Source organism: Mesorhizobium sp. M1006 (assembly GCF_040318825.1).
GTDB lineage: Bacteria > Pseudomonadota > Alphaproteobacteria > Rhizobiales > Rhizobiaceae > Mesorhizobium.
Window position 1 is genome coordinate 1 of the sequence record NZ_JAMYMZ010000032.1, and the last position, 56,983, is coordinate 56,983.

General features: G+C 60.0%; 51 protein-coding genes and 7 pseudogenes (1 of these 58 cut by a window edge). 25 read left to right on the top strand and 33 right to left on the bottom strand.

Annotated elements, in window-relative coordinates; genetic code table 11:
* Both NKH60_RS24405 and NKH60_RS35185 read left to right on the top strand, forming a co-directional pair.
* Positions 1-150, top strand: a pseudogene (locus tag NKH60_RS24405) (IS256 family transposase); the annotation flags it as partial.
* Positions 151-767: 617 nt separating this feature from the next.
* The gene (locus NKH60_RS35185; RefSeq protein WP_502907769.1) at positions 768-956 is read left to right on the top strand and encodes a hypothetical protein; all 189 of its coding nucleotides are present in this window, start codon (positions 768-770) and stop codon (positions 954-956) included.
* A 110-nt stretch (positions 957-1,066) separates the two neighbouring features.
* Here the strand turns inward: NKH60_RS35185 and NKH60_RS24415 are convergent, their stop codons facing one another.
* Complete coding sequence (locus NKH60_RS24415) at positions 1,067-1,294, bottom strand: hypothetical protein (protein WP_352873600.1); 228 nt, start codon at positions 1,292-1,294, stop codon at positions 1,067-1,069.
* 554 nt (positions 1,295-1,848) lie between these two features.
* Between NKH60_RS24415 and NKH60_RS24420 the strand changes: the two are divergent.
* Positions 1,849-2,960: pseudogene (locus tag NKH60_RS24420) on the top strand (tyrosine-type recombinase/integrase).
* Here NKH60_RS24420 and NKH60_RS24425 read toward each other — a convergent pair.
* Positions 2,938-3,573: pseudogene (locus NKH60_RS24425) on the bottom strand (nucleotidyl transferase AbiEii/AbiGii toxin family protein); the annotation flags it as partial. The pseudogenes NKH60_RS24420 and NKH60_RS24425 sit on opposite strands and share 23 nt — an antisense overlap.
* Before the next feature lie 1,058 nt (positions 3,574-4,631).
* On the opposite strand from NKH60_RS24425, the gene repA reads away from it, so the two are divergent.
* The 5 genes from repA (at position 4,632) to NKH60_RS24450 (ending at position 9,754) form a co-directional block, all read left to right on the top strand.
* Positions 4,632-5,846 (top strand): plasmid partitioning protein RepA, encoded by a 1,215-nt coding sequence (gene repA / locus NKH60_RS24430; RefSeq protein WP_352873602.1) that lies wholly within the window; start codon positions 4,632-4,634, stop codon positions 5,844-5,846.
* A gap of 17 nt (positions 5,847-5,863) precedes the next feature.
* Positions 5,864-6,943 carry a plasmid partitioning protein RepB gene (repB, locus tag NKH60_RS24435; RefSeq protein ID WP_352873604.1) on the top strand — a complete coding sequence of 360 codons (1,080 nt, stop codon included), beginning with the start codon at positions 5,864-5,866 and terminating at the stop codon, positions 6,941-6,943.
* Between the two features lie 157 nt (positions 6,944-7,100).
* Positions 7,101-8,306: a plasmid replication protein RepC gene (gene repC, locus NKH60_RS24440; protein ID WP_352873606.1), complete on the top strand. Its 1,206-nt coding sequence runs from the start codon at positions 7,101-7,103 to the stop codon at positions 8,304-8,306.
* Positions 8,307-8,849: 543 nt separating this feature from the next.
* Complete coding sequence (locus tag NKH60_RS24445; RefSeq protein ID WP_352873652.1) at positions 8,850-9,239, top strand: antitoxin Xre/MbcA/ParS toxin-binding domain-containing protein; 390 nt, start codon at positions 8,850-8,852, stop codon at positions 9,237-9,239.
* Positions 9,236-9,754: an RES family NAD+ phosphorylase gene (locus NKH60_RS24450; protein WP_352873608.1), complete on the top strand. Its 519-nt coding sequence runs from the start codon at positions 9,236-9,238 to the stop codon at positions 9,752-9,754. Before NKH60_RS24445 ends, NKH60_RS24450 begins: the two co-directional genes overlap by 4 nt.
* A gap of 65 nt (positions 9,755-9,819) precedes the next feature.
* Here the strand turns inward: NKH60_RS24450 and NKH60_RS24455 are convergent, their stop codons facing one another.
* From NKH60_RS24455 to NKH60_RS24470, 4 genes are all read right to left on the bottom strand, one after another.
* On the bottom strand, positions 9,820-10,239 hold the full coding sequence (locus NKH60_RS24455; RefSeq protein ID WP_352873610.1) for a hypothetical protein: 420 nt from the start codon (positions 10,237-10,239) through the stop codon (positions 9,820-9,822).
* Between the two features lie 366 nt (positions 10,240-10,605).
* The gene (locus NKH60_RS24460) at positions 10,606-11,775 is read right to left on the bottom strand and encodes a site-specific integrase (protein WP_352873612.1); all 1,170 of its coding nucleotides are present in this window, start codon (positions 11,773-11,775) and stop codon (positions 10,606-10,608) included.
* Positions 11,776-11,783: 8 nt separating this feature from the next.
* The gene (locus NKH60_RS24465; protein WP_352873614.1) at positions 11,784-12,881 is read right to left on the bottom strand and encodes a hypothetical protein; all 1,098 of its coding nucleotides are present in this window, start codon (positions 12,879-12,881) and stop codon (positions 11,784-11,786) included.
* A 383-nt stretch (positions 12,882-13,264) separates the two neighbouring features.
* On the bottom strand, positions 13,265-14,476 hold the full coding sequence (locus NKH60_RS24470) for a site-specific integrase (RefSeq protein ID WP_352820621.1): 1,212 nt from the start codon (positions 14,474-14,476) through the stop codon (positions 13,265-13,267).
* 167 nt (positions 14,477-14,643) lie between these two features.
* Here NKH60_RS24470 and NKH60_RS24475 point away from each other — a divergent pair, with 167 nt between their 5' ends.
* Together NKH60_RS24475 and scpB are read left to right on the top strand one after the other, a co-directional pair.
* Complete coding sequence (locus NKH60_RS24475; protein ID WP_352785644.1) at positions 14,644-15,636, top strand: DUF1403 family protein; 993 nt, start codon at positions 14,644-14,646, stop codon at positions 15,634-15,636.
* 5 nt (positions 15,637-15,641) lie between these two features.
* Positions 15,642-16,346, top strand: a complete 705-nt coding sequence (gene scpB, locus NKH60_RS24480; RefSeq protein WP_352816350.1) for an SMC-Scp complex subunit ScpB — start codon at positions 15,642-15,644, stop codon at positions 16,344-16,346.
* Positions 16,347-16,373: 27 nt separating this feature from the next.
* On the opposite strand, the gene NKH60_RS24485 is transcribed toward scpB, so the two are convergent.
* From NKH60_RS24485 to NKH60_RS24495, 3 genes and pseudogenes are all read right to left on the bottom strand, one after another.
* Entirely contained in the window at positions 16,374-17,390 is a 1,017-nt protein-coding gene (locus NKH60_RS24485) for a TniQ family protein (protein ID WP_352873617.1), read from the bottom strand.
* A gap of 11 nt (positions 17,391-17,401) precedes the next feature.
* Positions 17,402-18,280: a TniB family NTP-binding protein gene (locus NKH60_RS24490; RefSeq protein WP_352706537.1), complete on the bottom strand. Its 879-nt coding sequence runs from the start codon at positions 18,278-18,280 to the stop codon at positions 17,402-17,404.
* A gap of 1 nt (position 18,281) precedes the next feature.
* Positions 18,282-19,922, bottom strand: a pseudogene (locus NKH60_RS24495) (TnsB C-terminal domain-containing protein).
* Positions 19,923-20,043: 121 nt separating this feature from the next.
* Between NKH60_RS24495 and NKH60_RS24500 the strand changes: the two are divergent.
* The 7 genes and pseudogenes from NKH60_RS24500 to NKH60_RS24530 all read left to right on the top strand — a co-directional run.
* A pseudogene (locus NKH60_RS24500) lies at positions 20,044-21,105 on the top strand (RHE_PE00001 family protein); the annotation flags it as partial.
* Positions 21,106-21,543: 438 nt separating this feature from the next.
* A complete protein-coding gene (locus tag NKH60_RS24505; RefSeq protein ID WP_352873619.1) occupies positions 21,544-22,233 on the top strand; it encodes a hypothetical protein in 690 nt (229 codons plus the stop codon).
* 83 nt (positions 22,234-22,316) lie between these two features.
* Positions 22,317-23,120 carry a hypothetical protein gene (locus tag NKH60_RS24510; protein ID WP_352873621.1) on the top strand — a complete coding sequence of 268 codons (804 nt, stop codon included), beginning with the start codon at positions 22,317-22,319 and terminating at the stop codon, positions 23,118-23,120.
* Positions 23,121-23,220: 100 nt separating this feature from the next.
* Complete coding sequence (locus tag NKH60_RS24515; protein ID WP_352873623.1) at positions 23,221-23,835, top strand: DUF433 domain-containing protein; 615 nt, start codon at positions 23,221-23,223, stop codon at positions 23,833-23,835.
* Positions 23,832-24,263, top strand: coding sequence for a type II toxin-antitoxin system VapC family toxin (locus NKH60_RS24520; RefSeq protein WP_352785628.1), 432 nt, complete (start codon positions 23,832-23,834; stop codon positions 24,261-24,263). The genes NKH60_RS24515 and NKH60_RS24520 overlap by 4 nt, the downstream gene beginning before the upstream one ends.
* 384 nt (positions 24,264-24,647) lie before the next feature.
* Positions 24,648-25,700 (top strand): hypothetical protein, encoded by a 1,053-nt coding sequence (locus tag NKH60_RS24525; RefSeq protein ID WP_352785625.1) that lies wholly within the window; start codon positions 24,648-24,650, stop codon positions 25,698-25,700.
* Between the two features lie 71 nt (positions 25,701-25,771).
* On the top strand, positions 25,772-26,005 hold the full coding sequence (locus tag NKH60_RS24530; protein ID WP_352785623.1) for a BrnA antitoxin family protein: 234 nt from the start codon (positions 25,772-25,774) through the stop codon (positions 26,003-26,005).
* A 396-nt stretch (positions 26,006-26,401) separates the two neighbouring features.
* Here the strand turns inward: NKH60_RS24530 and NKH60_RS24540 are convergent.
* The 12 genes and pseudogenes from NKH60_RS24540 to NKH60_RS24590 all read right to left on the bottom strand — a co-directional run.
* Positions 26,402-26,732, bottom strand: a pseudogene (locus NKH60_RS24540) (UvrD-helicase domain-containing protein); the annotation flags it as partial.
* A 55-nt stretch (positions 26,733-26,787) separates the two neighbouring features.
* On the bottom strand, positions 26,788-28,566 hold the full coding sequence (locus tag NKH60_RS24545) for an SIR2 family protein (RefSeq protein WP_352784319.1): 1,779 nt from the start codon (positions 28,564-28,566) through the stop codon (positions 26,788-26,790).
* A 101-nt stretch (positions 28,567-28,667) separates the two neighbouring features.
* Positions 28,668-31,103, bottom strand: a complete 2,436-nt coding sequence (locus NKH60_RS24550) for an AAA family ATPase (RefSeq protein ID WP_352873626.1) — start codon at positions 31,101-31,103, stop codon at positions 28,668-28,670.
* Positions 31,100-31,726: a hypothetical protein gene (locus tag NKH60_RS24555; protein WP_352784323.1), complete on the bottom strand. Its 627-nt coding sequence runs from the start codon at positions 31,724-31,726 to the stop codon at positions 31,100-31,102. Before NKH60_RS24555 ends, NKH60_RS24550 begins: the two co-directional genes overlap by 4 nt.
* The gene (locus NKH60_RS24560) at positions 31,723-32,487 is read right to left on the bottom strand and encodes a hypothetical protein (protein ID WP_352873657.1); all 765 of its coding nucleotides are present in this window, start codon (positions 32,485-32,487) and stop codon (positions 31,723-31,725) included. Before NKH60_RS24560 ends, NKH60_RS24555 begins: the two co-directional genes overlap by 4 nt.
* On the bottom strand, positions 32,408-33,475 hold the full coding sequence (locus NKH60_RS24565; RefSeq protein ID WP_352873655.1) for an SIR2 family protein: 1,068 nt from the start codon (positions 33,473-33,475) through the stop codon (positions 32,408-32,410). Before NKH60_RS24565 ends, NKH60_RS24560 begins: the two co-directional genes overlap by 80 nt.
* A 171-nt stretch (positions 33,476-33,646) precedes the next feature.
* Entirely contained in the window at positions 33,647-33,931 is a 285-nt protein-coding gene (locus tag NKH60_RS35190; RefSeq protein ID WP_502899831.1) for a PGN_0703 family putative restriction endonuclease, read from the bottom strand.
* Between the two features lie 158 nt (positions 33,932-34,089).
* The gene (locus NKH60_RS24570) at positions 34,090-34,524 is read right to left on the bottom strand and encodes a hypothetical protein (protein WP_352873628.1); all 435 of its coding nucleotides are present in this window, start codon (positions 34,522-34,524) and stop codon (positions 34,090-34,092) included.
* Positions 34,525-34,538: 14 nt separating this feature from the next.
* Positions 34,539-35,129, bottom strand: a complete 591-nt coding sequence (locus NKH60_RS24575; RefSeq protein WP_352784325.1) for a hypothetical protein — start codon at positions 35,127-35,129, stop codon at positions 34,539-34,541.
* 47 nt (positions 35,130-35,176) lie between these two features.
* Positions 35,177-35,926, bottom strand: coding sequence for a PD-(D/E)XK nuclease family protein (locus NKH60_RS24580; protein ID WP_352873631.1), 750 nt, complete (start codon positions 35,924-35,926; stop codon positions 35,177-35,179).
* 285 nt (positions 35,927-36,211) lie between these two features.
* Positions 36,212-36,457, bottom strand: coding sequence for a DUF6074 family protein (locus NKH60_RS24585; RefSeq protein ID WP_352784331.1), 246 nt, complete (start codon positions 36,455-36,457; stop codon positions 36,212-36,214).
* 157 nt (positions 36,458-36,614) lie between these two features.
* A complete protein-coding gene (locus NKH60_RS24590) occupies positions 36,615-39,020 on the bottom strand; it encodes a UvrD-helicase domain-containing protein (RefSeq protein WP_352873633.1) in 2,406 nt (801 codons plus the stop codon).
* Between the two features lie 42 nt (positions 39,021-39,062).
* Between NKH60_RS24590 and NKH60_RS24595 the strand changes: the two genes are divergently transcribed.
* The 4 genes from NKH60_RS24595 to NKH60_RS24610 all read left to right on the top strand — a co-directional run bounded on the left by NKH60_RS24595 (position 39,063) and on the right by NKH60_RS24610 (position 41,069).
* Positions 39,063-39,194, top strand: a complete 132-nt coding sequence (locus NKH60_RS24595; RefSeq protein ID WP_352873635.1) for a hypothetical protein — start codon at positions 39,063-39,065, stop codon at positions 39,192-39,194.
* Positions 39,195-39,484: 290 nt separating this feature from the next.
* Positions 39,485-40,150 (top strand): hypothetical protein, encoded by a 666-nt coding sequence (locus NKH60_RS24600; protein ID WP_352784336.1) that lies wholly within the window; start codon positions 39,485-39,487, stop codon positions 40,148-40,150.
* A gap of 194 nt (positions 40,151-40,344) precedes the next feature.
* Positions 40,345-40,662 (top strand): hypothetical protein, encoded by a 318-nt coding sequence (locus NKH60_RS24605; protein WP_352873637.1) that lies wholly within the window; start codon positions 40,345-40,347, stop codon positions 40,660-40,662.
* A complete protein-coding gene (locus tag NKH60_RS24610) occupies positions 40,611-41,069 on the top strand; it encodes a hypothetical protein (RefSeq protein ID WP_352784341.1) in 459 nt (152 codons plus the stop codon). Before NKH60_RS24605 ends, NKH60_RS24610 begins: the two co-directional genes overlap by 52 nt.
* 14 nt (positions 41,070-41,083) lie before the next feature.
* Here the strand turns inward: NKH60_RS24610 and NKH60_RS24615 are convergent, their stop codons facing one another.
* The 7 genes from NKH60_RS24615 to NKH60_RS24645 all read right to left on the bottom strand — a co-directional run bounded on the left by NKH60_RS24615 (position 41,084) and on the right by NKH60_RS24645 (position 48,099).
* Positions 41,084-41,536 (bottom strand): hypothetical protein, encoded by a 453-nt coding sequence (locus NKH60_RS24615; RefSeq protein ID WP_352784344.1) that lies wholly within the window; start codon positions 41,534-41,536, stop codon positions 41,084-41,086.
* Positions 41,537-41,580: 44 nt separating this feature from the next.
* Positions 41,581-42,483 carry a hypothetical protein gene (locus NKH60_RS24620; RefSeq protein ID WP_352784346.1) on the bottom strand — a complete coding sequence of 301 codons (903 nt, stop codon included), beginning with the start codon at positions 42,481-42,483 and terminating at the stop codon, positions 41,581-41,583.
* Between the two features lie 141 nt (positions 42,484-42,624).
* Positions 42,625-42,984: a hypothetical protein gene (locus NKH60_RS24625; RefSeq protein ID WP_352873640.1), complete on the bottom strand. Its 360-nt coding sequence runs from the start codon at positions 42,982-42,984 to the stop codon at positions 42,625-42,627.
* A 41-nt stretch (positions 42,985-43,025) separates the two neighbouring features.
* Positions 43,026-43,943, bottom strand: coding sequence for an endonuclease/exonuclease/phosphatase family protein (locus tag NKH60_RS24630; RefSeq protein ID WP_352873642.1), 918 nt, complete (start codon positions 43,941-43,943; stop codon positions 43,026-43,028).
* A 100-nt stretch (positions 43,944-44,043) separates the two neighbouring features.
* On the bottom strand, positions 44,044-45,309 hold the full coding sequence (locus NKH60_RS24635; protein WP_352873644.1) for an MBL fold metallo-hydrolase: 1,266 nt from the start codon (positions 45,307-45,309) through the stop codon (positions 44,044-44,046).
* Positions 45,310-45,368: 59 nt separating this feature from the next.
* Positions 45,369-47,201: a gluzincin family metallopeptidase gene (locus NKH60_RS24640; RefSeq protein ID WP_352873646.1), complete on the bottom strand. Its 1,833-nt coding sequence runs from the start codon at positions 47,199-47,201 to the stop codon at positions 45,369-45,371.
* 55 nt (positions 47,202-47,256) lie between these two features.
* The gene (locus NKH60_RS24645) at positions 47,257-48,099 is read right to left on the bottom strand and encodes a S1/P1 nuclease (RefSeq protein ID WP_352873648.1); all 843 of its coding nucleotides are present in this window, start codon (positions 48,097-48,099) and stop codon (positions 47,257-47,259) included.
* A gap of 241 nt (positions 48,100-48,340) precedes the next feature.
* On the opposite strand from NKH60_RS24645, the gene NKH60_RS24650 reads away from it, so the two are divergent.
* Complete coding sequence (locus NKH60_RS24650) at positions 48,341-49,399, top strand: hypothetical protein (protein WP_352451806.1); 1,059 nt, start codon at positions 48,341-48,343, stop codon at positions 49,397-49,399.
* 944 nt (positions 49,400-50,343) lie between these two features.
* On the top strand, positions 50,344-50,808 hold the full coding sequence (locus NKH60_RS24655; RefSeq protein ID WP_352784359.1) for a hypothetical protein: 465 nt from the start codon (positions 50,344-50,346) through the stop codon (positions 50,806-50,808).
* 469 nt (positions 50,809-51,277) lie between these two features.
* Here the strand turns inward: NKH60_RS24655 and NKH60_RS24660 are convergent, their stop codons facing one another.
* On the bottom strand, positions 51,278-51,571 hold the full coding sequence (locus NKH60_RS24660; protein ID WP_352784362.1) for a hypothetical protein: 294 nt from the start codon (positions 51,569-51,571) through the stop codon (positions 51,278-51,280).
* A 343-nt stretch (positions 51,572-51,914) separates the two neighbouring features.
* On the opposite strand from NKH60_RS24660, the gene NKH60_RS24665 reads away from it, so the two are divergent.
* Positions 51,915-52,118, top strand: coding sequence for a hypothetical protein (locus tag NKH60_RS24665; RefSeq protein ID WP_352784365.1), 204 nt, complete (start codon positions 51,915-51,917; stop codon positions 52,116-52,118).
* A gap of 119 nt (positions 52,119-52,237) precedes the next feature.
* On the opposite strand, the gene NKH60_RS24670 is transcribed toward NKH60_RS24665, so the two are convergent.
* The 3 genes and pseudogenes from NKH60_RS24670 to NKH60_RS24680 all read right to left on the bottom strand — a co-directional run bounded on the left by NKH60_RS24670 (position 52,238) and on the right by NKH60_RS24680 (position 56,111).
* The gene (locus tag NKH60_RS24670; protein ID WP_352784368.1) at positions 52,238-53,653 is read right to left on the bottom strand and encodes a hypothetical protein; all 1,416 of its coding nucleotides are present in this window, start codon (positions 53,651-53,653) and stop codon (positions 52,238-52,240) included.
* Between the two features lie 1,226 nt (positions 53,654-54,879).
* Positions 54,880-55,200, bottom strand: a complete 321-nt coding sequence (locus NKH60_RS24675) for a hypothetical protein (RefSeq protein WP_352784380.1) — start codon at positions 55,198-55,200, stop codon at positions 54,880-54,882.
* A gap of 182 nt (positions 55,201-55,382) precedes the next feature.
* Positions 55,383-56,111: pseudogene (locus NKH60_RS24680) on the bottom strand (IS6 family transposase).
* A gap of 268 nt (positions 56,112-56,379) precedes the next feature.
* Between NKH60_RS24680 and NKH60_RS24685 the strand changes: the two are divergent.
* Positions 56,380-56,757, top strand: coding sequence for a flagellar export protein FliJ (locus NKH60_RS24685; protein ID WP_352451800.1), 378 nt, complete (start codon positions 56,380-56,382; stop codon positions 56,755-56,757).
* A gap of 200 nt (positions 56,758-56,957) precedes the next feature.
* Here the strand turns inward: NKH60_RS24685 and NKH60_RS24690 are convergent, their stop codons facing one another.
* Positions 56,958-56,983: the final stretch of a potassium transporter Kup gene (locus NKH60_RS24690; protein WP_352784371.1), read on the bottom strand. 1,894 nt of this gene lie beyond the right edge of the window; only the last 26 of its 1,920 coding nucleotides appear in the window; its start codon lies off the right edge, out of view; it ends in the stop codon at positions 56,958-56,960.

Genomic DNA, 56,983 nt, shown 5'->3' on the forward strand with positions numbered 1-56,983 from the left:
CCTGGAGTTCGTGTCGTGGAAGGACCGCAAGCCCGTCGTGCCGGCGCTGCGTGCGATCTACCGGGCCAAGGACGCCGAAGCCGGCCTGTGCCGTTCTTCGCATTCCCCGAGAGGGTGCGCCGCATCATCTCCACGACGGATGACATCGACAAGCCTGATTTCGACTTTTTCGATTCCTGTTGCATTTCTTTGTTCGGCTCAAGCCTGTTTCTTCGTCCCGGCCCACAGGATTTCCCACGCGAGCGTGTCGAGACGCAGTCAAGGCTGGCCGATGCGATGACGCCACGGCCGGCTGCGAGGTTTCCAGGCCACGCCTTGACGGCGTCGAGCACGGCGCCATTCTGGAGTGGACCGAGGGCGTCGGTCGTGCCGCCAGATTTCCTTGTGCTATATTTGTCCGGCACGGACGACCACGTGGCAAAGAGTGGTGCGAGAGGATGAGAGTGCCGCCACGCAGCCGTTATAGTCGTTCCTCGTTTGTGGCGTCCGTGCGCCGCTTCGGCCCTCGTGACCGCCAATGCCGAACCATTAGCTCGTAGGCACGTTCGGCATTCTCGGCCGCGGCTTTCTCGCTGTTTCGCAACTCCTTCACGTTGTAGGCGTAACCGCGACACCGCGCTCGCCCGGCGCGCCGGCCTTGAGAGCGAGCTGCCTCTGCTTTGCCGCTGGAACGGCTTCGCCGATCGGTGTACCGCCTGGTGCGGGAAGGCCTCGCGAAGCCGGAACTTGTCCAGCGCGCGCCGCGACGACAGCTGGAGGATCGATTGATGACACTCGTCGCCGGCATTGCCATTGCCGATCCGGACCTCAGTCTGCGGGCGATCGCGACACAGCTTGAAGCGACGCGCGAGTGGACGCCGCGCGGCGGCTGGCAATGGGCGGCCTCGTCGGTCAAGCGTCTGCTCGATCGCGCCGGGCGTCTCGGTGTGACGGTGCACGAACCTGCTGACGGCTGAAACGGGCATTCGCCGCCGTTCTCCCGCCCTCCCCTTTCGTCCTGGTGTAGGGCATTGTAGGGCCGACCGCGCGCTGCGGATCGCGGCCGGCCACCGGTCAATCAGCGCCATCATTTTTTTTCGGCCGAACTCATCGGAGGCGTCCAAGATGCGGACGACCGCTCACGGCTGGTCTTCATCCGCTTCGCCATTTCACTCTTGCTGATGCCTTGTTCGGCCATGGCCTGTTCGATTTGCCAGGCCGGCACACGCTTCATCGCATGAGCGGTGGCTTCGCGGTGAAAGCCTTCCTCCTGCAAAAACGCGTCGAAGGACGAGCCCATATGCTTGCTGGTCATTGTTCGATCTCCTCTTGCCGTTTACCGGCGATGTCGGGGTCCGGTGTCGGCGTCTTCTTGGTCTTCTTCACAAAGGCATAAAGCAGAATCATCCGGCCATGCGCAAAAGATTACGCGGCCGACCCGGCCATGTGCGAGGTTGCTGCGCACTTTCCGCAACCCGCCGCCGAGTGATCGGCATACTGCATCCCGACGGGGCTACCGAACTCGACTGTGGCGATGTCGAAGCCAACCGTCTTTCGATCCGCTTCGGACAGCGACTTCAGCCAGTATCTGACGGGCTCAGCGCCATTTGCCGTGCGGTAAAAGACCGCCGGCATCCGCTTCAATCCATCAGTCATTCTGTACCATGAGCGATGCGCTGTCTCGCATAAGGTACATTCTTGTCAATGGCAGCCGACTGGAGCCGCCGACCCCCAAGGCGGGCTCGTCAGCCTTGCACTCGATTTCGTCCGCCAAATCAGGATACATTCGCTTGAGAAAGAGTCCGAACGAATCAGGATGGGTGGATCGTGAGAACAGGTAACCGCGCGCAGTCCGCCGATTTCAATTGAATGACGGCGCAAGTCCCCGACCAATCCCCCGAAACCGATGTTTCCGGCACGGACGACCTGCCGGATATCATCGACGTGGTGAGGGAAATGGGCCGCCCGGCGCCCCCTGCCCCGCCCCCCGCTCGCCGGCGCATCTCGAATCTCTGGTCAAAACAGCCAAGGATTACGCCAAGAACGCCAGCTCCGAAAACACGCGCGACGCCTACGCCAAGGATTGGCGCCATTTCTCCGCCTGATGCCGGCGCAACGGTTTTGAACCCCTGCCTCCGGCGGTGCAAACAATCGGGCTTTACATCAGCGCCTGCGCCGCTGGCGATGCCAAGCGCGGCATCCCTCCCCTCTCGGTCGCGACGATCGAGCGGCGGCTTTCCGGCCTCGCCTGGAATTTTACCCAGCGCCGCGTGCCAATGGATCGCTCCGATCGGCATATTTCCACCGTGCTCGCCGGCATTCGCAGAAAACACGCCATGCCGCCGCGGCAGAAAGAGGCCGTGCTCGGTGACGACATCAAGGCGATGATCGCCACGCTCGGCCATGATCTGCGCGGGCTGCGCGACCGCGCCATCCTGCTGCTCGGCTTCGCCGGCGGCCTGCGCCGCTCAGAAATCGTTGGGCTCGACGTCGTCCGCGACGACAACGGCGACGGTGCCGGCTGGATCGAGATTTTTGCCGACAAGGGCGTGCTGGTGACGCTGCGAGGAAAAACCGGCTGGCGCGAGGTCGAAGTCGGCCGTGGCTCCAGCGATTTGTCTTGCCCCGTCGTTGCGCTGGAGACCTGGATCAGGCTGGGCCGCATCGGGAGAGGCCCGCTTTTCCGGCGCATCTTCAAGGACAACAAGACCGTCGACGTCGAGCGACTGTCCGACAAGCACGTCGCCCGTCTGGTCAAGCAGACGGCGCTCGCCGCCGGCGTTCGCGCCGATCTGCCGGAGGGGGAACGCGCGCTGCTGTTTTCAGGGCACTCCCTGCGCGCCGGCCTTGCCTCGTCGGCCGACATTGAGGAGCGATAGGTACAAAAACAGCTCGGCCATGCCTCGGCCGAGATGACGCGCAAATATCAGCGCCGGCGAGATCGGTTCCGGACCAACCTCACCAAGGCTTCCGGGCTTTGAAGAGCCCTGCCCTTCCCCGGTCGATCCCTAGGGTGAGGCGGTCAGGTTCTTTGAGGTGATGACAACACCTCGTCGAGCACAGCGATCGCTGCGACCAGAGTGTCGGCCGCCGACGCTTCGTAGCAGGCATGATCATCAGTTGCGCAATGGCGCGGCCGACGAATTCCGGGTTGAGCTTTTCCATCCGCTCTCTGGTGCGAGCGACGTGTTCGGGGAGCGTGCGCAGCGCGTTGACGACCTCGCCCAATTGAGACCGGGCAGCAGCAGCGATGTCGAAAATGTCACGCGGCTTGGCTTCCGATCCCCGGTAATAGACCTTCTTGGCGATAATTTCCGGAATGGTTTCAAGACGCACCGTCCTGCCTTCCACCACACAGGTTTCGAACGGCGTCGTCGTTAGCGCTCCGGCAACGATGAAGTCGATTTCGCCAATGCCTTCGAAGGCGAATTTCTGAAACCGAAGCCCATCACCCTGATAATCCGATGGCACCAGATCAAAACGCAGGCGGCTTTTGGACGGGTCGATGAAGCCGAGCAGTTGAGGGTCCTCGAGGAAAATATCGATGTCATGGCTTTCACGATGACCGATCTGGATCATCATAGCCGTGCCGCCGCCAAATGACCATTCGAAGTCTTAGCCGCCGGCATTCTCTCGAAGCTGGTCAATCAGATCGACGGCGATGCGAAAAAGCCGCCGCCATTCGGAAGGGCGCCGGCTATCCTGTTCGGCCATTAGGCAGCGAGCGGATAGCTCTCGCCGGACCAGGCGGAGAACGCAGCGGCGAAAGCTTTCAGGTCGGGGACCTGGATATGATGCACCAGAGCGAACTCGACCTGCAACGCGGGGGGACTTCACCGAGAAAGGCGCTGAAATGGCCGGGGTGCTGTTTGGCCAAATCGAGATCTGCAAGGCAATGCGCCAGCGTCGCGTCGCCCAGCTGCACGCTGTAGGGCCCGTTCACAGTCGTCAAGACGGATGCCAAATGCTTGCTCATGATGGCCGTAAGGTAGTCTTTTCGGGCCGATGACACAAGTTGCCACCTCTTTCGCCGTTGGAAATTGCGCGACGTCATCAAAGGATCGGTTATCCTGATCCTCTGTGTTTGATCTCCGCCCTCAAGAGCGCATTCTCAGGCCCTCTAATACAGGCAAAATCGCGGCAAATCGGCTACGCGCGGTTCTGTCACATTGGGCGCCGTCCTGCCTTACCGAGGCTCCTGCGCAATCTCGACGCCAGCGACGCCGGAGATGGTGCGCCTCGATCATTTGGCGTGCTCAGGCAACCACCTGATCGAGACGATCGAGGACTTCACAGCCAAGAATTCCCAGTTCCGACCACTTCGGGATCCGATCGACACCACGGCAGCGCGGGCATGTTCTTGCTGCTGACCATCGGTGCTGTGGCGTAGTTTAAGCGCGCGCTGATTCCTAACGCATCAAGGCCGTAGTCGTCGTGAAACGCCTCCCCCATGGGCACGTTCCTGGACACCCCGGTGCGTTCCTGGGAATAGACGGCGCAGCTGCCAATGAGTTTACGGCCGTAAACGACGGCGCAGAGCAATGCGTTAAGCTTTCGTTAACTTTAAAATCCTTGCAAGATCCGCAGAATCGGGCCTAAGTGCGATAAATGGGCTAATGCGGATAAATATTCGCACTTACAGGTTTCAGCTTATGAATATCGCATTCGACGCCAATGAGCCTCTTTTGGATTTTGATCAGCTGATCCTGAAGCAGGGCGCGGCGCTTTCCAGCCGCCTTGAAAAGCATCGTCTCGACAACTTTCCTCCAGACGCGGTGAAAACGCTTCGGCAGTTCCAGTTGTCCGAAGTCGCCTCCTACCTCGGAATCAGCGCTGGCTATCTCAAAAACCTATCATTGAACGGCAAAGGGCCACAGCCGACTGTAACACCAACCGGGCGCCGCTCCTATACGGCCGAGCAGATGCTCGAAATGCGTCATTACCTCGACCAGAAAGGGCGGTCGGATTCTCGCATGTATGTTCCCCACCGCAAGGATGGTGAACACCTACAGATCGTAGCTGTCGTCAATTTCAAGGGTGGCAGCGGTAAGACTACCACCACTGCACATCTTGCCCAGCATCTTGCGTTGACAGGCCATCGGGTTCTTGCAATCGATCTCGACCCGCAGGCGTCTCTGACCGCATTGCACGGTATCCAGCCTGAACTGGATCAATTCCCGTCGCTCTACGAAGCCATCCGGTACGATGAACATAAGAAACCGATTAGCGCGCTGATCCGGAAAACCAATTTTCCCGGTCTCGATATTATTCCGGCAAACCTCGAACTTCAGGAATTTGAATACGATACTCCGCTGATCCTCGCCGAAAAAGGCACCCGGGACATGGGGCGGCTGTTTTTCACGCGGCTCGATGCAGCGCTCTCCGATGTCGGAGACAAATTCGACGTCGTCGTCTTGGACTGCCCTCCCCAGCTTGGCTACCTGACCCTCACCGCCCTATCCTCTGCGACGGCGGTACTTGTAACGGTCCACCCGCAGATGCTGGACGTTATGTCGATGTGTCAGTTCTTGCTAATGCTAGGGGAAATACTCGATCCCATCAAGCGCGGCGGTGGAAACATGAGCCTTGACTGGATGCGCTATCTGGTTACCCGATACGAACCTGGCGACATCCCGCAGTCACAGATGGTTCATTTCATGCGGTCGCTGTTCGGAGGTTTTGTCCTCAAGAACGAGATGGTGAAATCCACGGCAATCTCTGACGCGGGCATCACCAAGCAGACCCTCTACGAGGTCGAGAGGGGGCAACTCACTCGGTCAACGTATGATCGTGCCGTGGAATCGCTGCATTCCGTGAACGGGGAACTGATGTCATTGATCCACAGAGCTTGGGGGAGGGCAAGCTGATGGCTAGGAAGGGTATCATGGCAGGCCTGCTGGATGAAGGCACCGATGACGAGTTTACGCCCGTAAACTCATTCGAGAACAAGGCGCCTAATGAGCAGAACAGGGACAGCGACTCCCAGCTTAACGTTGCAAACTCGATGGCTTCCAAGCCGACTAGATCCGCCGGGGCTCCCGGACGCCGTGGCGCTTTCGGAATGATGAGCCGCGCCGCCGACGAGATGGCCGCCAAGGTCGCAGCTGCCGAGGAAATCGAGAAGCAGCTACTGTCCGCCACCCAGATCATCAAACTGGACCCCGACCAGTTGGAAGCCTCGTTCGTCGTCGATCGTCTTGATGGCGATGACGATTCAAGCCTACAGGAACTGATCCAGGCCATTGCCGAAAGGGGACAGGACAGCCCGATCTTGGTACGGCCGATATCAGGTTCCGAAGGTCGGTTTCAGATCGTTTTCGGGCATCGTCGAGCCAAGGCCGCGAAAGCGCTCGGCATCAAAGTGAATGCAGCAGTCAGGCAGCTCTCCGATCAGGAACACGTGATCGCTCAAGGGCAGGAAAACACTGCTCGTGCCGATCTCTCATTCATTGAGCGGGCGCTGTTCGCAAGGAAATTGGCCGAACAGTTTGACAACGCGACGATCATGTCTTCGCTGGCGATCAATAAGACCGTTTTGTCCAAACTGCAGTCTGTAACCACCAACATCCCGGAAGCCGTGATCTACAAGATCGGAGCTGCGAGGGGAGTTGGTAGGGACAGGTGGTACGATCTATCCGTCCTCCTCAAGAGCAGCAATGTCGATGGCCTCGAACATCTGTTGGGGCAGGACAAGTTCAAGAAAGCCAGTTCCAACGACCGCTTTCTGATGGTCTTCAATCTCGCGAAGAAGGCCACCAAGACAGCCTCGACGAAGAAGCTGAAGGCGGTAGCTGCCAACTGCTGGGCTCCTAAAGACAAATCAGTCAGCATCATCACCAAATCACGTCCCAAGGATTTCTCGCTCGTGCTCACGGAAAAGGAGGCGAAGCCCTTCGGCGAGTGGATTTCAAGCAATCTGGGCGAACTTTACGAAGCGTTCAGAAAGTCGAAACAGGAGAACTGAAACCGCAAAAGAAAAAGGCCCCCGAACGTCACCGTCGCGGAAGCCCTTCTCAACCATAAGCAAGCTGAGAATCACATTTTCGCGAATCAGTGTCAAGAGTTTTAAGCGTCGATTCGGCGGACGGATTTCTTTTGCCTAATTGAAGGCGAAGGAAGAAATGGAAACGGGTATTGCAACGACGCCCTTTGGGCGCCGCCCGATGTCGCTTGCCATGTTGGCAGCGCAAAACGACTCACGTGAAATCCCCAAGGACAGGGTCGTTGAGAAATGGCAGATCTACCGCGACCTCTGCGAGGGCAAGAGCATCGTCGGCATTGGCGATCGCGCCCTGGCCGTCCTGAATGCGCTGCTTTCATTCTATCCTGACAGCGAGCTGAGTGAGGAAAACGGCCTCATCGTGTTTCCCTCGAACGCACAGCTGTCCCTTAGAGCTCATGGGATGCCCGAACCCACAGTCAGACGGCACCTGGCAGCCCTTGTGGACTGCGGGCTGATCGTCCGTCGGGACAGCCCGAACGGCAAGCGTTACGCGCGCAAGGGCAGGGGAGGCGAGATCGAGGAAGCATTTGGCTTCTCCCTGGCGCCGCTGCTGGTCCGTGCTCACGAGTTCGAGGCGGCGGCTGAGCGTGTTCGCGCCGGCAGCAGGGCGCTCAGGCTTATGCGCGAGAGAATCACTTTGCACCGCCGGGATATCCAGAAGTTGGTCGAGGCGGCGGTTGAGGAAGATGTGCCAGGCGACTGGGGAGGCCTGTGGAAGCGTTTCCGCGCCGTTGTGGAGGCAATTCCGCGCCGAGCTTCCGCTGTCGAGCTCGAGCCGATCGTGAGCGATCTGGCCGCGTTGCATGGCGAAGTGGATAAGCTGCTGGAAGTTCACATGAAATCCACGAATCCGAGCGGCAATGACTACCAAAACGAGCGGCAGCAATCTGATTCAAATACCGACTCTATTTTTGAATTTGAACCTGCTTTAGAGAAAAGCGGGTCGACGGCCGAGCCAAGGACGAGGACCGCAGAGCCCCCGAAAACCTATCCGCTAGGGCTTGTGCTGAAGGCCTGCCCGGAATTTTCGGATTATGCCGTCGACGGGATCGGCAACTGGCGCGATTTGATGATCACGGCGGCTCAGGTGCGGGGCTACCTTGGCATTTCGCCGTCGGCATATGAGGAGGCCTGCCATGTGATGGGCCAGGAGGTCGCCGCGATGGTGATTGTCTGCATTCTGCAAAGGGCACAGCACATCAACTCCGCAGGCGGCTATCTGCGGGTACTGACCGAAAAGGCGCGGGCGGGGCAGTTTTCGGTCGGACCGATGCTGATGGCGGCGCTGAAGGCCAACGGGGCAACGGCGCGGCTGACCGGATGAGTGTGTGGGTACCGGGATTTGCCGAGCGAGGGCTCAGGGTTTGATCCGCGCGATAGGGCGTAGCTGTAGCGCTTGTCCGCAAGAAAGCCCTATGCGAGGATCGAGGACATGAAAAACGAGCACGACCGGGAACCGACGCCCGATGAAACCGCCGGGATAGTGTGGTGGAACTCACTTACCGAGGCCAATCGCGCGGCTTGGCTGGCGCGGGCCGGCAGCGCCGTCCCTGCAGATGCCTGGGTGGCGTACAAGCGGCTCGGAGATGTTGAGGGTCAGCCGCGGACTATAAACTGACGGCGGTCCCTGCGGCGGCGATGAACTCTCTCGGATCTAGATCACGAGATGACTGGTTCTGCGACGAGACCAAGCCTTCGGGCTCGATGGAGCAGGTTCTTGACTGACGAAGCCGATCAATGAGCAGCTTCCCTCGGTATCCGCTCATGCAGGCACTCAAGCGGGTTCGATTCCGGACTTGAAAGCGGTCGAGAAATGCCATATCTTTTGCACAAGAAATATGACTACCTATATGGTGAAATGACTCCTATGGGCCAAGCACTCAAGATACCCGTGCAGAATGAACCTCTCGTCTTGTCCTATATGGACCGGCACGGGAAGATCGCAATCGAGCAGGTCGCGGATGGTTTTGGCATGTCCAAGGGCCAGTTGGCCCAGACCGCCGGTCTTGCTCGCGAGACCCTCTACCGGTCTGAGCGCAGCCGGACGGTAAAGACACAGGGACGTCTGCGTGAAATGCTTGAGGTCATCAGCCGCGTGACGGACTGGGCGGGCGGCAAGGAACAGGCGATGGCCTGGTATCGGGCTCAGCCGCTTCCGGCATTCGGCGGGCGCACCGCTGAAGCGCTGGTGAAGGAGGGCAAGGCCGCTGCGGTCCGCGATTATCTCGATCATATCGCCCTGGGTGGCTTTGCTTGAGGTTTGCCGCAACCTTTTACAGGGCGCATGATCCACGTTGGGCATTCAAGCCGACTTCCGGTGATGGAGCGGCGATCCGGGGTGCCCGCTTCAATCCCAAGGGTGTGCCGGCGCTCTATCTGGCGCTGACCGTCATGACAGCGGTCAAGGAAGCCAACCAGGGTTTCGCGCATCGGATCGACCCTTGCGTGCTGTGCTCCTACGAAGTCGATTGCGACGACGTTGCGGACCTGACGATAGAACCGGCGAGGGGAGAATTCTCCATCACTGTTGAGGACATGGCCTGCGCCTGGGCGACGGCTCTCAGCGATGGAAATCGCCCAGCGTCATGGTCCATTTATGACCGGCTGCGCCCTCGAGGCATTGCCGGTATTCTGGTTCCGAGTTTTGCTCCCGGTGCCGAGACCGAGGATCGCAACCTGGTGCTTTGGGACTGGGGTCCGCGTCTTCCGCACAAGGTAACTGTATTCGACCCGAGCGGCCGGCTGCCAAAGGACCAGCTGTCCTGGCGATGAAGAATTCGCGAAGGGCAGGGACGTTTTCGGCTGCCGCGCCGCACGCGACGCTTTTCGGGGCGATATCAGTCACCGACCTCGATCGAATTGTGATCGCACCACGTCCGCAACGCTCTTTCTTCCGCATTCGCTTCGAAAGCGTACCACCGATCAAGTGCACCCCTTTGCTGCAACAGATCCTTGAATCTTGCGTACGCGCCTCTTTTGCTGAAGATTTCTTGAACGTCACCGACGTTGTCAGGCAGAAATTGGCGGGCGAAGTCCAGTACGAGCGGCTTGCCCAGGTCGAGTTCTTTCTTGTCAGGTATCTGGACATATTTTTCACTGTCGTCGATATCATCCGGCAATTCATCCAAATCGCCCGTGACCTCGGAATGCCAGTAGAGCGTGCCTGACTGCTTGCACAGAAAGGCCTGATGTTCTCCCGTGCCCCCAGAGCTGACGAATCCGAAAGCTAACTCTATGTCTTTGAAGCTGACAGGCATTGTCGTTCGGTGCCCCCTATGGAGTGGCGTGGAGTCAACGCATCAGAGATGGCATCATGAGCTGTCTCGAGCATGCCCCGCCGCGTGTGGCTCGGCGATGACGAAGCCGCTCGCGAGCGCGCCCTCAACAGCGCTGTAGCGAGCGAGCGGCGTAGCGGCGGTCATCGATTTTTTCCGGCTGGGTCGGGTTGCTCACACAAACCTGTTTCGAAGGACCCACCGATGACCAACGACATGATGAACCGGCGCACGCTCGTGGTGAAGACCCCGCATGCGTATTATTTTATTGCGCGCGATGACCGGCTTTGCCGCCGAGCGGCGGATAGCGATGGAGGTCGGCGCCGCAACCGGCAGTCCCCAGGGTCTCTAAACGATGAGTCTTGCCGCCCTTCCAAGCGTCCGCTCGGCGTCATTGTAAAAATTCGAGGCTTGCTGGACGGAGCGGTGCTGCGACTGCTGCATGGCTTCGGGCAGCGGAATGCCGCGGCGGGCGGCTTCGGTGAGGTAGCCGGAGCGCAGGCCGTGGGCGGAAAAGTTTTTCCGATCGAACCCGGCCTCGGCGACGCGGCGCTTGAGGATCAGATTGACGGCCTGCGGCGTCAGGGCGCGTTTTTCGAGATTGCCCCAACGGTCGATGCCGCGAAACACGGCACCTTCAGTGATGCCGGCGCGCTCGAGCCACGACTGCAGCACCGTCACCGGCCGGCCAACAAGCAGCACGAAAGCGTCGCCGTCGGCTTGTGTCGTCTTTGTCCGGCCGAGCCGGATCGACAGGCACGGCAGCTTTTCGCCGTCGGGATTCTTCGGATCGGCCGGCACCGGATCTTCCTCGACCAGCTGTTCGACGCGCAGAGCAGAAACCTCGCTGCGGCGCCGGCCGCCGGAGGCGAAGGCGGTGATGAGTAGGGCGCGGTCGCGCGCGTCGACGAGACGGTCGCCGGCGCAGATGTTGAGCAGGGCCGCCAAAATATCGGCGGTCACCGCCTTTTTGCTCTTGCGGCCCCGGGGGCGGGCGCTGGCACGCACCGCGAGTTTGATGGCGCTACGCAGACCCGGCGCATTGAATTTTCCCTTCAGGCCACGCCAGCCGGTCAGCGTCGACCAGCTCGACAGACGCCGGCGCACGGTGTTGGGCGCGTGCGGTCCGTCGACCCGCAACAGGCATTGCGCCTTCAGCGCCGCTGCCACCTCTTCGGGCATGCCATGCGACACATCGGTTTCCCGTTTGGCCGGATCCCAGAGATGATGGGCGACGAATTTTATCAAGAGCGCGTCCGGCGCGGGCCAGGGGAGCGAAAAACCGGTCGCGGCCAGCGACCAGGCTTCGAGGTAGCCGAGGTCGGAGGCCAGCGCCCGCAGCGAATTCTCGCCGATACCTTCCTTGGCCAGATGGCGCAGAGTCTCGACATCGTCGTCGGTGAGGATGTCGGCCAAAAAGTCGCGGCGGTCGAACGGCAGCACGGACTCCAGCGCATCGAGCGCCTCGGCGCGTCGCAGTTTTTGGTCGGATGCGGGCTTTGGCAGGCGAAGGTCCATGACGCCCCTCAGAACAAATAGGGCCGGTCGACCCAGGCGAGCAGCACAGCGGCATCGCGGTCTGGCAAACGCAAGCGTCCTCGGCGCAGGCCTTCAGCGATCGCATCGCCGACGTCGGGATCGACCCAGTGCCCGTGCGTCATGAGAAAAAACCAGGCGAAGGGCAGGCCGACTTCTTCGTCGATCGCTTCGATCCGCTCCATCAGCCGGTGCACCGAAATACCCTCTTCGGCCAGCAGCCGCTCGGCCGGATGTTTCAGTGGTCGCGGAATAAACCCGATCTCGCGTTTTTGGCCGGGACCCTCAAAATCGTGGATGTCGAACGCCCAGTGGTCAAAGATGCGTGCAGCTGCGGGGCTGGATCGCGCCCAGTCGGCAAAAAAGCGGTTTTCACGCGACACGAAATCGAACCAGTCCGGGTTGGCGTCCAGGAACGGCGTGTCCCGCGCGCCGTCCGGACCGATCTCGCGGATAGTGCGGGCCTTAAGCTCCGGGGGCTGTGCTTCGCGTTGCTCGCGTTCGATGCGGGCGCGGCGCGCCAAAAAACTGCGCATGTGGACGATGCCGCCGCCGGTGCGGCCGCGCAGCCGGTAGACCGGTCCGGCGAGCTGATGCGCCTCAGCAGCGGACTCGCGAGAAACCCAGGTCGGTTCGAAGAGATGGTCGACGCTATTGGGTCGGTAGTCGGGATCGACTACGGGGCCGGCCAGGACCTCGATCTCGCGGCCGAGCGAGAGCTGGACGAAGTCGGCGACGCCCGGACCGGTCGGAGCAAAGGCGAAGGCGCTGGTGCCGCGCCATTCGGTGAATTTTTCTCCGCTCTCGCGATGCCGGTTCCAGAAGGCGGTGAGGTCGCCGCCGACATCGGCCAGTGCGCGCTCGACCCAGGCGCGATGGTCGCCGAGGCGCGTGCCGTCGGCAGCGACGACAGCATGAGGGTTGCACCAGTAGGGGTCGTCGATCCGCGCGACGGTAAAGGCGAAGCCCGCAAAGGCCTTGTTGAGGGCCGGGGCGAGCTCGGCGTCGGCCGACCGCGGCTGCAGAGCGGCGAGCACGGTTTCGACGGAAGCGGGGTCGGGCAGGCGGACGGGTTTTTGCTCGGACATGCCGGTTGCCTTTCTATCGGCCGGGAAAGACCCGTCCAGAACGCCGGCCGCACGACGCCGGCGGCCGTCATCTGCACGATTCTGGCTGATTTGCGCAGTGAGATCAATCACTATCGATAAGAGGTGATTATCGATAGTGAAACTCCCGCCAGAGAAAATCCCACACGAGTCAACCTAACATCAAGATAGCTTGACTATGGCGAATCAACTATCATGAAACCAATGGCTTACACGCTCGACAAACTGCCCTTGGAAACCCTGATAGGACCGGTTGCCCGCGCCACTGTCGGTTTTACTTCCCGATTTCAATTGAAGCGCTAAGGTGAAAATCCCACCCTGCCGGGCCGCTATTCGACGGCCGAAAACGGGGGGAGGGGGCTTTGCTACAGTCCCGACGCCTTGGTGAGATTGACGCGAAAGCGATCGCGCCGGCGCTGATACTTGCGGGTCATCTCCGCGCTGGTGTGACCAAGCTGCTTCTGGACGTAGCGCTCGTCGACCTCGGCAGAGGACGCCAGGCCGGCGCGCAGCGAATGGCCGGCAAACATCATTCCGCGTTCGCCTTCGGGCAGATCGCCGCGCACGCCCGCTGCCAGCGCGGTCCGCTTGACGAGGCGGGCGACCTCTTGGTCGTTGAGCCGATCGGCGCCGACGGCCTTGCCCTGGCCGATGACACGCCGGAACAGGGGACCGTGCGCGATGCGCGCCAGCTTGAGCCAGGTCTGCAGCGCCACCACAGGGCAGGTTGTGTCGGACGAGCCTCGCCCGATTTCGACCTCGCGCCAGCCGGTCTTGCCGCGCAGGCGCAACAGCATGCCCTTGTCGAGGATTTCGATCCAGCCGGAAGAATCCTCGGTCTGGTCGCGGCCGCAATCCAGGCCGACAACCTCGGAACGGCGCAGGCCGCCGGCAAAGCCGAGCAGCAGCATGGCCCGGTCGCGCAGGCCGCGCAGGGTGCCTCGCTCGAGCGTTTCCAGCATGGCGATCAGATCCTCGGGCATCACCGCCTCCTTCTGCCGGGGCGGGGCGGCGTGCTTGTTGCGGATGCCGGCCATGACCGTGGCGATATGGCGATCCTTCCTGTCCAGCGGCTGGCCACGCTGCGCATAGTTCCACGTCAGCGAGGAGAGCCTGCGTTCGATCGTCGAGACGGAATTGGGTTTCTTGTCGCCGGTCGCCTTTCCGGAGGCGCATGCGGTGATGTAGAGCCCGACAACCTGGGGATCGGGCGGAAACATCTCGACGCCTTGGCGCCGGCACCAGCTCGCAAACTGCTTCCAGTCCGAGGCGTAGGCGCGGCGGGTATTGGCCGAGCTCGCCGCTTCGACATAATCGCGGGCGCGATCAGCCAGCGCGTCGAGATGCGCCGGCAGGCGGGAATTGGCGACGGCCGGAAGAGGGGAGGGGGCTTCGGCCAGCGTCTCTTCAGGCGTTGCGCCCATCTCCATGACGACGTCGATGATGTCCGGCAGGTCGCCATCGGTCTCGGCCGACACCTGCGCGGTCGAAACATGATCCGCCGACCCTGCACTGTGGGACGGTCCGGAAGGTCGCTCGGCGTGATTTTTGGGCTTCTGCTCGATGAAAACCGTCATTCCTTATATAAAGACGAAAACGACGGATAATGCAATTTTATCGCTCGTTTTATCCAATCGACAGGCGCGGCGTTTTTTACCCATTTTCGTTGCCAAAACCGCCGCCGTGATTCATCCTGCTGACGATGATTCTGCGCCCGAAATCCTCTCCGCGCCATCAAGGTCCGATGCTCGCCGCCGCAGCGGCCGCTCCCCCCGTCCCGCTGCCGGGATGGCTGCGCCGCGCCGTTCCCGACGCGCAAAGCCCTGCCGCGCAAGGGCCTGGGCCAAATGCCCTGGAGGACATCGCGATCACCGCCGGCGCCGCCATCGGCGCGCTCGACGCGGTGGTTCGTCGGCAGGAGCGATGGGCCGGCGCATGGCGGCAACGGCTGGCGCTCGCCGCCGCGGCGGTGGCGACCAGGCAGGCCGGGCGTGTCGAGGACGAAGCGGGTCTGCGCGATGCCGTGCTGCTCACGCGTCCGGGCGACGATGTTGGTCCGGCCGGCCGCATGCTGTTGGCCTGGCGCTGGCTGGCCACACTGCCCGCGGAGAAGCTTCTGACTGAAGCGAGCATCGCCGGCGTGCTCGAGGCCCTGGGTCTCGCTCGGGATGACGAGACGACGAACGACCTGACCGACGAGCTTCGGCAGCTTGCGGAGACGGAAGGTGCTGTCGGAATGCTGATCGGCGCCTTTGCGGCAGTCGAGCGGCGCGGCCTTCCAAGCACCATCGGATGCTGGTTCGCAGACGCCATGCTCGCGCAGCGGCTGGGCTGGAAGCACGCCGTGCCGCTGCTCGGTGGCGAAGCTGCCGGCGCAAATGGTTCCGATCGGCGGCGGCGCGCGGCGACCGTCCTTGCGCCGAGAGGCATCGAGGCGGTCCCCGAGCGCGCGAAGACTTTGCTCGCCGCGCAGGCGCGGGCGGCGTTACGCGCCGTCGACCAGTCGGCCGACATCGGGCGCTGGGCTGACCGCCTGATCGCCGTGGCGCCCGGTCTTCGCGCCCGAGGCGCAGACATCGTCGTCGATCGGCTTTTGTCGGACGACGCCATTGTGGCGTCGGCAAAGATTGCCGGCATGAGCGACCGCAGCCTGCGCCGCTTGTTCGAGCGGCTGGTCGAACTCGGCGCTGTCCGCGAACTTTCCGGCCGCCCGACTTTCCGCATCTACGGGCTGTGACGGCGATGGCGGAGAGTGCGGCGAGGCGACGAAAAAGTGAGCAAGGAGGCGAAGGCCTCTTCGACCGCGAGCTCGACCATCTGCCACCGGAGGCGCGCTGGCGTGAATGGATGAACCGCGTCGAGGCAACTATTTTTGCTGCCAGCGAGCCGGTCGGCCGCGAGACGCTGGCGCGGATCGTCGGCAAGACTTGCAGCATCGATCTTCTCATCGACGACATCCGCGACGAGCTGCGTGGCCGGCCCTATGATCTGGTGGCGGTCGCCGGCGGCTGGAAGCATCTGACGCGGCCGGCCTATGCCGACGCCATCCGCAGTGCATTTGGCACGGCCACCGGCGGGAGCGGGCATGCCAAAGACCTCACGCAAACCGAAGTGCTGGTGCTGATGTGCATCGCCTACTTCCAGCCGATCACCCGCGCCGAACTGTCCTCCTTCTTCGGCAAGGAGATCAGCCGCGACCTGATCGGCAATCTGCGCAGCTTTGGCTTCATCGCCTCTGGCCCGCGCGCGCCGCAGCCGGGCGCCCCCTATACCTATGTCACCACCCAGGCGTTCCTGCTTGAGTTCGGGCTCGACACGCTGCGCGATCTTCCCGACTTCGGGGCGCTCGAGGACGCTGGCCTGCTCTCGAAGGAAAAGCTGCTGGCGGGCGACATCATGCCGGGGTTCGCCGATGACGGCGACCCTGGTGCCGTCATGGACGAATAGTACCCGCGCCAGGACTGCCACCGATCATCAGGGTTGTGGAACTCGGAGCCTGCGGTGACGCTTTGACGTGGTTCGATCACCGGCCACGCGCAGATAGGCCGTCAGCACGTCGGCAAGACCAGCACAGGGCTGTGGTGGGCACATGGATCTCGGCCTCGTCTGATGCTTGCCCAGGAAGTCGGCGAAGCGGGCAATCAATTCGTCATGGCCGCCCGCCGCCAAGATTATCCGACGCCGATGCGCGACTGCGGCGTCCTCGTGTGTCACAAGCCAGTCCAAACGTTTTGCCGCGAGCTGATTGAAGCAGCGAATGCGTGCGGCGGTCGAGAGATTCGTAAGGGTTCCCCCCAGGCCGATATCGGCGCCGACGGGTGCGCGTAGCACGCGCGAGACAACATCGATGGTTGCCGCCGAATCCGTTGCCGATTCCACCCGGCATATATCCGCGATCGCGCGTTCCAGCCGACGTGCGGCCGCGTTGACCCCTGCCTTTGGGGCAGCCCGCAGATCGAAGCCGCACCGTGCGCAGAAATGCTGAGGGACAAGCTCGACCTGGTCGAACGACACAATTGCGGTGCGGCAAGCGGGACATCGATCTCGAAGGCCGCAGCCATGCGCGGAGCAGGAGATTCGCGACGCCAGGCGCCACCGCCGCCGGAAATAGGGCGCCTCGTCGCTGGCGAGGCAGAGAGGACAATACTGCATCCAGCTCGAACGGTTCCGGTGGACGTTCTCGCGCAATGGCAGCAGGAGTGGCGTCAACGCCGGTTCAGCCATTGCCATTGCCGATATCGTTTCCTGACGAACGTTCGTCCGATCGGCCAGCAGGGCGGCTGCCTCCCGCGGAAGCTGGAGATCGAGACGGGGCGACCACATCCCTTCACCCAGCCCGAGGGCGCTGGCGAACGACCGCGGCGCGATGCCGTTCGCGAGGGCAAGGCGGTGGAGCCAGCTCGACAAAAGCTCGTCCGGCTGCGGGTCAACGGAAACAGGCCACCGATCCCGAACGACATCCCTGTAACGCTCGCGGATCTCGATGGCCAAAGCGCCGCCGGTCACAGCAGTTCGTTGCGCAGCGGCGCCCGGCGGCGCTTCGAGACGGGAATGTAGTGTAGCGCCTCGAGGCCTGATTTCGTGATGCGCTCGGCGCCCAACCTTGCCGCGGCCACGGCCGCCGCGGTGACGATCGCCACGATCTCGCCGATCAAACCTTCGGAAAGCTGGAAAATCGTTCGTGCCAACGGTTCATCGGAGAGATCGGAAGCACGCGCGAGAGGCAACACGCCCTCGAGGCTGTCGAGGAGTGTCAGGAACTCTTCGCCGTATTGCCACCGCGGTACGGCCTGCAGCTCGAACCTGCTCGCCATCTCGCTGGTCTCGTTTATGAAATCGTAGACGGCGACCTCGCCGATCAGGACCGGGGAGATGTCGAACTGACGGCCGATCCGCCTGAGGAAGGCAAGAACCGCCTCGACGTCGCGAGCCCGGCCACGCAGGGCATTGTGGAATTCGTCGAAAATGAGGATCCTGGGCTTCAGGCTGCCAAGCAGATGATCGATCTGCTCAGCCTTGCGGCCGATATCCCGATTGTTGCCGACCGGCGCGCGCAGCGCCTGCAGAATGCTTCCATAAAAGTGCGCAAGGCCGGCCCCCTCGCGCGTCTGAACCACCCATACCCGCTGCCGCTCGGCGGCTCTCAGGCGTTCCACGGCAAATCGTTCCGCGATCATCGTCTTACCGTTGGCATAGGGTCCGACCAACATCAGCCCTCGCGTCCGCAACGCCGGCGGCCGGGCGAGCAACTCGGCAAGACGCTCATGCGCCTGCAGCGCCACCTGATGCCCGACCCATCGCGGCGCCAGGATGTAGGCGATCCGCTCTTCCATGCTTTGGTCGAGATACGGACGAACGTGGTCGAGCAAATGGTCCGCCACGTCACCAGTCCTCGACCGCCAGACGGCGCTTCTGGCGTACCGGATGCTCGGCGGGTGCCGGCGTCGCCGGGCGCATCGCCTCATAGGGTTTGGGCGCTTCGGCTGCGTGCGCCCGGCGGACCGCATTGCGCACGTCCGCCTTTGAAAGTTTCTGCCTGCCAGCGATTTCCGCAATCCGGCGGCGCAGCGTCACCTTCTCGACGTCCGACCGAGCGTTTGCGGCACGTCGGCAAACACGATCACCTTCATGTTCCCACAGTGTGATCGGTGTAGTGAGCCCGTCTCTTCTCGCCACCGGCCGGAACTCGCGTGTGTCGGGATCCCGGATGTAAATGTGGCTGATGTCGCGAGGGTCATATCTCATCTCGAGCCGGCCCAGACGGTCCCGCCGCGGGACGAGACTGCCTAGCCATGGTGAAAAATAGTCCAGCGCGAACTTGCTGACGCCCTGCGGCGAGATGCGCCTCTCCGCCCCAGGCATGAATGCCAGCAGGACCCGCATGGGATCATCGTCGAAGCGGGGCAAATCGTGCGCCAGCCGGTTCCATTCTGTCGCCGGTACCTTCAAAGTCTTTGCGTTCTCCTGCAGATTATGATCGATCACGGCGAGCGCGACGCACCGCTCGAGATCGGCGAAGCTGAGACGGGCTCGCCGCTGCGCGGGGTATTCGTCACGGTCCGCCACGGATCATCCCGTCGAGCCGGGTTGCGTCACAAGCACGGCGTTGAGCTTCCCGAGCAGCCTTTCGACGACGCCGCCCTGGTGGACGCGGCCGCTATCCCGGTAGCGGACCCGAATACCATAGTCCTCGCATCCACGTTGGAAGGCGTTCCCTTTGAACTCCTTGGCCGAGTCGGTGACGATTAATCGTGGTCGACCGAACATCGGCCAACCATGCTCGATGCCGCGCGCGGCCAACCACGCCTCCCTCGGACACATGGCGTGCGCCAGGCAGAGCGCGACCGATAGCCCCGACGGCTTCTCGAGGGTGAGGCAGATGCCGAGAATGCAGCGGGTCGCCACGTCGGTGACGATCGTGAGATATGCCCGGCCAATGAACGTTCCGCCTCCGTCGACGACCTCCACGAAGTTGATGTCGGTCGGCGTGTGATCGATCTGGCAGACATCCAGTGGTCGCGCCGCATGAATGTATCCTGGTCGCGGTTTGAGCCGCTGAAGGTGCTTTGGGTTTGCAGATCGCTTCTTCGCAATCTCCTCGGGGCTAAACAGCGTGGGTATGCGGCGGGCTACAGTAAGATAGGAAGGAGCTGCCAGGCCGGCCTCCTCGCAGCGAGCCCGGATCTCGGCCACCGCGGGAGCGAGCGGCGGCGCCTCCAGCACCAGCCACTGCTCTCGCAACGTTGTTGCGACGATCGTCTCGATGCCTTGATCAAGGCGCTTCTTGCGGCTGCCATCCAGCCGAGGCAGCAGCGACGTCACAGTTCGATCGATGCGATAGCGCGCCAGCAGATTGTAAATCTGGCGGGTGGAGAGACGCAGCTCAGCCGAGGCTCGCTCGATTGCCGCCCGGCGCGGTCCAAGATCGTCGAGAATTTTGTCGAGCTCGCGCGCGACACGACGTGCCGCCAACCGTGTTTCATCAGATCGCGATGAGCCAGGAGTGGCTTTTCGGTTGTGCATGGGGCGTGGCAAATCGAGCGTCAGTGAAATCGTTAGCGAAAAACTAAGCCCGTCCTAGCGCCCAAACCTAACCGGCATATGACGTTCGGGCGTTTGAAATCGGGAAGTAAAAGCGACAGGGGCGTTGGTGCGTCTCGACGAGCGCATCGCCCGCTCACCGGTGCGCCAGGGTTGGATCGAGCGCTCGCACTTCCATGACGCCGCCGCCGCGCTGTGGATTGAGGGCGAACTCGTCCACCTCGAGGACCTGGTCTTCCACGACGCGCATATGGACCAGCGCACGCCAACCCACGAGCTGACGCGGGCCCACGCCGTGGTTCGCAAACGCCGCCGCATACTGTCTCAGCCGCGCGACTGGGCGTTCGGTCGCGAAGGGCTGCGCGAGCTGACTGGGCAGCAGGGCGAGATCGGAACGATCCAATCGGAAGACGATCGGGAAGGGGAGGGGAGCGTGCTGCCGGGGGCCGAGCCTCCAGTGCCGGCCAACAGCCCGGACGACGATTTGCTCGCGCAGGAGTTTGCGGAGATCGACGCCTTGCTGGCCCGATCGTCCAAGGTCCTCAGCGGCGCAGAAATGCCGCCGCGACGCCTTCCGCAGGACGACGACCGGCTGTCGGTGCTCTACGACCAGGATTGGGACGAGGCAGCCCGACTCTCCGAGTGGCGCGAAATGCTGGACCGGTCGCGGCACGTTCCCGTCGTGCTGCGCGTGGCCCTGGCGCTTGACGCTTGGAACGACATCGATGTGCTGGAACGCGGCGCCTGGGTCGGTCCGCTGCTCATGGGGGCGCTCATGCGCCAGGAAGGCTTGGCCGCCCACCACCTACCGTGCCTGCATCTCGGCGCCAAGAACATTCCGCGGGAACGGAGGCGCGCGCGCAACCGCTCCGACCGGCTGCTCGCCTGGATCGACGCGATGTACGAAGCCGCGAGCGCTGGACTGAAGGAGCACGACCGTTTGCTGCTTGCCAAGGGCCAGATGGAACGTGTGCTGCGCGGCCGCCGCGCCAGCTCGAAATTGCCCGCGTTGCTCGATCTGGTGCTGTCGCGTCCGCTCGTGTCGACCAGCATGATTCAGGATGCACTCGAGGTTTCCCGGCAGGGTGCGCTCGACCTCATCGGCGCACTCCACCTGCGCGAGATGACGGGCAGGGGGAGTTTCAGGGCGTGGGGAATCCTGTAGATCGGATACGTGTGAGGCGGCCACTCGGCTTCGCCAGCGAAGGTCAGGCCTCTCGAACTTCGGCAAGCCGCCCATCAAGGCGGTCAAGCTGGAAGTGATCGCCCTTATCCTCAGCGCGATACTCGACCTGTGCCGGCAAGAGACCGGTCGGGATAGGATTTGTTGCGAGGGGTTGTGGACCACAGCCATTGGCTGAACCCTTCCCAAGAGCAGGGACTCATCAACGTCCACCGCCCATATCGCGCTGACCGCGGCGAAGGCCGGATCGAGAAACGTGTATGCCGAAACGGAAGCCCCGTTGGGCTTGGGAATGTGGAAGCGCTCCTGATGGTCTGACCCGACGGCTTTCTGGGTTTCCCGATCAATGTGTACCTGCGTAGGACCCACACCGAATGTGGCCTCGACTGCAAAAGGGAACTGACTGATGCCGTTTAATTCATGGAAGACGCCATCGGCACTGCGCAGAAGCCGGCCATTGGCCGAAATGACGTAGGCGTCTGCAGCGCCCACGACGCCATTACCGAGATCGCCGGGTCGCTCCTCATTCCCCAAGAGGACGACAGCCTTAGCGGCGATGGCGGCCGTCCACCGCAACAAGAGTGCCTCATGGGGAAATGTACGGACAACTCCGAGTCCGGGCGCCAGCCATGCTTCGGGAATGTTGGTTGGCTCTGGTGTCACGATTTCAATCCAGATCCTTGTCCCATCCTGATCCAGAAGCAAATCTGGACCTATGCGATGATGGATTGCAGCGAGGCCATGCTTTTGAAGCTGATCGGCCAACAATACCTTGGAGAGCTGTTGCCAATACACGGCATCCTGAGGCGAGCAGAGCTTCTGCAGTGCATCTCGGTCTCCGAGCCCAGCGCCGAGAAAGGTTCGGTATGCTCCTTCCAGCGCGGTCCGAAGCGCTGCGCCGTGCTCGCCTTGGTTCGGATATCGCCTCCCGATTGCGGAGGGAAGATTGAGATCACGCATTTCACCGTTCGACATTTTGGCGCTCGACAGCAGGAGAGGTCAGGCGGGAATCGACCGCGCCAGGATGGCCTCGGCGGCATAAAAATGAGCCGTGTAGTATTCAGTCAGGTGCTTGCCATCAAAGCTTTTGTGCGAGTGCGTATAGTGTAGCCATGTTGGACCGAGCGTAATAGTGCCCGACTCGGTGCCGTATGCGTCAGATTCGGACGGCCAGAGATGGAGGCCATATCACGATGCCGATTCCTGAGAACCTCAAGCTTCTTCACACCGGTGAGGAAGTCGTATGGCAGAAATCGATCGCGACGATCGAGGCCGATCCTGACCTCAGCCTTCATCTGGCGATGATCGAGTGCGTGATGGACCTGCTGCAGTTCTACCGCATGGCCTATGATGAAAAGGACGAGGACCAGCTCATCGTCAAGCTGCTCGGGGCCAGGATTTTCAACGATCTCGGCGCCTCGATCAGGCTGACTTTGGGAGGGTACTACCAGGCGGCGGGCCTGCCGACCCGGGACATTCTGGAGACTGGGTTCCTGCTCGACTATTTCTCAACCGACCCGGCGCTGATCCAGACGTGGAAAGCCGTTCCAGAGGAGAAGCGCAACAAGGAGTTCAACCAAGCGAAGATCCGGGAAGTGCTCGACAAGCGGGACGGCTATGAAGGCAAGAAGCGATACGAACACTATAAGCTTCTGTCGGCCATTGCGGCACACCCGACATTCGCCGGCTTCACCATGCTCCGGCCGGAGCCGGGCGCCAACGCTCATATGGGCCCGTTTTTTGTTCCCAACCTTCTCACGGCTACGATTCAGGAGCTGGTGAAGGTGACAATGACGGCCTGGGAGAACTTCAAATGGTTCTTTAAGCCCGAAACCCTTTCCCAATTTCGAGCGACGCTACGCTATCTCGAGATGAGCTCGGAATGGGTTGAACGCATCTACGGAAAGAAGCTCGATCGAGGTGATATCGAGGCGGTCAAACGGATTCTCACACAGATTGATGGTCAGCCAAGCGACCGCGTCCCGCCCGCTGCATGAGGCCATCCGACGCTCGGTGGTTGCATCTTCTCTAATTCATCCTTAGATTGGGGAGGAATTAGAGAAGGAGGTACCGATGGCTTCCCCACAGACATTGACGTTGAGCGAGGCGGGCTATGTCCTCGACCGGTCAACCACGACGCTGAACAAGGCAGTCGATACCGGTGTCATCCGTGCGAAACAGCGCAGGGTCGGCAAGGCCGTGCAGCGCCTCGTCGGTCCAGCGGAACTTCGCTTTCTGCGACTGGCCGATGAGCTCGAGAAGGACCTCACTCCTTCTGGTCGGCGGCGCCTCTATGAGGCGCTGCGGAAGTTATCTGCCAGCACCCATATGGTGCGATGGGGCAAGCTCGACCTCGACCTCGCGCGGATCGACAGCGATCTGGAAGTCCGCCTCGCTCGGCTCGAGCACATTCGAAACTGGGTGGATCGCAGTGAGGACCAGTCCGAGGCTTTGATCCGGGATACTGGGATCCCCGCCCATCTGGTTGCTGCGCTCTCCAAGGAGCAGACCGTCGAGGAGATCCTGAGCGATTTTCCGTCGTTGTCGAAGACTCAGGTTGAGGCAGCGATCGAGTACGCTAAGGCCTATCCCAAGCGCGGTCGGCCTTACGCTCCTCGGAGCCTGAAGCGGACGCTGTCGGAGATGGCCGACCTTGGCGTCTTCGATGGAGACGACAGACCGGAGGAATCGGCGCCTCGGCCAATTCCGTGACGCTGTACCTTCTCGATGAGAATGTCCTTCGAGAGGCAGGAGCCCGCGGCAACGAGAATGTTCGCCGCTGGCTCGCAACCATCGACGATACCGACCTGCGCTTGAGCGCCGCCACGCTGTTCGAAAAGCGTCGCGGCGCGCAGGCTCTCAAGGGCCGCGATGCGGAGCGCTCCGCAGTCCTTCTCGCCGCGATCGATGCGCTGGAGAAGTCGTTTTCGGATCGCATCATCCCTATTGATGCGCCCGTGGTGGCGGAGTGGACCCGTCTGCTTGCGGGCAAGAACAAAGACCGGTGGGATCTGGCGCTTGCGGCTACGGCGAGGGTTCATGGGCTTGTTCTCGTCACGCGGAATGTGCGGGACTTTGCCGGACGTGGTGTTCGCATCCTTAACCCCTTCAAGGATCCGCCTGAAGAGCTCGAGGCCTGACCACGTGCGCGAGAAACCCTTCGCCCATTCCGCCATCGTGTTAATGGCCCAGGCCGCGCAGACTCACACCGAGATAAACAAGCTGGTTGTCTGCACGACTCTCGTCAAGAGTGGCGGGGGTTGCGCTTGATTTTTGCGAGACGAGCATTGCAACGGCGGCTAAACGACCTACGCGCGACTCTTGAGGGCAGCGCGGTCGACAATCTAGCGGCGCGACTTAACCGACCGGGCAGAGATCGGCTTGCGGCAATGTGGGAGGTCGCAGTTCTTCATGCTCTAGCGGATTCCGGCATGCTTCGGAGCGAGGTTCCACTCCCTTCGGGGAGTCGCCCGGACGCCTTCTTCGATAATGGGGACCTTCGGTTCACCGCAGACATTACTACCGTGTCAGACGAGGGTCTCGATGACGGCAATCCTTTTTTCGAGCTGAGCGCGCTTATTGAGAAAGAAAAGACTAAATTGGGACTGCCTATCGGCGGCGTGGATTTGCGCGTTAAGTCGATGGACCATCGAACCGGGCGAGGAACCAGGACCGTGCTGCGGCTGCCTCCCCGCAACCAGCTGGAGGCGTTTGTCCGGAACGAGATAGTGCCACAGTTGCGCAACCAGATACGTGCAGACGAATGGCCGTTGCGCGTCGCGATTGACAGCGATGACGCAGGCTTGGATATCACGATAAATCCTGCGAAATCGCCCTACAGCCAAGGCGGATTCGCCGCCTATGACGTCCCGCGGATTAAGGACCGCAACCCGCTGTTCAACGCGCTCAAGCCAAAGGCGGTGCAACTCCGCGGTGCTGAGGGCGTTACAGGCGTGGTTGTGTGCGACGGGGACTGCGCCGCTCTTTCCGAATGTCAACATAGTCAAAATCAAGTATCAGCCGAGACAATCGCCGAAGATTTCTTGCGCCAATATTCATCGATCGATTTCGTTCTCCTGTTGACGATCCGGGAGGCACAGCAATTGTGGCCGCGGGTTGACCCCGCGGATCGCCGAGTACACCACATCCTTGTGGTCCGCCCGGGACTTGATGCTAAAGACCAGCTGAGTGCCTTGTTTACCGCGATGATCGGAAAGCTTCCGAAACCCGTGGCGATGCCGGTCAACGGCGCGCTGCGCGCACGGGAGCGAGGATACGACCTTGGGCATCACGGAGGATACCAGATGGAAGGAAAGAAAATCCGCATCAGTTCGCGGGAACTGATGGAGGTTCTTGCCGGCCTTCGGACGCTCGCGGATAATGGCGCCAAGAATGTTGAGGCTAGCCGTCGCCAGCCATCCCGGCCAAGCCCGGTACAGAATGTCTTCCTGAGGAATCTTCAGCAGGGTCAGCGTCCAACGGCCATCAATGTCATCAAGACTGACGAAGACGATGGTGATGATTGGATTGAGTTCGAGTTCGACGAACCCGACCCGGCGATTTCCCCGTTCAGCTGACTTGCTCAATCAACCAGGTGACCGGAGTATCGGGTTCGATTACCTCCCCACGATCAAACAGGTCTATTGCAATGGCAAGTCCCCCGCGCCGACCCACAAATCCCTTGGCTGCCGCAGAAGCAGCGTTCAAGCCGATCAAAAAGCCTGCAGTGGTTCGCGAAGCCTCGGCTGCTCCAAATGTCAGGGAGCTTGTTTCAATCAGGATCGACCGGGCAGTGCTCGATTATTTCCAAGAGGACGGGCCGGGCTGGCAGGATCGGATCAACGACACGTTGAGACAAGCCATCACGCATAAACGCGACTGATGCGATCGCTAATTGAGAAGACGGAATAATGCGTCAAGCTGCACTGGATGCGCAATGCTGCTATGCACAACTCGCTCTTCATACGGCGGCTGTATCAAGTAGGTTGCTGGCATCGAATTTCGTCGAGGTCACCTCCTCCCGACGTTGGCGACTTAGGGCGGCATTTATTCCTCCCGAATGCTGCCGTCCAATCAAGCCCGCCACACCTCCTCCCGCGGCGGGCTTTTTCTTTCAGCCGGTCGTCAAATATCGAACCGGAGTTGGGTTCCGTCATCACTCTCGTCGCCAAGCGACGACAGCGAGATTCCAAGCAGGCGAATTCCCTTGCTGGCAGGGAATATCGCCTCCAACAATCCGGTTGCTATTCGATCGAACTCTGACTGGCCGTTGATCGGCAATCTGATCGGCATAATCACGCAGAAGCCGCGCGCCGATTCCACGGAAGGTACCGGCCCATGTCAGAGCATCGGCCATCACGCCGCCATTGCCGTTGAAAACGCGGTTGCAGATTCGTTCGACCCGACGTGACATCTCGGCCGCCGCACGGCGCGAGAATGTCCTCAGCAGGATCCGGCGCGGATCTGCGCCGCCAACAATCAGATGGGTGACCCGATGGGCGAGGGTGTTGGTCTTTCCCGATCCCGCGCCTGCGATGAGTGAGAAGAGGTGCCGCAATCATCGCCTTTGCGTCGACGACGCCACGCTCGACAGCACGCCGCTGCTCGATTCACTGAATCACGTTTCTCGTTTTGTTCGTAATGGCTCCGCAGTGGCCGTTGGCTTTATTGCCACTCCATCCAGCCGGCCACACGCCTGAGATTGAGGGCGAAAAAGTCTAGATAGGCGTCGCTTCCGTGGGCAAAGCCGGCCTTCAGTAGATCGGCGCGGATTGGCGGCACGAGCAAATCTTGTTCCACGGCCTGTCGTGCCGTTTCACGCCAGCCAATACGCCCGACGGACATGCGTTCCTTGCGGTCGTGGACAGAAAGGGTAGCCTTCAATTCATCTTCACTGTGTTCTTCCAAATGGGCGAGCGCCCCAAGTGTCTCGAACCGATCGAAGATCAGTCCAAGTTCGGATTGCATCCCAACAAACGACCGACCCCATTCGGTGAAAACATTCAAAAGATGGTCGCTTAGAGGTGTCTTTCGACGATCCAGTCCTTCAAGCGTCCTCCATGTGTTTTCATCGAAGCCTTTCCAGTCCCAAAGAAAAAGTGTTTTCACCAATGGCTTCGGGGTGCGGTCTTCGCGGGGCATCTTGAGATAGAACAGGTCGTGCAATTCTCTCCATCGTTGAGCGCGGACCAACCCCAATCCGTAGGCGGTAAACACCAACAATGCGGGATAAGACCTGAGTCCAAGCCAAATACTAAGGCCACTTCCTTCCTTGTTGGCATGCGAAACCAAGGCCCTTACGATATCGGACAACTGCGAAAATTCCGCGCCGTCACCCCACCGACCCATCGCGCCGGCGGCTCTGGCCAGCGGCTCCGATGCGGCCTGATAAATCTGGACGCGACCGCGAAATTCCTCCGGAGTCCAACTGCCTTGTGGCGATAGCTCGGACATGCCCATCCGATCCAATAGGCGCTCACCCTCTTGCGCGATGATTTCGTCAAGTTGGATGCGATGCTCTCCCTTGGCCAAATACCGCTTTACAGTGCTAACGAGTAGCTCGACGCTTAGCGGATTTTGTTTCCGGGTGTGGCTTAGGGTCTCGACTCGTTGGGCCAATGAGACGAAGAATGTATCTGCGTCTGAAATCGTCACCTGTTGTGCTTTTCGGTGGCCAATCAGTTCACCAGCACCGCTGCCCGGTTCACCACGCAGGGTCCAGAAAGTAGGATATCGTCGGTTTGGTGCCCGTAAGATGGCTGCACGTAGTGCATGATCCCAGTCGCCAGACCAGCCACACAAAATAAGTCCGTGCTCATCGAAAATCCGATCGAGAAGCGCGTCATATTCGGGCGGATAGCCGTTCAGTTCTTCATCGGTGTTAAGGATTCTCGCATCCTTGTAATCACCGTGAAGCTTGAAGATGTAGCATGAGCTGTGGGACAACGGCTCTGCTCCGGCGAGCGCATCCACCGACCACACCACAGTTGGTTCAACACCTGCCTCCCTGAGCGCATTTTCCATCAACCGATCAAAATTCGTCGTGACGATCACTTTAAAGTAGCCGTCACGGACCAATCCGGCGATAGCATGATGTGCGGCCGTGGGGACTTTTCGCCGATCAATTCGATCCTGTTCATCAGGTTCAATGTACGAGTGCAGGATTGACCGTCGTTCTGCGCGCGATGATGCAAGTTCTCCCAGCAAAATAGAGTAATTTGGCTCGCTACCAGTCTGGGTTCGATACCATTGGGCCCAATCGGTCGGATCCGCCGCTCCCTGTGCCAAGGCGACGCGACGAACGAGATCGAGGGTGATTTCCCAGCCCGTTGGTATTCCCGCTGACCGGGAGAGCCCTGATCCCAGCAGCAGCGCATAAACGCCCTTGTTCTCAAATATAGAAAAGGCAAGTTGAGTGAGAGGATCGCCTGCCAAGATGCTCATGCGGGTTCCAACAACATATGACTCTTGATATGTCAGGACAGTAGAAGTTCGTTCCGACAGCGATCGTGAATATTCCCCTGCTAAATCTGTGAACTATGAACCTATGCTGCCGACCGCAGCGCAGTTTCCTCTTTGAAACTACGCCGATCAGGTAAGCATCGCGTATCCTGTTTAGGGCCACGCGAGAGTTCAAGTGACAACAAACTGTCGCCGGCAAATGCCGGACTGAGTTCGAGTCTCAGATATTCGAAGAGTTGACGATCGTGCACAGCCACGATCACTTGACGCTTTTGTCCCTTTGAAAGCGTCCGAAGCAACGCCGCGAAATGGGCGATATGCACGTCATCCATCGATTGAACCGGGTCGTCAAGGATCAGCCATGGCAACTGGGGCGCGACGCTCAAATGGAGTGCGATGAACAACGTCAGTGCAGCGGTGTTGAGATTCCCGGCGCTGAGCATTGCGCCCGGCGTGCCGCCGGCGCCGCCCGAGCGATGGGTGGTAATGAGTTTCGGATTGAGCCGATGCGTCGATTCGCTGGGGATCCTAAACGCAGGAACAAAGGGTTCATTCGGCGCCAGCCGGACAAAGAGATCTCGCCAGAGGCGGTTTAGCCGCTCATTAAATTCCCGAACGATAATGCGCGAACGAACAACCTCAACCTTTGCCCTGATTTTCTGAGCGTCGGCGCGGATCCCATTTGCTTTGCTTAGGGCGCTTTCGACTTCACTATATGTGCTCGTATCGTCACGGATCAGCTTCTCGGCGAACTCGCGTCTCGCGACTTCTGCTCGTATTCGCCGGAGAGCATCCTTGGCAGTGCGACGCGCGCTGACGCGCGTGTTCAATGCAGCCGTTCGCTGATCGAGCGCATCCAGGAGCTGAACGATGGCGGACTGGGGCGTGGCAATCAGTTCTGGCGCCGCCTGACCGAGCGTTTCAGTGAGCTCGGTCAATGTTGCCATCGTGGCGGTGCGAGCCAGATCCGCAGACTGGTGGCCAGCGAGAGCGCGGCGCGTGGCGGTCTCGACCGCAGCTCGGCGCGATCCTTCTCGAGCGACATTCTCACGCTGATCAAGTTCAACAACCAGGGCATCAACATCGGCAGACTCGCGCTCAAGGTCCGCAAGGGCTTTCGGTTCTAGAAGGCGCGACTTGAGCTCGGTCGCCTCGCGTTCTAGCCGCTCGACCAAGACCTGCTGCTCGGCTCTGTTCGTACTCAGGCCAAGCAAACGCTCTGCCGATCCAGAAAGGGTCCGCACCTTGTGGTTCAAATGCTCGGTAAGCGGACCTTGGCCCTTCTCGGCAAAATCGCGATCGCACACAGGACAGTGATCGTTCAAAACGAAAGACGACAGCTCCGCGAGTGCAGCGGCCAGGTTCCCCGAGTTGGTGGCTATGCGTCCTATCTCGCCGTCAATCGTCGTGAGATGCTTGCCGGCGACGATCAGTTCCGCCGTCACTTCCGATTCGCGCTTGGTGTCTTGAGCGGCGCGAACTTCGCGCTCGTTGAGCTGCACTTTCCGCGCCCGCAGAAGTTTCAGCGCATCAAGGCGCATCGCTTCCGGATCGGCTTGCGATAGAACTACATCGGGCAAAATCTTAGTGACCCGGTCACGTAGTTGGGAGAATACGTTCTCGAACTCTCTCTGCCATCCCTGGAGGTCGCTGTTCGCCTTACCATGGGCTTCAGAGAGACTCGTTTCGTCCTGTTGCGAAACGGTGGAAACGTTTCGCACTGCTTCCTGTTGGACGGCCAACACCTGCCGACGCTGGCCTGCCAAATCATTCAGTTGCGCATCTTCCGGCGATTGGGAGATCGCCTCCTCGATCAAATCTAAGCGCGTTTCGTCGATCGGGTTGAGAAGCTCCAACTGTGCCAGCGCCAGATTTAGATCGCCAAGTGCCTCAGCAATTATCTTCGCGGCCGCGTCGCGGGCTCCGCGATGTTCCGAGAGGGTTCGCTCAAGCCGTGTCTTTTCATACTCGACCTGACCATAGCGGTCGGTGGTCTTCCTTAGATTCCTGATGTCCGCTGCAGGGAGCAGCCCTGTTTCAATTGCATCAAGGCGGTCAAGGCCAAGCAACTCGTTGACAAACCGCGACAAGGGCGAATTCGGAGCCGAGTCCGAATCTTGATAGATTTGCAACAGCTGTCCGAGGAACGATTGCGGCAGATAACACCGTTCACTGAAGAACGATGCTGGTCCAGCCGGCAGTTTCTCGCCAGGCTCGACCCCGGCCCTCGTCAGAACTGAATGGAAATGATTGCCTCCGGCCAGCCCAAGAGTACGAAGGTCGATGTGCCCGCGTTCTGCCGAGCAGTGTAGCAATTGCTTTTGATACTGCGGATCCGCTCGGCCCAACGAAACAACACGCCCAGTGAGCGCCGTCTCGATCGCTGACAAAAGACTGGTTTTGCCGGCGCCGTTCTCACCATGGACGAGTATGACCTTAGCATCTAGTGGAGCGCGCACCATACCCTTGATGCTACGGAAGTTGGAGACCTCGAGTTCTTGGAGCTGAATATCAGTCATGAGCTGGTCCGCAGCGTCAGGACTTCGCCGAGACGTGCGCCAAGAGCCTGAGTAACCGCCTCCTCTCCATGAACCGACGCCTCAACGAGCCCGTCGACCAATTCGCGATCTAGGGTCTTCGGAAGCGCTGCAAGAAGTTCGGTCATCGTGTCGCTTTTCGACGTGCGTTCATCCGCTTCGTCCGAACCTAGGTCCAACGGCAAAAGGACACGGATTTGGTCGTCTAGAGCTTCGGCAACAGCGACATTGATGGGCCGGCCGTCGGCGTCAAGGGAGGCACTTTCCACGCTGAGGACTCGACACGTCGCGGACAGGGCTTCCATGTCTCCCTGCAGCATCGCTCCAGCAAGGATCACTGTCAGCACGTAGCGCGATTGCGTGATGTCCAGGGCCCGGCTGAGCGTCTCGATACGCTGCCGAACCCGCGTCGCATCCCTATCGCCATGGTCGCCGGTAGCCGTATCGACAATTAGGATGAGGTCGAGCCCGCGACCGTCACTGCCGCGCAATGCCGCGGTAAACTCGAAGTCCACTGTGGCAACCTTGAAGGGGGTCGCCAGTCTTGTGTAGCCAGCCGCCTCCAAACGTTTAACCAGGCCGTTCACGAGCAGAGTGTCGTTCATAGCGTAACCTCGCTGACGAACCTTGTCTTCAGACTGGCAAAATCTGGCTCGGTATCGAGCATCTGCGCTATGCTGACATGTCGTGTCCCGACCTTGCCTGTGCGGCCGGGAGGGCGGCTGCGTACGCGCGCGCTATCGACATTGTTAGGGAACATTTGTTGCCACACGTCATCGGCATGAATGACAACGGTGTTTTCGTTGGCGAAGGCCCCATGTTTCTGAAGATCAAGAGCAACTCCTGTCGATCGGGCGAGGAAAATAGCGCGTGAAGGAGCACCCGGCCAAGAACCCGTGCTTGCTATCGCGCCTGCCCCAAGGGCTTCGTCCGCGGGAGGCCTAAGCTCCCACAATCTCACGTTCTGGCCGTGTTCGAGAAGAGAAAGCGCGATGGCCATCTCTCCAAAACCGGCTGCTCGTACGTTCATGTCGCCCGCCAATTGTCCAACCGGAGTCGTGCTTATCACCTCATACGCGTCAGGCTTCGTCGGCAAGTGACCATTACGAAACAGGCTAATCATGCGCGACCATACAGCGATGGCGCGTGTGGTGAACTCAGTTCGATCAGTACCAATTGCACCCGCAATCGCATCCCGCATTCGGTGGAGTCCGGCTATGATAGGCTCAGTCTCACCTACGAACACAGTCCCAGCCAAACGCAGACTCAACAATGCGCTCAGCTTGTCAGTTAGCAGCTTCAGGATCAGCGCAAGCAGAACCTGCTCCGCCCCAGGATCGAAGATGTGCACCGCCCTCGATTTCATCGACGAACTCGTTATACGTGCCCGCGTACACCATTTTCAGCATTGTGCGCTGACCGTCGCTGATCGCTTCTTCGCAAAAGACATGGCCTTGAGCTCTAGGCTCGCAAGGCCAAGGCCACGGGTTCGCTTTGCGAGCCTTATTGAAGGTCGCCTGCAGATTCACGTCCTGCAGCGAAAGGCCAATCATTAAAGCTTTCAAATTAGTTGCAGCAGAAAGTACTTCGGTTTGCATTGCCGCAAACTTCGGGTTTTCAGGCCACCCGATGATCTGGGTTTCAGAAGCAGTCAGGAACTCACGATATACGTCGGGATCCTCTGTTGCGTGGACAATACAGCCGTGAAATTTGAGGAGACGGGCCTTGGCCGCAGCATCTCGTAGATGACCTGGATCAACGACAACCTGCAGGTTTCCTTTTACGCCCCCGGCGAGGCGCTCCACCGCGGCTTCGATGAAGCCATCCCAATTTGCAGATGCTATCTCGTTGACGGCACCCTCGAGGATCAGGATCGCGATAGATAGATGCTCGGCAGCCGGTGGTGCGGGGTCCTTGAAAGCGTCACGGATGTCGACGCCCTCCCAAAGCAGATAATCCTCGCGTTCGCCCTTGATTCGGATGTCGAGAAGCTTGGAATACTTATTCCAGAGAACGCTGACGATCTTGTCGCGAAGCTCAGTTGGCCAATCCGCGAACTGTTCCTGAAAGTGCGGTTCTACTACATCGACGTTGATCTCGCTCAGTTTCAGCGCGGCTCGAAACGCGGGCTCGAACTTTGCTTGGGTGTCGGGATCCACTGCATGTTTACGCAGGAACTCCATGGCGCGAATGACGATCCCGCCGAGACTTGGCGCCTTGCGTGAAATGCCGGACCCCACCCAAAGCGCAAACTCGCCATCCTCAATGGCAACTGCCATCGCGCGAAAATCGCCGTCAAGTTTCTGGAGGGTATCCAGCACAGTGATCGAGGAGGCTGTGGGCAGAGGTGTCATTTCCACCGGAATACACACCCTGGGCGTTCCCTGCTCCGCCGAAGGGAGCGACGGAAAGCCCTGAGATCATAACCTCGGCGACCGAGAATCCACTCGTCGAACAACACCTCGGTTCTCGTAGAATCCATTATCGCCCCCCACTCGCCATAGTAGCGGCTAATCCTTGATTTCCTACAGCAAAGATCGTTGGGGGCTGCACAAAACGGAAATTGTGATTTCTAAATGCCATCCGCCCGTCGCTTGACCCGCCCAGCAGGGCACAACCCACGCCGGAAACGAACTCAAAACTGGATAGAAACTGGGGGCAAGGTCAGGCGCGATATGCAGAACGCGGACGCGTTCCGTGCCGTCTTCCTTCGTGGCCTGCATACGCGATGCCAGCATTTGCTGACGAAAGAGCTCGTAGAACGGCTCCCAAAACAGATCCGGGAGCTTCAGGTCTGCACTGCTGCGCAACGGGCCGATCGGCGCGAAGGCGATGTTCTGGTAGCGGCGAGACGCTCCGCTTCGCGCTTCGGCTCGGGCGGAGCGCCGTAGGATTCAGTGTACTTCCACTCGACGAGCAAGGTCTCGACTCGGCCTGCCTGCCGGAACGCAAACGGCATCGGCGCTTGTCACATTGGCGGCGCGCTTCGGGGCCATTCGTTCAGGTAATCCGTACGGCCGATCCATTCAAAGCCGACGAACCAGGGTTCACCGTCCGGCCCTTTCTCGACCTTCAGCATTTCCGGCAAGTCGCCAAGCGCGCTTTGGACGAGTCGCGGCAACATCTCCGGACGCGCGTCGCGAGAGGCATCAGGAAATTCAGGCAGCAAACCTGTGACGAGAGGCCATGAGCGGCATGCTGATGCCAAGCGATGGCATTGTCGGCGAAAATAGCGGTTGGCAATGTCGTGGATGTCGGGGTTTAGGTTAGAAAGGCGGTTCGCGGGAGCAAGGCGAAAGGCGCTCCTTTCGAAGCCGGCTTCGCCGGGAAGGTAGGCTTCGAAGAAGGCAGCCTGCCGCGTGCGTTCCTGTAGTACGAAGTGAGGCTCGCATGGATCCGTCATGGTGACTTTGACCGTTAGGCTTTCCTCGCCTTAGCGAGCAATGTTGAAAACAGAGTCTTGGCTTTGTCTGCTCGTTCCAAAGCCTCCAGTAGCGGGGTCATCGCCTCTTCAAGGCGGCCATCGGCAATCGCGGCAGCAACTGCTTTTGAATCCAGGTTGCACACCGTGTAGAAGTTGCCGCTATCGCTGAGATGGAAATCGGTCTCGGCCAAAACGCGAGCGTGATCTTTCGCGAGGGGTTTCCATTTCCTCGTGCCCGTGGAGTCTTGCCCGAACCAAAGACAAAGTTGGCCGCCTGCGACACCAAGATAGCGGGAGAGCCAGAAGTAAGGCTCCTGACCTATGCCTTCGCCGGTATCATCCGGTCCCTTGTCCGGATAGAACCAAGCCTCCGGCTGACCTTCTAGAAACCATTCTTGGGGAGCCGTCCAAGGATTATCTCGCTCGAAAGCTCCTTTCCAGCCTTGTTTCTTTGCCCAGTCATCGAGATGCTCGATAATCGACTCCCAAATGTTTTCACCAATGACCTCAATTCGCTTTGCAGCGGCATCGAGGTCCAACAAGTTTTCTACGATCAATCCATCAAGTTCTGCGTTATCGGTCATTCAAACTCCTTAGTGAAATTGGCCCACATGCGCTGCGAAAAGCAGCGCTAGTCGCGTGGAGAAGGTTTCCGCGCCAAGATTCGCGCGACGGATTTGATCGCCCTCGAAACGTCTGCCCACCGAAGCTGGATGCAATTTGTGGGATCTGAGGGCGATGTTTCTGAGAGGTATAGGACGGCCCAATGCTGCTTGCGAAGGCTCGCCGCCTTTGTGGCTGCCAACTGCGCGTATAGAGCTACTTGGTCCCTTTTGGTTTCAAGCGCGTCAATCTTGACTTCCAGGAACAGGAGGAAGTTCGCACCCGTAATCTCGATATCGACACGGTGATCCCCATTGCCAAGCGGATAGCTCTCACGAACCGCACCTTGAACATCCCTGAGCAGGAAGCCCGCCTTGCGCGTCCCGCCGATGCGGTTCCAAATCTCAATCAGGTAGGCATCCCCAGCCCCGTGAGAGCCACCGGGATCGAGCAGCCAAGTTAGAACCCTCGCTGTACGGACCTCGTTGCGACCCAACCCCGCGACAGACCAGACGTCGATTGCGTCGCCGCGCTGCCGGGCCTGTAGCAGCGCGGGCGACAGTGCGCTCAGCACTTGGTCGAGTTGCGCTGGCACGAGCGTTTCAGGGGCCGAGACTAGGGCGCGGTGGTTGGCTTTCAACCCCGATCGAATCCGGAGGAGGATATCGCGCAAATTCTCGACGTCGACTGTTCTGTGCGGCTTCAGGTTCTTGCGCCAGTCCTTCAGAAATGAAGCGAGCCGTGCAAATGACGCAGAGGGCTGCGGATCTTCAGGCATCAGCCGTACGCTCGGCAAATCTCGCCGCCAGCTTTTCCCACTCGTCCTTGATCGCGAACGCATCCCGAAACTCGGCAAAGGCCCATGGATGACCGCCGGATATACTCGATGTGGAACCGTATCTCGCCCGAGAGCACAGCTGCGGAACTTGCACAATAGCATTCGTGCTCACGACGAAAGAATTGCCCATGGAGACACCCGGGGGGCTCGCTATGGTAGCGCCACTGCATCCGCCAAATGCAAGGTTTCTCAATGCGGATGAAAAGATCGCCGCGGTCATCGAAATCATGCGCGCGAAGCACTGCGGGTGGCTATTTCGCCTAAGACAGCATGAAGAAGCGTTCCAACTTCCTGTTCGGCCAGCCCAGGTGCAATTCCTGGTTCGGACAGTTGAACGAGAATTGTCTTGGCGGTGCTGCGCCAGAAGGCATTCGCGTCATCCCCGTTCTTGGATTCCAGGACTTGGGCGATACCTTCGACCAATTTCCGCCGCCGATGCAGCGGAAACGCGCTTATGTTTGAATCACACATCGATCACCTCACCCCTTCAATCTCGCGAATAAGCATTGGCGGGTTAAAAAATTTGGTTAACAGCGCTTTTTTCTGACGGTGGCCAGCAATGGAATACAGCGTCCGCTACGCTCGGTGGACGGTGCCGCGAATAGGGCATTCGGTCTTACACTGATCGTCATTTCGCAGGCGCTGTGTGATCGCAGTTCGGAAACTGGCTGCAGCCGAGAAACCGGCGATTGGCGGGCCCGGTTCTCTCAACGATGTAGCCGGCACGACACGTGGGACATTGACGTAGAAGGTCGCCGTCAATGGTCTCGAAGCGCAGGTTGTCGCCGGCAATCTCGGAGAGCTCGCGGATGTATCGAGATGGTTCGCGGCTGTTGGCGAGCAGGAACACGCCGCGGCTGGCGCGGGTTAGGGCGACATAGAACAAACGCCGTTCTTCGGCATATTCAAATGTCTCCGGTCGCGGCATGACCAAGTTCAGCAGTTCGTCGTCCTCGATCCGGCTTGGCACCCCGTAATCGCCTTCGCTGATATCGAGCAAGATTGTGTAGTCGGCCTCGAGCCCCTTGGCACGATGGAACGACAGTCCCGAGACGTCGATGTTTTCGAAACCAGGCTTTGCGCTCTTGAACGGGTCGAGCTGGTTGTAGCGCCAGAGCACCATCACTTTGAGCTTCTGGCGCCCATCGTTCCGCCATTGCTCTGAGATACCACCGAGGAAAATGTCGAGGCGCTTCAGCAGCCGCCTACAGGCTTCGCCAAAGTCGGGTTTGCCGCGGTCGCTCGCGACCGGAATGACGCGGATCGATCGAGCGATCGCCGGCCGTGTCGAATGCACCGACTTTTTCAGCTGCGCGGGATTGCGCTGCACGAAGCTCGCGGCAGTCTCGGCGATGAACTGGTTGCAGCGATAGGTCTGCTCGAGGCGACCTTGCCAGCTGGCCCCGAAATTCGCCTCGAACTGCGTGAAGATCGTGATGTTGGAACCGGCAAAACGGTAGATGGACTGCCAGTCGTCACCGACGGCAAATATCTTGGTGAAAGGTTTCTGGTACTTCAGCGCTTTGATGAGATTTGCACTCGGCTCGGAAATATCCTGGAACTCATCGGCGAGGATCAGGGTGTAGGGGCTCTGATACCGGCCGGTCTCCACAAGGCGCGTCGCCTTCGCAATCATGGAGTCGAAGTCGATGCGGTTGGCTTCTTCCAGCTTGCGGGAATAGGCCTCGGTAATGATCCAGACCGCGCGGGCGAAATCCTTGGCGCGGGCGCTATCGTGCAGCGATCCGGCGCGCTCGACGAGCATCTCCAGGGTTAGGTGCCTGGCGCGGATGTGTTTGATGCAGACCGCGATCAGCTTGTGATAGTGCTTGATCACCACCGGCTCGAGGGCCTGGACGATGGCGGTATAGCACTTTCGCCGGAGCGGAATACTGCGCTTGGCGAGCTCCGCTTCGAGCTCTGAGACCAGCGATCCACGACTCGCTTGTGCCGACGTGGTCTCGAACACATCGAGCCCCGCCTCGCGATACGAAGCCCGCTTGCTTTCGGTATGGGCGACGTAGTCGGCGAAGGGCGACGAACCGTCGGCGTTGATGGCCAGATGCTCGTGAATCGTTTGGCTGGCCGTGTAATAAAAGTCCGGATGCAGGTGCCTGATCGCACCGTTTTTGTTTTCGAGCGCGATCTGTCGCTCGTACTCGAATTCCACAGAATGCAACCATAACCAGTTGACGATCGTCTGCTCCTGAAGCGACTTCACGTAGACGCCGGCCATCGTGCCGATGGTGGCATTGCCATTTCGCCACCGCACCGACAGGTAGCGTTCGTGATCGGCCTTCGTATCGAAGACCTCGGCGGGGATATCGGCCTTGGGATGCAGAACCAGAAGGTCGATCCAGAGCCTGGCGAATTCCGGATCGACGCCCAACAAGTCTTCGATGATCTTCTCGATCACCTTCGCCTCACCAGCCGGGTGCTCGACCCAGTCGGCGAGTTGGGGCGGCCGTTCCTCGGTCTCTTCGATGATCTTACGCCCCAGCGCGTGAAAGGTGGTCACCCGGCATTTCAGTTCCCCCGCTTCGACGCCGAGTTGACGGGCAATCCGCCCCTTGAGTTCCTCGGCGGCGCTCCTGTTGAAGGCGAGTACCAGGATTTCGTCGGGGCGATGGAGCTGCTTGTTGAGGACATATGCGACCTTGCCGACCATGGTGGCGGACTTTCCGGAGCCCGCCGAGGCGACCAGCAGGTTGTTGTCCTCCAAGCGGATGCAGGCTTCCCGCTGCTGGTCGGACAAGGATCGCCCGTCGAGATCATCAAAGAATGATCGGTATCTGCTGAGCTCCGCGGAAACGAACTCATCATTGTACCGGTGGCGAACGCTCGGGTCCGTGAGGAACGCGAGGGACGCCGGCAATGCGGCCTTTAGACCCGAGGGCATCATTTCCGGATCGAAGAGCGGATGGGACAAAGCAGCTGCAGCCTTGCCCGGCACGGCCGCGATCACCCTCGCGAGATCGGCGTGGGCTAGGTATTGCCGCTGCTGCTCCGTGATCGTCCGCAGCCGGGCGTCCACCTCGCTCAATCGGCCGCTCTCGGAGGCAACGAGGTCGAACAGATGAGCGTTGACGAAACCATAGAGGTCGGTCGCGAGCTGCACCGCTGCCTGTTCTCCCAGGCAGGCAAGACTATCGACCCGATGGCTGGATCGAACCTCGACGCAATGCCACAGCAGGGCCTTGCTGACTGAGATGGCGGTTACGTCGATGCATGGCATATCGATGGTGCCGGACGAGACCAGTCGTACCATTCCCGGCGTCGATCGATTGAGCGTCAGCTTCCAGCGTCCGGACGGCAGAAACCGTGCGAAGAAACCAGGCCGGTATGTTCGAGTGCGTCCAGACATCCTGGACTAGGTGCCACATCGATGGCGTTGTCGTCACGCCGAGCAGAGCTGGCCAGCAATACTATTTTGTGGCGATCGCGGTCGCACGTGGCAAGATCATCTCTGGATGATGCGAGTCTCTTGTGAGGCGCAAGATGAAGCTGAGACGACTTGAAAAGATGCGCACGGGCGGTACCCGCACGAAGATGCAGCTCTCCATCCCAATGCCCAAGACGCCTGATGGAAGAGTCTATCGCTACTCACCCAATGCGGAGGCCCACCCCCGGCATTTCGTGCTCGGGGACCCTGTCGTCGGATTTGTTGCGGATCCTGATAGAGCCGTCCGGATCAAATATGCTCCTGGCACTCCGGGGACCGTCTGCCCCTACAGTGGCGTCAGGGCCGACGATGCAGAGTTCATGCATCCGGACGATCGCAAGGCTGCAGTCAAGATTGTGAAACAGGCCGCCTTGCAGGACATGCAGGACGCGGTTTCGGACATGCTTGCCGGTGTGGCGCGAGGCAGCAAGTCGATTACCTACAAGCCGGCAGCCCGCCGGAGCAAGTCTCGCCCTCGTTTCGGCCGCCGTGATCTTATGCGCCTTCTGGTCTGCGATTGCTGCGGGCGGGACTATGGTGTCTTCGCGATTGCGCTGTTTTGCCCCGACTGCGGGGCGCCCAATCTGGCGTTGCACTTCGCTCGCGAGGCCGAGTTGGTCGGGCAGCAGGTGGATCTGGCGGAATCCCAGGGTAAGGACCGGCAGGAACTGGCCTATCGCCTGCTCGGCAATGCTCATGAAGATGTGCTGACTGCTTTCTAGGCAACCCTCAAGGTCGCTTATGCCTATCGCGTTCAGAACCGTGTCCCAGGGTCGACACCGATCAAGCCGATCGGCAACGATTTCCAGAACATCGACAAAGGCCGCAAGCGCTTCGAGGAATTCTCGTTCGATCCGTTCGCCGAACTCGACGCAGGGGAGCTTGCAGTCCCTCACTCAATATCCAGAAACGTCACTTGATCGGACACAATCTCGGCGTGGTCGATGCCAAATTTGCGCAACATGCCAAGGAGGCAAAGCTGGGCGAGACCGTTGAACTGGTGGCGGCCGACGTCCGTGCCTTCGCCGCTCTCTGCAAAAAGGTGGTTCGACGGATCGACGATATGCTCGGGGACGCAGCACTGCCACCACCGGCGGACCAGACCGAGGAGGAGGCGATGCCGCCCCCAACAGAGACGGTCGGTGATCTGACCTCGGAGGGATCGGCACTGGGAAAATGGATATGCAAGACTCGGTCGATGGCCTACCCGATCATCTCAATGAGGATGCGCTGATCGCAGCCTTTCCAAACTGGTCTACGGATCAGTTCGCCGAAGCGCTGGCCGAGGACGACTACGTGAGCCTTACTCACACGATTTCCGGGCGTTTGCCGCGCGTACACGTGGGCGCGGACCTCTTCTTGACCTTCGATCCGATCTGCATGGAAAGCGATCCGATTGCCGACGCGCTGCAGCTGATCAGGCTCATCCTGGATAAGGACTCGGTGGACGTGCCTGCCCTGCATGCGGAAAGCCAAATGTCGCTGCGGCGCTTCAACCCCGCCATCGGCATGATCATCGCGGAGATCGGTGAGGGCAGGGTGTCCGAAGCCTACGTTGAGCGCTACCCGGCGCCGTATTTCTTCATCGTCGATTCTGATCGCGTGGCGATCAAAAGGCTGGCTCGGCGGCTGGAAGGTTAGTTGGAGCCGTCAACTCATGCCGATATGCTCGTGAGACGCGCGTCCGACATAGCCGGCGGGCGAGACGTGAGCGACCCGAGCATAGGTGACGGAACGTACCGGACACATAGTGTAGTGCACCCCTCGGGTGAGACAGAGATCAGTAACAGTTCTCTGTTTCTGAGATCGCCGCAGGGGCTTCCCGCCGCGAAGCTGTCCAAGAGCGCGGCGTGCAGTACCTCAGAGATGGCAAAGGTCTGGTACTCGGGCAGAATTCCATGTGACGCGACCTGACGGGCCACGGCCGCCTCGACCTCCTGTGGATTTTCACCAGCGTCGATGAGCTGGCGCGCCGCGATGGGGTAAGCAGCCGCCAACGCCGCTTCGAGCGTCATGCTGCCTTGCTTGAGCAGAGGGGAGGCCACTTTTCCCACCCGCTCCCCGAGCACAAGCTCGACCCGGGAGAACTTCGGCAGTTCGTTGGTCATCGGACCTGATCACTCAACGCTCGCAAGTGCTTCTAATACAACGGCTAGCGAGCACTTAGCTCGTTGCGCATTTTCTCATAGCTGTCCAACAATGCCTGCGACTCGGGAGTGGCGCTGATCGCGTGATTTATGAGCAGCAATCGATATTCGAAATTCGGGTGAGACTGCCCATGATCCCAGAATATGCGGGGATCGCCAAGCGAGCGGCATCCGAAACAGGCGAGTGTTGCCTCGCTCGAGACCACGAAGGAGAGGCTGCTCAGGAACATGATCGCCTCGGTGGTGCCGAAATAGAGGTCGTAGTTGTCGATCGGCGGATTGCCGTTTCCGAGTCGGCTAAATTCCCTTTTCAGGATTGTTGCAACATAATCGTCGGCTTGGCGCTCCCGCGCTTTCGCCTCGGTCTCGTCGTTGTTTGGCACGGCGTCGGCCGTTGCCGGAAGGAACGCACCGTAGTGCCTGTTCGCGATATGGCCCAGCTCATGCAGTAGCAGGAACACGAGCATCGAAATCTGCTTGTCCTGCATAAGCACATTGTCTTTGGACAGAACCGCGAAATTGCGCTCGAAATGCACGCCGCTGATCACAATCGTCCGGCAGCCTGCGGGTACTTCCGCGACGACCGGCCTGGCCTGGTCCGGCCTGATATGATGGACGGGGATCTCATCGCTGCTCGCGTTGTCTTCCGTCGTATTCGAGAAAAACAGTACCAGTTCCGGATCGCGCACGGCCGCGTTGACAATTTCGATCGCCCGTTTGATTTGGGCATCTGTCACCTTGGTGCTCCGCAGGGCAAAATCACAGGCGGCGACGGCGTTGCCCACGCCCAGAATTAGGGCCAACGAGGCGAATGTCAGAATTCGTACGAGCATTTCGTGCTTTGCAACGGTTCGCAGACCGGAGCAGGTCATCAAGGTATTGGCGCGCCGCCTGTGCATCGGTTTCATCTCTGACCGAACTGAGCGTTTTGGCCGCCTCCTGTTCAATGTTGTCCACGCAGCCGAAACGGCTATCGGCGACGCCATTCAGATAAGTTGCACCGGACGTCGAGACGGCGGCGCCTGCACCGAGCAAACCGATGGCAAGGGTCAGCAGGATGCTGGCCCGCGGTCCCATTGGATTGCCTTCTGCAGGCCAGCGAGTACCGTCGTTCCAGCTCCGAACACGACGACCAGCATCAACAGCCATTGTGCCCAGGATTTGGTCTCAATGGTCGCCTGATTCACGCTGGTCGCGATGGCATTGGCTTCGCTGATGGCGTTGTTGATTTCATCCGGAGGCAGCGGGAGGGCACCGTCGAACCCCGATCCGATGCGCGCAAAATCGCCGACGATGCGAAGGGCCTCCGGTGTCAGGGCGAACGTGACAAGAAGGCCTATCGCGAGAATGGCAATACCTATCGCAATGAGTGTCTTCCCCATGCCCCCTCCACGTCGATCAACCAACATGCACCGCCTGCCCCATACCCTGAGATCCGACTTCGCCAGGACTAGGTTACGCTCACAGCAGCAGCAATTTCGGCGCTCCCAAAATCATCGTCCCGCCGCACCACGATTGAGGTTTTCACCAGATAGTGGTCGGAAAGATACTTATCATGCGCCAGGGGACTTGCCGATCTCAGAATATACTGGCGGCTAAACCGGAAGGTTTTCCGCTCGGCGCCGCGCGGGATAAAGATGCGGTCGAACGGAGCATCATTGCCGATCGCGTAGGTCGGGATGTCGTCTTCATTCAAGTCTTCAAAGCCGCTCTCGATGAAGGCCTGAATCGCTCCTTCGTCACGCCTTTTGCAGTTGGTGTCGCCGAGGACGATGATATCACGCTCATCGAAGGCATCGCCAATTGCGGCAATCTGCGCCGTCAGTTCGCGCGCTTCATGGTATCGCGTGCGCATCACGACGTGGCGTTGCCCGACGTTCGACTTCATGTGAAGCGGTATCACCACGAAGTCCGTCAGTTGTATGGCTGCGTCTTCACCGGGCCTCGCCGCAAATTTCACCGCATGCGGATGCCTGTCCCAAAGGAAGAGCCTGTCTCCGTTGTCGTCGACGACCTGGTTCGACACGTTGACGCGCAGGGTGTCGCCGACTTTTGTCACGCGGGCCGTGTTCCAGGCGATGCCACAAAGCTGTTCTCGATCGCTCGGATCACGATTCGGGAAGATTTCGTACTCCCAATGATTGCCGGTGTGCTCCTCGACGAGATCTAAGGAGGCTCTGAGGAACTTGTTTCCAAGTTGGCCGCCGGCTGGGAAATCATCCGTGATGTAGAGCTCCTGAATCGCTAAAATGCTGACGCCGGAGAGTTCGATGTGCTCGGCGATGGCGTACTGATTGTTCGGTGAGTCGTCCACTCGCCCGAAATGTTCGATATTCCAGCTGCCGATATGTATGTATCTTGGTTTCATGTGACCCTCCCTTTGCCAAAATGACGGTTCATGTCATCCGAGGAGTTGCCGACGGACGGTCGCCGCGGTGCTGCGCGGGCCCAGATCGACGCCCGGGCGGTCACTCCGCTTCGATCTCGATATCCACATAAGTCTTGCCACTGAGGATGCACTCGAGGTCCGTTCGCGGCGGTTGTGCCTCCATGAGCCACTGCTCCTCCCGGTCCGCATAGTGCGGCAGGTTCGCGGCACCGGCCGCACCGAAGCTGTCCAGATACTTTCGAGCGTTGCCGACGCGCTTGCCGAGCTCGACAAGAAGCTCGGAGCGCGGGATGCTTGGGTACGTGTTCCCTCGTGCCGTCGACACGAGCGCTTTCGCGGCTGGCTGCTCTCCATCGGCAGGAAGGGGAAGGATCGCATTCAGGATCCTGGCAGGCTCGCTTTCGCCGTTTCCGCCGCTGGACCAAGGCGTGGCGTTCTCGCTGCCATGATGGCCGATTTTGAGGAAATCGATCGGCTCGCCCAGAAGTTCGGGCCGCGTGTTCCACATTGTGTTCCAGGAACCATTTCCCTGCCCAAGGCGGAACGTATTGGTCCATTCTGCATCGCCGACGAACAGAAGGCGCCGTCCTTTCCATTCGATCAGCAGAACGACACTGGTGTTGTTGATGACTTTGTCGTTTTCCTGCGTGAACGCGAACAGTCCCGACATCATCCGCGATCGCAGACGCCGGAAATCGGAGCCGCTTATGCTCTCGGGCCTGACCTGGGGCTCGTCCCTGAGCGTTCGCAGGGCACCTGTCGTTTCATTGAAGGCGTGAACGATCTCCGCCCCTTCATCACCGAGATAATAGAGGTCGATATTCTCTTCGGGCCCGAGAACCTTGAGAGTGGCGCCCTGCAGTGTCTCGATCGCCAATTCATCTTCCGTCATGTCGGCATGGACGTATTTGGGTTCGATTGCGTTTCGGGTCGGAAGCGTGGTTCGCAACGCCTCCATCGCGCCGTCATTGCCGAGCTCATAGAGGGCGACGAGGCCTTGGAGCTCAGGGCTCAGGGACAGGTCCCTCGCCGCAAGATTGCGCATGGCCCGCGTCGCAAGCCGGTTGAGGGCAAAGGCGTGTTCGGCTTGAGGATGCTGCGCGTTCATCGCCGCGCTCATCCAGATGTTTTCGATTTGGATGCCGTCGAAGTCCTCGGGGTCGAATCCCTTGATATGGTCGGCATGTTCGTGTGTCGCGACCAGAAGGTCGAGCCGAACCCGCCCACCGCCGGCGTCCGGCAGGATCTCTTTCAGATTTGCGACCGCACGCTTTAGTAGCGCTGCCCGGCCCTTCGAACCGCAGTCTATGAGGATGTGGAAGTTGTCGACCGCACCGTCTTTCACACGCGCCCCGGGAATGCAGCAATAGATGCAGTCGCCGACCTCGACGTCGTAGGCGCGGACTAGGAGCTTATCTGCCACTGCACATCTCCCATTTCATCGTCGCGATCGTCATGGAGGCCGATATGCGGAGCCAGGTGAAAGCGCACCGTGCCGTCGATCACGCGCGAGCCGAGAGGAGCTATGCTCTTCTCGAGCAGCCCAGCCTCCCCACCAATCGGATTGTTGATTCTCCCTGCCGCAATCCGACGGGCCAACGCCGAGAGGAAGGCCGCCCTGCGCTCTCGTCCTTCCTCAAGCTCATCATCGGCGTCCCGGCCCGTGCCAAGCTGTGGCCCGGTACCCGGCTTCCGCGGCCAGTGAAGGACGTTGCCGTTCTCATCAAGCGCGATTGTGCCGCCGCACAGCAGACTTGTGGTCTGGCCTTCATAGGCGCCGAATTCAGCACCGTTGAGCTCGACATCCTCGCGCCAGACGTACTGGACGAGGACCTGCTTCGGCTGTCGGCGCCCGTCGATGGTGAACTTCTGCGCGGTCGTGACCTCAGGAAGAACAATGTCTGCCGTGTACGGGATAAGCAGCGACTTACGGTTATCGTCGAGGAAGCGGTAGGCGTACGCCCGCGAATTCGCGATGGTTTCGACATCGTGAAATATGTCGACAGGCAGACGCCGGAACGTGACCTTTGCTCGGCCAAGCTCTTCACGCTCCGACTCGTCGATCAGCCCGCGTTGTATGAACGCGTCGAGCATCATCGCTCGCTGACCGTCCGGATCGCTCGGATTGGCGATCTCCTCTGCCCGCAGGACGGCGATCGCATAATCTTTGAAGGTGACGTCTACGGGCGGCAGCAGATCGAGGGGCTGCACTGCTACGTTTTGCATCCGTCGCACAGTGTACCAGAATGCCTTTGCGACAGAGAGCTTTTCAACGTCGATATAATATCGCGACAGCCGGCGGAGGATGTCAAATATGGCTCCGGTCAGCACCTCCGACATGAAGTGTTGCGACTGGCTGTCTTTCACGTCAGCAAACCTCTGCTTGTTCAGAGCGCTACGCAGGTAAGGCCGATCCTTCACTTGTCTGCCGAATTCGTCGGCAATGCTGGACAGCGCACTCTCGCTGTCGAGGTCGCCCTCTGTTTTCGCGACGAGTTGGGCACGGAAGGCATTGTTGCGGAAGGCGATCAGGATCGCAGCCATATCGCCCATGAACTCGTGAAATCCCGCGGTCTCGGGCAACACGGACTCGTTATAGTAGGGACGTAGACCATCGAGCACGGCATGGCCGAATTCGTGGTTGATGATGTCGGCTGAGAGGCAGGTGAAAACGCGGCCTGCAGGTCGGTCGAAATAATAGAACTGGAGCGACTTGCTCTCGCGATCGTAGTAGGCGTTTTCGCCGTAGCCGGCGTGGGGAACAACGATCAGCCGGTTGCCCTCGAAACCCCAGCGAATTGGCCGTCCCAAACCAAACCCGTTCTCGAAGTAATCAAGTCCGTTCTGCAGCGTGGCCCAGACGTTCACCTGGTGGAACTGAGGCGTGTTCAGCTTGTTCCGGTCTACCTCATCGCCATTCTGGTCGAGAAAAACGTTTCGCCGAGGATCCCACTTCGCCGGCGCGGCGAAGGACTCAGTGCCGCCGTCATAATCGACCACCACGAATCGTGCACTGGTTGGACCATCGCCCAACCCCGGTTCCCAGGGCACCAGAAATCCATCCGCGAAATCGAACTTCTGGTCCGACGCCGTGATGGCCGGGTCCTGAAAATAGACGTCGAACGGGATGCGTAGGTCCAGTTCCTCCTGTACGTCCCGCTGCACGTATCGGCGCGCCGCATAGACCTGCCTCCGAGCCTCCGGGGAAATGGACAAGTCCTGCGTCGCTCTTGGCATGTCACCTCCCGTGCCGGAGTTTTCCGGCCACCTCACAAACGCTTCGTAACGGCGTCTACTCAATCACTAGGTAGGCAGCTGCTGGTCGAGAAGCCCTGTTGAGAAGTTCCGCCAATCGAAGGCCCGCGGTTCCCAGCTGGTGGTCGATCAGAGGAAGGTTCTCGTTCCGATAAGCATCATCCAGCACTATGTTGTTCGGCACGCTGGCGATCAGTGTGACTGCGATGCGGTGGCTCTCGTTCGCCCAGTCGGTGGTCGTACCGACAGAAATGGCAGTGGCGTCAGCCGTCCTGAGCCAACCGGTTTCGAGGCGCTCGACATAGCTATCCCATGACCAGCCGGTCTTGTCGATCAGAGCAGCGTCCCAAGTTGAGTGCAGGTTTGTGTTGAACGGTAGGTCTCCGTTCACCCGCTCCAGGGTGGTTATCGTGACATCGATGCCGTTTCCGCCGCGTTCGTCCTTGATCGTGTGCAACGGTTGATGGAGGCCTCCAATGAGGTGAACCAGGAACTTCAGCGCCCGCTGCCGCTGTTCCGTTGGTGCGGTGGCACAGCTGACGAGCGCGAGTTCCCGGTCGATCGCTGCGATGATGCAATCACCAAGCGCCGGGTCGGGTGTGCAGTCGCGAGTCGCGTCGTAGGCTGCGGCGGCGGATGGTATTTCGACGAAATGCCAACGGGTCGTTCTCCGGTCTCGAGCGCGTTCATCATCTGCCCAACTACCGATGGATGCGAGTGACGTACCCGGCCCCAGGATGGATTCGACACCAACGGCGGCCGCGTCGTTCAAACGATGCTGCGCGATCTCCGCAACAATCGAATGACCAGAGGTCCCCCAAGCAAACGCAGTATGAGTTGCCGCAAGTACACCCAATGCTGTCAGCACAAGTGTCCGCATTATGCACGTCCCCTCAAGATCTACATTAAGACATCCTTTTTGTGACAGATGCAAGACAACGGCCTGAGGCCGACGGACGAGGTGAAAAAACTTGAGCTTGGTTGCGGAAGTTGCGATCCAGCCATGACGCAACAGCAAGCCACACCGATGCCGATGGATGGAGGGTTTCAGCGCGAGCTACGCCTTCGCGGGCTGCTGAACTCGGGTAGCGGTTTAGAGGCTTACAAACGCAGGAGACACAATGGGGAAGATGAAAGAGCTGCAGATCGAGACCCACAACCTCGATCGAGATTGGCAAGATCTATTGCTACGCATTCTCGCGCAGGAGGACGTCGGCCTGGCGGCCGCAACGCGGCCGGATGAAGAGCCAGCAGACGAGGAAGAATGGGAACTCTACCGTTCGCTTCCAGACTTGACGTTTACGCCGAAAGAGACAGTCAGAAAGTTGGCCGTCGAGTTCAAGATGTTCCGCTGGCAGAAAGATTGGCAGCGGCATGTAAGAGACGCGATTTCTCACATCCATGGGATCGTTAGAACAGAGGGCTTCGATGGCGGGATTGTCATCGTATCCCTCGACATTTCGGACCAGGCCCTCGCGGAGCTCAAGTCGACCGCCGCACCTGAAGTTCAGATTTGGGGACTGGGCACTCTGAGGTCGTTGGCAGAGAAAGATGACGCACTCGCGGACGCCCTCGAAGAGCTCGTCTCAGAAACTGTCCTCGACGGTGATTCTGGCATTCGCGGCAACGTGGACACGCAATCGCCGACAGGCTGGAAGCTCGCTTCGCGCCTCCGTCAAATCCCAGCCGGCAAGGAAGGTTGGAGCGACTTCGAGAAATATTGCGAGCAGGCTATTCGGTTTCTATTTGCGGCGGAACTCTCCAATCTGAGTTCTCAACAGCGCACCGACGATAAGCTGAACCGAATGGATTTGATTGGCCGGATCAAATCAGATCGCGGTTCATTCTGGTCTATGATCGCCGCCGACTTCTCGTCTCGCTACATTGTCTTCGACGCGAAAAACTATCATGAGCCGATTGGTCAAGCTGAGATCCAAATCACCGAAAAATATCTCTTCTCCAAAGGGCTCAGGACGGTCGCTATCCTGGTCGCGCGATCAGGCGCCGATGAGAGCGCCCGGAAATCTGCCGAGACGATCTTGCGTGAGAATGGGAAGTTCATACTGGTCATCAACCTAGACGATCTGTGCCACATGCTTACGGGAGCGGATGCGGGGGACCCGCCCGAGAACCGGCTTTTTGAACGAATGGACGAGATGCTCATGAAGATGGGTCGATAGACAACCGTCAGCTCGGCGCACGCTCTTAGCGACGCAAGTAGTCACCGCGACTCCGACGCATCAGAGGAACGACCGTCAAGATCTATCTTCACGGCCAGCTTGTCCGGCAGCCGCCCCTAGGGTTGGGTCAGGATTGAACCTTCTCAGCAACTCGCATATTGTTGGTTGAGCGCCGCCATCATCGGCGTGGCCGCTGCCATGGCGAAGGACCGTCGTCCAACGGGTATTCTTTCTCGCGACCGAACCCTGATTCCGGCCGCAAGAGGTGAGCAGCGCATCTCGACAAGGCCGAGATGAAGGACTTCGCGTGTATTCCACACTTGATGGCGCTAAGAAATGCGCAAAGGAGTTGAAGCGGCTGTTTGAGGACAGCGGCTTCGTTTTTCCGTTGAACAAATGCCAGGCAGCAGTTGCCCGCGGCGGGGGCTTCCGAGACTGGCACGATCTTGAGGCAGCTCTCAGCAACTCCGTTCGACCGATCGAGCTAGGTGCCTTTCGCAAGCGGCTGCTCGTAGCGTTGCCCGAGCCCTGCCGTCCACCCGTGCTCGCGTGGCTCGACAAAGATCCGGCGGAAGCAGCACCCGATCGCGAAACACCCCCGCGTTGGTATCGCGACGTCTTTCCGTATCTGTTGGCGACCGCCGCGTTGCACCGCAGTCGCAGCCCTCTGCTACGGCCTGGTTCAGGAGCCGGCCAGCGACTGCGAGAAGCACTCGTCCTCGGCCTCCTTCTCAACGTCCATGGAGGAACGCGAGCCGTCCCCTGGCTTGAGCCCGACACACTTGCCTTTGTGTTCCGTGGCGACCTGGCGTCTCTGTTTCAAGACGATGCTCGGCACCCACGGTTCGACGCCGAGCTTGCGACATTGATCGCTGCCGGCATTCTGGACGTCCAGGAGGGGCGGGTCAGGGTGCTTTCTCCCAATGCGGAGGCGGTGGCGGCGCGTGTTGCTGACAACCGGACCGGAAAGGCCGAGTATTGGGCAGGGGCAGGCGGCGCCGAGGGTACGTGCTCTGCACGACGCGCTTGCTGCTATCGGCGTCCGCAACGCGCGGCGGGTCGCGGACGCCATCTCCCGTTTCGGTTCGGACGCGTACATCACACCCTCCGGGCCGGTGCTGGAGTTACTTTCTTCGCTCGCTGAGGAGGGCGAGGTCCAGACGTTCGCCAAGGCATACGGGCTGTTCACCACCCTTCGGCCGCTCAATGCCCACTATGTGCGCGAGTCGGTACCGGCAAAGATCTCGTCGCGCTATCTTGCGAGTCATCGACGTCTCGATGCATCCAAGATACTCGCATGGGCATCCGTCCATCCGGATTGGCCAGATCAGCTCAAGGCGACGCTATCGAAACCGGCCCTATTCGCTCTCACAGTCAACGCGATGGCAAATGCGATCGCGGTCGCATGATCATCAAACCGCCGCCGCGCATACGGCGGCGGCGGTTCCTCCTAGTTAGATATCCGTTCGGTTCTTGTGCTTTCGTCCTCCCTGCTTGCCGTCCGCGGGCGGATCCAGCCGGAGGGAGAGGTGGTCCATCTTGTTGCCCATCACCTCACCGACCTGTTCGGGGGCATTGCACATGCCTCTAAACCTAGGACGGGAACTCTCCTATTCCGAGAGGGAAGCCCCGGGTATCAGCCGCTTCGCTCCCAGCATATTCCATTTGGGTCGCATGGCGCGGATGAGGGCGGCTTCAAGCCCGGCGGCAGTGCTCACCGGCAGACCGTTCCACTCGAGCGCCTCGGGTGTCGCGACAAAAACCTGCACCGACTTTCCCTCGGCTAGGCACTCGAGGGTCAGCGCCTTCCACGCGCGAGCTCGTCCTGTGGCCTTTGTGGCCCCGCCGGTAGTGGCCCATCCGCGCGTGCAAACCTGTCTAGGTCAGCCCGATATATTTAACCACTCCGTCAACGGCGAAGGCGTAGATTCCAGGCTCGTTGGGCGCCCTCTCGCTAAGATGGAAGGCCTCGTCCGAAAGGCGGGTCCACTCGCCGACTGGCCAGAACCCGGCCTTGATCAATACTGCAGGCGAGGCGTCCAAGCGCGGGCTGGCAGCCGCATGATCCGCCGCCTTGGGTTTCCCGGCGCTACGAGGTCGTTGCCCCTGTGCGCCTCTGGCTTCCTCATCGACGAGCACTTTGCGAACATGCTGGTATCGGAGCTCGAGCATACGGGCGATCTCCGCCCGCTCGTAGCCGGCTAGCCGCGAGCGCCCGAATTCGCGCGGATTTGGTTGTAAGGCCAGTAATCACATCCTCGACCGGAGGTCGTGCGGTTCGCAGGTCAGACATCGATCGACCAGACCTCAATACCATCTTTCTCAAATTGCGGCCGCCGCGAGTTTCCGGGGAACAGCGGAGACATGAAGAACACGTACCGGTTGCGTTCGGGCCGCCCCGCGAGCTTCGCGAGGTCCGCCGCAAGTTTGCCGTTGTTGCGGGGGGTTGCCGCAGCGAAGGTCTCCGCGCCAACCTCACCAGCTCCACGCTCATGATGTCGAGCTCGAGCGACGCATGGGCGCCAGGCGCGAGGCGGAAGCCGCCGATATTCGGATGCAGCTGCAGCAACTGCCTGGCAGCGCCAATCGCGACTGCAAACGTCCAGGTCTGATTGATCTGCTCGATGAAGTTGAGCGCACGATCCTCGATCGAATGAAAGGCGACAGGCTCGAACTTGATCTGCCGCAGCATGTCGAGCGGATCGCCGGTTTATGCTGACATCCAGTCCCGCGCTCGTGCGGCCGACGCACGCACGAGCGACATCAGTTCGTCGGCCTCCTCACGGCAGCTGACGGTCAGCGCAGGCGCCATGGCGATCCGGCGAACCTCTTCCAATGTCATCTCCCCATCGTGCGCCCGCACCAGAACCGATAGGTGCTCATGCGTCGATCGTCGACGACATGTCCGTGAATCCCGCGAGCCTGCACGACCGCGAGGGTGTCACGCATCCGCGCCACGCGGTTCTGGCGATCGACCGTTGTGGCCAGGGCCATCTGAAGGCCGTCAAATGCCAGGATTTCCTCGTGGAAATTGTGAGCGGAGCCGTGGTGGGGCAGCGTCAATATACCAACATTGGACGCGTATGGCTGATAGAAATTCATCCAGGGGTCGCGCCGTAGCTTCTGCTTCAGCGCGGAATCTCCCGTTCCGAGCCAGCCCACAGGTTCAATGAAGCCGATGTCCCAATGGGGAAAGTCCTCATAGGGCCATCCGTATCGATGCCAGCGATGATCGTCATCGGCTGGTCGGGTGCTTTGACAATACGGTCCGGAGTAGAGCGACATCGACAGGGCGTTGTGGCCGTGCCCGAAGTGCTCACCGTAGAGATCAAGCAGCACCTTCGTCTTCTCGGGCGAGCAAAGAAATTCGATCAATTTCGCGGCGAGCTTTTCCTCGTTGCCGCCTCTGATCCTAAGGGCCTTTGTGACCGCTCGCTGAAAGCGGGAACGAACGGCCTTGTCGACCGGATGCACATAGGGGAGCAGGATCCAGTCGCCGATCTGCCACTGTGCAGTTTCATAATAGCGCCACTCCAGTCGCATGAAGGAGCCGGCGCCGGCAAGAACGGCGCCGTCGGCGGCTTCTGACCTCGCTTCGCTGGCGGCCGTCAAACCTTCCGGGACAGGTCCTCTTGGCTTACGCAGGTGGTGGGCAAGCCGCGTGCCGGGCTTTTTCTTTTCCGGCAATGCCATCGCATCCCGGCGATCGTCACCCCCGCCGTCGTCGATCGGACCATCGGGCTCCATCGGCCCGCCCGGCCGCGGAGCATCACCATCATCCGCCTCGAGAAAGATGACGTATCTCGCGCCGCGGTCCAGCCACCAGCCCGCCGGATTGCCGAAGTACTCGCGAGCGGATGTCGAAACGGCGCCGGACTCCGTGTCAGCGAGAATGAAGATCAGTCGCTCGATGACGTCGAGATACGGCACGACGACGGTCTCTGCTGGTGCAATGGCCTGCAAGTGTTCGATGCCGTTGGAGTGATCAGAGTGGAGGTGGGATACGAAGAGAATGTCCGTGCGTCCCTCGCAACTCAGCCGGTGCGCGTTTAATGCGCTCTTGAACGCGTTGCCGTGCTCGGACCCGCAGTCATAAACGTACCGGAAGCTCTTAATCTCCGTATAGCCTTCCAGCTCCGCACCAGTTCTTGGTGGCTCGAAGACCTGAATGTGTCCCGTGTGGAAACCACCATGTCCAACGGCATGTTGTACGCGACTGACGCACGCCCTGAGCACGATTGCCCGCCCCCCCAATTTTCTTTCCTGAAGCTTATAGCAGCATTGCTTGCCAAATCTTTGCTAGTCGTGGAATCGCGTGACGGTGCTCCAGTCTGCACCAGTTCTTTCCGATCGAACGGGGCGGTGGCGCATGAAGACGCTGCCTTAAACATTGTCTGGCGCTCACGGCACGAACTGACCTCAAGGGGGTCTAAACATGCCAGCACGCTCTCATGTTCACGTTCTGTGCTCGAAAAGTCGCATAAAGAGGCAGTCTGGAGTTGAAAGTTCAGGACCCAAAGGGGCCTCATTTCATTCCATTGAACCCGCCTTGGCCGGATAACCCTTTGCGACGTAGCTAAGAAGGCGGCTTCATAGCCGAGCGCGATGGCGAAGATGCGCTAGTCTAAGTCTAGACGCATCTGTGAATTTTTGCATGCGCATCGCTGCCGACAACGCCTGGCATGATTGTCCTGCTCGAAAACGGCTGCGGCGATCGCGGCAACGCGATCGATGCGATCATTTAGACAGAGGCCTCCGCCTGGCATCGAGCAACATGCACGGAGGTACGCAAAGCGCAAATTGCATCAAGTATTTGATGGGACGAGCCCCCCGCGCAAAGAGCTTGCGCTGCGTCCATCGTGCCGCCGAACTGGGGGCGTGACGATCGACCACGATGGCCTATTTTTTTTGCAAAGTCGAATGTCCCGATTCCGAAGGCAGGGAAAAACTCCGACCACAGCGAAGAATAGTAACAACACGGGCGACGCAAGCCGCCTTGCCCTCTAGCAGGGGAGGTGGTTGCGGTGCTCTCACTGACACGAGATCGCAAATGGCACGTGGGTGAGCAACAGAACTGGCGACGCCCATGGTGATCGGCTTGACTCGCTGGAGGAAGCACAAGGTCTCGGCGGGCGCAGGCGCAAGCGACGGGTCGAGGCTGGCCACCGCGGTATCTGATCGAAGCGTAGTCGGACAAGCAAGCGGCGTAGTGCCCTACCTCGATGTTCCTAGAAGCGCGCCGGCAGCCTGGGCGGGGGGCTTGGGGTTAGACTGCCGGCGCACGCCACTCATGAAGAGCGGCCTCTTTTCGCGGTTCGGACACCCATAGTCAACCCGGCAACGTCTGGATGCCCGCTGTGCTCTTTGCAGAGCGGCGATGCCGGCATATCGGCCGATCCTGTCTAGGATGGTGGGCCACTCTCGTCGGCCGAGTTGATGCTCCAGCCAGTATCGCCTTGCCGACCAGCATGAGTTCGCCGTTAGCAATCCATCGTCGCGAGCCGAGACCGAGGTAAAAAGCGCGTGTTATCGACTATGTAGCTGACGCTCCCGCTGACGCCCTCGAGTGCAGACGCTATGGCCCGTTCGCACATCTTGTGAATAGTACTGCCCCATGCACCTGAAACCGCCTCCTGGGACCAGGCTTGCTCAAGCCCTTCCTTCAACACGATTGATCCGACGCCAAGGGAAGCGGTTTCGAGGTGCCGCAGCGCGTCCATGATGATGGCCGCCGCGGGGGCCTCGCGGACTTCGAGAACCTTTTCACCGGTTGAGATGTGTTCGAGCCCGGTTATTGAAATACTGGCTCTTGCGGATTCTGATCGACTTCAGTGCTCGTCGCGATCGATGCCGCAGGCCATTTTTCTGCAGCAAATGACCTTTCCGAAAGTTTGCGACAGAACCCGCCGACGCCGCTCTCATCGAAGCGGATGAGGCTCAGCGGCCTCCCACCGTTGCCGGCCGAGGGCTGCTGCTGCAGAATTCATGCGGGCGTTCCAGTCACGGCCTTCCATTCGGCGATGGCTTGCAGGCGATGAACATGTATGGCGAGAGCAGAACGTTTGGGGCGGGGCGGGACGAAGAGGTTGCGGAGGGCTGACAAGGTCGAGACGAAGCGTTGCAGGCCTCCCGGCGATCGGACCCCCTGCATCATCCGCTCCCGTTTCGCGGCGGCACATGGGAATTCTCCGCTCTGTTGTTCAACCCCTTGTGCGACCGGTGCCTCGACGTCCGGCATCACCTGTCGCTTTGCCGCTCCATACGAGCGCAGCTAGTCGGTGATCATGCGCTTCGGCGCGAGCCCCTGCTTCTTCAACAGCCGCGTCAGCAAGCGCTTGGCGGCCTTGGTGTTGCGGCGGTTTTGCACGATTTCGTCCAGCACATATCCATCCTGGTCGACGGCGCGCCACAACCAAAGCTTTTTGCCGGCGATGGTGACGACCACTTCGTTCAGGTACCAGACATCATTCCGGCACGGCGGCTTGCGGCGCAAGCAGCGAGCGTAGTCCGGCCCGAACTTGATGCCCCACCGGCGAATTGTCTCATACGAAACCACGATGCCGCGTTCCAGCAGCATTTCCTCAACCAGGCGCAGGCTCAGCGGAAACCGGAAATAAAGCCAGACCGCGTGGGCGATAATAGGCGGCGGAAATCGGGGGGCGTGTAGCTGACGGCGGGCGTATTCATGCCCCCCGGCGTCTATGTCGCAAATCTTGGCGATTGGTTTGTGTGACAAGCCCGCCGCAGGTCTCAACGCGTTCATATGCAGACAATGTGAAATCGCCCTATTCCGCCTTTTTTTACCGCTCCTTAAGTCCCTCGCTCGCATGCTTGTCGATGCCATTGAACTCATGGCCATCGGCCAAGGATTTGGAAAATACCTCTCGCAGCAGAAACCGTGAGAGTCGCTGTAGGCCTAACGTTAAGGGGCTGGGAGAGAGCGGTTTGATTGGACGAAATGTGTACCGGAGTACCGAGTCATGAAGCCACGAGGTAATCTGGTCCGACTGAAGCAATTTCAGGTGAATGAGAAGCGGCGACAGTTGCAGCAGCTAGACATGATGATTGCCGATTTCGAACGCATGGCGCGAGAACTGGACTTCCAGATAAACGCCGAGGAAACGAAGGCCGGCATCTCCGATATCAATCATTTCGCTTATCCGACGTTCGCCAAGGCCGCCCGCCTACGTCGTGACAACCTCAAGAATTCGCAATCGGACCTTCTGCGGCAGAGAACCACAGCCGAGCCATGCCTCGCCGAGGCTGAAGCAGAGCTCTCCAAGGCGCAAATGCTAGAATCGCGCAGCGGCAGAGGCCACGACCTCGAACCCGGCAACCGAAGCGCCATGATCGGCTGAGCCGGACGGCTTCAGCGCGCCTCAATTCGCGACACCCGACTGGCCGTTGGCGCGTGTGTCGCCGCAGCGTGACAGCCGTCCCGGCCAGCTATCGCTGCATCAAGCCGCTGAAACTTTACAGTACCGGGCGCGCTGCTACCTCAATTTCTTTACCGCTCAATCAATGTGACAGCACCGATTCTTCTCAACCGCGGCATGCCCTAAATCGTCACCTGCGTCCCGATCT

What these genes read in the sequence shown, in the direction of transcription:
- NKH60_RS24685 (WP_352451800.1), top strand. Translation starts at nt 56,380, where the DNA reads ATGAAGCCACGAGGTAATCTGGTCCGACTGAAGCAATTTCAGGTGAAT.
- NKH60_RS24545 (WP_352784319.1), bottom strand. Translation starts at nt 28,566, where the DNA reads ATGAGCATCTTGGCAGGCGATCCTCTCACTCAACTTGCCTTTTCTATA.
- NKH60_RS24530 (WP_352785623.1), top strand. Translation starts at nt 25,772, where the DNA reads ATGGCAAGTCCCCCGCGCCGACCCACAAATCCCTTGGCTGCCGCAGAA.
- NKH60_RS24565 (WP_352873655.1), bottom strand. Translation starts at nt 33,475, where the DNA reads ATGACACCTCTGCCCACAGCCTCCTCGATCACTGTGCTGGATACCCTC.
- NKH60_RS24575 (WP_352784325.1), bottom strand. Translation starts at nt 35,129, where the DNA reads ATGACCGATAACGCAGAACTTGATGGATTGATCGTAGAAAACTTGTTG.
- NKH60_RS24580 (WP_352873631.1), bottom strand. Translation starts at nt 35,926, where the DNA reads ATGCCTGAAGATCCGCAGCCCTCTGCGTCATTTGCACGGCTCGCTTCA.
- NKH60_RS24615 (WP_352784344.1), bottom strand. Translation starts at nt 41,536, where the DNA reads ATGACCAACGAACTGCCGAAGTTCTCCCGGGTCGAGCTTGTGCTCGGG.
- NKH60_RS24610 (WP_352784341.1), top strand. Translation starts at nt 40,611, where the DNA reads ATGCAAGACTCGGTCGATGGCCTACCCGATCATCTCAATGAGGATGCG.
- scpB (WP_352816350.1), top strand. Translation starts at nt 15,642, where the DNA reads ATGGCGGAGAGTGCGGCGAGGCGACGAAAAAGTGAGCAAGGAGGCGAA.
- NKH60_RS24465 (WP_352873614.1), bottom strand. Translation starts at nt 12,881, where the DNA reads ATGTCCGAGCAAAAACCCGTCCGCCTGCCCGACCCCGCTTCCGTCGAA.
- NKH60_RS24600 (WP_352784336.1), top strand. Translation starts at nt 39,485, where the DNA reads ATGAAGCTGAGACGACTTGAAAAGATGCGCACGGGCGGTACCCGCACG.
- NKH60_RS24475 (WP_352785644.1), top strand. Translation starts at nt 14,644, where the DNA reads ATGCTCGCCGCCGCAGCGGCCGCTCCCCCCGTCCCGCTGCCGGGATGG.
- NKH60_RS35185 (WP_502907769.1), top strand. Translation starts at nt 768, where the DNA reads ATGACACTCGTCGCCGGCATTGCCATTGCCGATCCGGACCTCAGTCTG.
- NKH60_RS24505 (WP_352873619.1), top strand. Translation starts at nt 21,544, where the DNA reads ATGGAAGACGCCATCGGCACTGCGCAGAAGCCGGCCATTGGCCGAAAT.
- NKH60_RS24665 (WP_352784365.1), top strand. Translation starts at nt 51,915, where the DNA reads ATGGGCGCCAGGCGCGAGGCGGAAGCCGCCGATATTCGGATGCAGCTG.
- NKH60_RS24470 (WP_352820621.1), bottom strand. Translation starts at nt 14,476, where the DNA reads ATGACGGTTTTCATCGAGCAGAAGCCCAAAAATCACGCCGAGCGACCT.
- NKH60_RS24650 (WP_352451806.1), top strand. Translation starts at nt 48,341, where the DNA reads ATGGGGAAGATGAAAGAGCTGCAGATCGAGACCCACAACCTCGATCGA.
- NKH60_RS24585 (WP_352784331.1), bottom strand. Translation starts at nt 36,457, where the DNA reads ATGTGTGATTCAAACATAAGCGCGTTTCCGCTGCATCGGCGGCGGAAA.
- NKH60_RS24630 (WP_352873642.1), bottom strand. Translation starts at nt 43,943, where the DNA reads ATGAAACCAAGATACATACATATCGGCAGCTGGAATATCGAACATTTC.
- NKH60_RS24625 (WP_352873640.1), bottom strand. Translation starts at nt 42,984, where the DNA reads ATGTTGGTTGATCGACGTGGAGGGGGCATGGGGAAGACACTCATTGCG.
- NKH60_RS24455 (WP_352873610.1), bottom strand. Translation starts at nt 10,239, where the DNA reads ATGCCTGTCAGCTTCAAAGACATAGAGTTAGCTTTCGGATTCGTCAGC.
- NKH60_RS24595 (WP_352873635.1), top strand. Translation starts at nt 39,063, where the DNA reads ATGAGCGTTGACGAAACCATAGAGGTCGGTCGCGAGCTGCACCGCTGC.
- NKH60_RS24415 (WP_352873600.1), bottom strand. Translation starts at nt 1,294, where the DNA reads ATGACCAGCAAGCATATGGGCTCGTCCTTCGACGCGTTTTTGCAGGAG.
- repC (WP_352873606.1), top strand. Translation starts at nt 7,101, where the DNA reads ATGGAAACGGGTATTGCAACGACGCCCTTTGGGCGCCGCCCGATGTCG.
- NKH60_RS24640 (WP_352873646.1), bottom strand. Translation starts at nt 47,201, where the DNA reads ATGCCAAGAGCGACGCAGGACTTGTCCATTTCCCCGGAGGCTCGGAGG.
- NKH60_RS24550 (WP_352873626.1), bottom strand. Translation starts at nt 31,103, where the DNA reads ATGACTGATATTCAGCTCCAAGAACTCGAGGTCTCCAACTTCCGTAGC.
- NKH60_RS24570 (WP_352873628.1), bottom strand. Translation starts at nt 34,524, where the DNA reads ATGACGGATCCATGCGAGCCTCACTTCGTACTACAGGAACGCACGCGG.
- NKH60_RS24660 (WP_352784362.1), bottom strand. Translation starts at nt 51,571, where the DNA reads ATGCTCGAGCTCCGATACCAGCATGTTCGCAAAGTGCTCGTCGATGAG.
- repB (WP_352873604.1), top strand. Translation starts at nt 5,864, where the DNA reads ATGGCAGGCCTGCTGGATGAAGGCACCGATGACGAGTTTACGCCCGTA.
- NKH60_RS24445 (WP_352873652.1), top strand. Translation starts at nt 8,850, where the DNA reads ATGGGCCAAGCACTCAAGATACCCGTGCAGAATGAACCTCTCGTCTTG.
- NKH60_RS24620 (WP_352784346.1), bottom strand. Translation starts at nt 42,483, where the DNA reads ATGAAACCGATGCACAGGCGGCGCGCCAATACCTTGATGACCTGCTCC.
- NKH60_RS24510 (WP_352873621.1), top strand. Translation starts at nt 22,317, where the DNA reads ATGCCGATTCCTGAGAACCTCAAGCTTCTTCACACCGGTGAGGAAGTC.
- NKH60_RS24460 (WP_352873612.1), bottom strand. Translation starts at nt 11,775, where the DNA reads ATGGACCTTCGCCTGCCAAAGCCCGCATCCGACCAAAAACTGCGACGC.
- NKH60_RS24560 (WP_352873657.1), bottom strand. Translation starts at nt 32,487, where the DNA reads ATGAAATCGAGGGCGGTGCACATCTTCGATCCTGGGGCGGAGCAGGTT.
- NKH60_RS24555 (WP_352784323.1), bottom strand. Translation starts at nt 31,726, where the DNA reads ATGAACGACACTCTGCTCGTGAACGGCCTGGTTAAACGTTTGGAGGCG.
- repA (WP_352873602.1), top strand. Translation starts at nt 4,632, where the DNA reads ATGAATATCGCATTCGACGCCAATGAGCCTCTTTTGGATTTTGATCAG.
- NKH60_RS24645 (WP_352873648.1), bottom strand. Translation starts at nt 48,099, where the DNA reads ATGCGGACACTTGTGCTGACAGCATTGGGTGTACTTGCGGCAACTCAT.